Below are 57,671 nucleotides of genomic sequence, written 5' to 3'. Positions count from 1 at the left end.
AAAACAAAACTTGATTAACGCGATCAACAGTAAAAATACCATTGCAGCTCAAATAGCATATAAACGTTGGAGGCCTACTGTCTGGTTGTCAAACGAAGACGACATAGCATTACAATGTGAACTAGACAAAATGACTAAAGCAATATTAGGACACCATACCGATATTACATGGGATGATAAAACCATCTTGAAGCTGATTGCGAAAGCAAAGAGCGAGCAGCCGAAGTCTGAGACATCGCTTGCACACCTTTAAGGTGTTGCGGAAACGACAAAAAGCACTTCTTTATCAAGGAAGTGCTTTTTAACTTTTAGGCTGTCAACGCATTATAAGTAGAAACGAGTACCGATAATGAACTGGTTGTCTTTGCGCTTACGGTAGTCAACCGTGCCTGTTTCGCCCTGATTATCAAAGTTATAGCCAGTGTAAGCTCTTAGGCGTGGGGACAGTGTGTATTCTGCTTGAATCGATGTACCAGATTTAACGCGCAGGTTATTTTTAGTATCTTGCATTTCTTCATGCTTAAGAATCAGGTTCAAGCCCATATCTAAACCATAAGCAAGAATAGAGTCGAACGCCTCCGTTTGATCAATGAGCTTGCTATCAAACGAGTTCATATTCTTGTTACTTGCCAACGTTGCCGCAATGTATAACCCTGAACCAAAGTTACCGTATTTACCTGAAACCACGTGAGAATCAGCAACCTTGGTATTGCCTTGTTGATGGTCAGTCACGTGACCACTGTTAAATGCATAGTTCACATTGAAGCCAGCGATGGTGTAACCAGCTGCAATTTGGCCACGGTTGGTAGAGCTCAACCATGTCTTCGTGGAATCCTTCGGATCCATCACTGAGTTTGCTCCCTGCCAGCCCGCACCAATGGTTAGTGCACCGGCATCGTCAAAATCAATAGTGTTATAGTAGGCCGCTAGTTTATCTGCACGCGCGGTACCAAATAAGCCTTGGTTGTCGTAAAGGAAGTCGTTTGACCAACCAATGGGTGTATCAACTACGCCAGCGGCGATATAGTATGGTGACCACTGGGTACCAGCAGCAATTCGACCATATGTTTCATGCCCTAGCCCAATATAACCTAGACGAGTTGTAAATGTGTTTTTACCACCTTCTAGCATATTCATTGCCCACTCACCCTTGAAGTCGGCTTTAAACCCGTTACCAATATCTTGGATTACTTCTAGGTTAATACGTGGTGACTTCTCTTCAACGCGAGCGTCTTTATTAGCGTGCGCACTAGTCAGACCGATTGTAGCGTGACCACCGATTGACATCTGTGTGCCTTCTTTATTGTAGATTTCTAATGCGTTAGCTTGAGTGCCGATAGCTGCTGAAGTCACTGCTAGAGCAAGTAGTGTTTTGTTCATTATGATTTCCATACATGACAGTTAGGTACTTTTGCTTGCGTTACAAAACAGAAAGTACTCGGGTGTTAATACTGTATTGCTCACTATGTTGTGCGTAACACTTATGCGCAATTCGTTAAAAACATGAAACTTGTAATATGGAGATACTTTAAAGAGAGAGTTCCCAGAAGTGATGTGAAATGAAGTGAAGTTTTAGAAGGGACTATTATAGCTATAATTTATTTATGAAATCATAAAGTTAAAGGAATTTAAATTATAAACTTGGATAGCTATGGATATTTTATTTTTTATTTTTACCTTCAACTCATTTTTGCTGAAAATAGTGCGAAAATGTTATATACCGTCAATAAATTAATTACAAAAAAACCTGCTCTAGTGAGCAGGTTTTCAAATTTAAGTCGTTAACTTTCTATTATAGGAAGAAACGTACGCCAGCTGCGTATTGGTTGTCTTTCGCTTTTTTGTATTCACCAGTACCTTGAAGGTCGAACTGGTAAGCTACGAAAGCACGTACGCGTGGGTTAATGTCATATTCAGCTTGGATAGCAGAAGTTGAGTATACCGTATCACTTGCTTTGCTATCTTGAACCTGCTCATAGTTAACACTCAGGTTTAAGCTGTTTGATAAACCGTAAGCTAGGATTGCTTCATACGCTTTGCTGTCTTCCAGAAGACCTTTAGAAGAGGTATTTCCAGTAGCGACTGTTGCAAAGTTCATGTATTTGTTATCAGCATATACACCGGCTACATACAGACCTTTGCCGTATGTACCATAGTTAGCAGAAACTACGTGAGATTGAGCTTTCTCTTTAATAGCACCGTCTGTGATATCACCGCCAGTGTATGCGTAGTTTAGACCTAGGCCAACAATTTCATAGCCTAGAGCTACCTGGAAGCGGTCTTCAACATTTACAGTTTCTTTGTCAAAAGAGTTGCCGTCAGCATCAAAATCTTCTCTTAAAGTAGCTTTTGAATCCCCCTGCCATCCTAGACCGAAGTTAAATGCACCAGCGTTACCAAAATCAAAACCATTGGTGTAAGCAACCATGCTGTTAGCACGGCCAGTACCGAACGCACCGTGGTTGTCATAAAGGAAATCGTTAGCAAAAGCGATTGGAAGGTCAGCAACGCCCGCAGCAGCATAGTATGGAGACCACTGAGTACCAGCTGCTAGACGACCATATTCATCATGAGAAACACCGATGTAACCTAGACGAGTCGTGAATGTGTTATCACCACCGTTTAGCATGTTCATTGCCCACTCAGCTTTAACATCAGCAGTAAAACCGTTACCTAGGTCTTGAGTTGCTTCCATGTTAATACGTGGAGATTTCTCTTCGACTGCAAAGTGCTCAGATTCGCCACCAGCAACACCAACTGTTGCGTGACCGCCGATAGAGAAAGTAGAACCGTCTTTGTTATAAAGTTCAAATGCTTGTGCAGATGTACCGAAAGCCGCAGCAGCAACTGCTAATGCAATAAATTTTTTGTTCATTGGGATTTCCATATTTCAAGTTTTATGAGTCACTCCAGTGAGTGACATAACGCACATAAAGCTGTTACGCACACAGACATAACACCCATGCATGTAACCCGTCTTGATGTAACGCTGGATTAACATGACGGGAATCACTCTACCCCTAAAGTTCCCAAAGGTTTCATAAAAAGACGTAAAAGATTAAAAACACCGTTTTCTATTTAAATAAACCACCTTTTATCAAACACTTAAAAATAAGAATAAAAAACATAAACTATTATAAAACCATTATTCAGATGAGGGTTTTTGATGTTTTTTGGCTTTTTTGAGTGATTAAATTCACATTTTTAAACACTTATTGGTCACTTATCACACAATGAAGCACGTAGAATTCAACAACTTACAAGACATACTTCACAGAAATAGGTAGATAAAACACATCATATTTCTCAACAAACGCCCCCATTTCCGGCAAATGTCCAAACCAACAAGCCCTGTAGATCAGAGATAAGTTACATAACAGCCAATGAAGCACGTTATTAATGAGCGATAGATCACAAAAGAGTAATAGGAAGGGAACTATTAGGCATTTTAAAGGGCAGGCTCAGAAAGGCGTTCTATCCTTGCCTTAGATCAATTATGTCATAAGGCATCAATGGTCTCGCAGTGGAAACATTGCAGTGGTTAATAATAATCAAAGGATAGAATTATGAAAATGGCAGCCATCGCTACGGCGATTACAACAACACTCGTCTCTGGTTCAGCACTTGCAGCAGAGGTCTATAGTTCAGATGGCACTTCACTTAATATTGGTGGTCGTGTTGAATTTCGTGGTGACTTTTTAGGGGAGTCATCGGGAGCAGAACTCGAAGGCTCTATGGATAATAAGTCTCGCTTTCGTGTCAACGTAGGGGGAAATACTCAAATAACCAACGAACTGTCGGGCTTCGGCTTCTATGAAGCAGAGCAAGCGGTCATTTCGTCTGGCGATAATGATCCCAATACTTCCTTTACGCAACGTTACTTGTATGCGGGACTCTCTGGTAATTTTGGTGCAGTTTCCTTTGGTCGCCAAGATACCGCCCTTGTACAGCTATCACAAATGTCTGATATCGGGACATATACGGGCGCGCAAAAAAGCTTTATCGATGCTGGTAACGAGCAAATCAACAATAACATCGTATATGCTGGTATGTTTGCTGGCGATGCCCTGTCACTAAAAGCGAATGCTATTTTAAGTAGCCAGAAAGACCAAAATAGTTACGGCCTATCAGGTATTTACACGTTACCTATGGGCCTTGGTATTGGTTTAGGCTATGCCGCAGGTGACCAATGGTTATTTGCACCTGCAGCTGAAACAAGTCAGTTTATGGGTGGTTTAAATTACACTGTTGGGCAATTTTATGTAGCAGGTACCTATACTCAAGGTAAGATTAAAGTGTCTACTGGAGATGTAAACTTCACTGGTTACGAATTCGCAGGCCAGTACAAGTTTGATCGCGGTTTCGTGGCTCAGGCGGCATATGGTAAGCAGCAAGCTGATGAATCTCCTACTAACTCTTCAGATGAAGAATTCAATAACTATGTAGAGTTGACTGGCAAATACTATTTCAACAGCTCAATCCAATCGTATCTCAGCTATAAGTACAATATGTTGAAAGATGCCGACAACTCACTCCGTCTAGGTCTTCGTTACGACTTCTAAACTCACTCACGATCTTTTAAGGGCGTTAATACGCCCTTTTTTAACCCTTTAGCGAATTAAACGAACCACCAACCCTCCCGGTTCCCTCAAGCTATCAACGTTATAACTCAAGACGGTTGCAGCTTTTGGGGCACAATAGTCACACATAAAGCGGCCAAAACTATCATATTGTTTTGCCAGTAGTTGTCCTTGATTGACACGCTCTAGAAGATTGACTGTAGGGATAACAAACCCGCCTTGGGTTGCCCTTACACTGATAATCTCCTCACCTTCAATGTCGCACTTAACGACTTTGGGCATTTCACCTTTTACCACACCCTGTTGTGTAAGAATCCTTTGAACCCCCTCCACCGTTCTTTGAATCAGTTCAGGCTGAGTAATTTTCCCCATCCCCACTTCTACAGTGATACAGGGTACGCCAGAATTGTTCCACACCGTTTCTAGTACACCGCTGTCGCCAGGGTCATTAAGGATGACATCAGGTTCTATTAAACGAGCCATCAACAGCGATTGTTTCAATCTAAAGTCGGCAAACACATACAAAGGATACGTCGCCCCTTGAGTTTGTGTATGAAGATCGATAGCAATATCTGCATTTCGCTTAAGTAATTGAGTCCATATCGTGTGAAGATAGCGATTAGCAGCATCACCCTCGGCATTGCCAGGGAAGAATCGATTCAAGTTAGCGGAAGACGAATCGGGATCAGACGAATGAAAGTCTCGACTATGACGCAACACACCAGAAGGGTTGATCGAAGGCACTATGGTCACGGTTCCCGCTGTCAGTTTTTCAGGTAAACGCCTTACCAATTCGTGGGAAGTGAGTACTCCATTCAGTTCGTCGCCATGTACGCCAGCGGTAATCATTACTTTGGGACCAGGAGCTTCAGCTTTAATGACTACCACAGGGAGCTGGATAGCCATACCCATAGCATTAGTGGCGGCGCTAAACCAGAAATGGTGTTGACCTGACGCTAGAGTGTCTACATCTAGTGAATGGATAATTGGATAATTTTCTGACTCAAACACGTATTTGGTTTCTCTTTGGACAAATTAAAAAGCGGGCTTTTGCCCGCTTAATCACAGTAAATCAATGCTGGAATTTAGGCAAATCCCATTAAGTGTGCTCCCACGACCACACAACTTGCCAATACAAACAAGAGTAAAATAAAACGCCAGCAGAACCTTGCCCAGTCTCCCCAGTCGATACGACAAACACCTAAAGTCGCCATCAACGAAGCTGAGGTAGGTACGATAACGTTAGTAAACCCGTCGCCAAGTTGGAAAGCTAGAACCGCAACTTGACGAGTAACGCCTGCAATATCCGCTAACGGCGCTAATAGTGGCATCGTTAATGCGGCTTGCCCTGAGCCAGAAGTAACAAAGAAGTTAAAGATGGACTGGAAAACGTACATTAGCCAAGCAGCCGCCACGTCAGGTAACCCACTGATCATTCCACCAGCACTGTTTAAGATTGAGTTCAGTACGCTAGATTCATCTGTAGTGCCACCACCGAGAATAAGTAATACCCCTTTCGCGCAACCGACTAAAAGTGCTGGCGCTAACATGATGCCAGCCCCTTCTTTAAACGCATCGGCCATATCGTTGAGTGTCATGCCATTTAAGCGGAATATGACGCCAATTAGACCTGCTACAAAGCCCATGGTAAAAAACTGCGAGGCAATTTCAGGGATGTACCATGCATGAGCCACCACGCCCCACACAACCCAAATCGTTGTTGCTACCACTGTCGTTAGGACTAGCGTATCACCAAGATTCCAACGGGATTCTTGTACCGTATCGGTTTGCTTTCTAAAAAAGATATCTGTCCTGTAACTATGGGATAACTCAGGGGTAGCTTTAATTCGTGATGCGTAGACCATAGTAAAGACAATACCAACTATGGTAAATGCGAGCCACATAACGATTCTCATCGTCATACCGGATAGAACGGGAATACCAGCAATACCCTGAGCGACGGCGACTGAAAATGGGTTCATCCACGATGTCGCAAAGCCTATTTGCGTTGCGACATAGGTCACCATGACGGTGGTAATACCATCATAGCCAAGCCTAACCATCAGAGGGGCAATAATGATAGCGAAAGCTACCGCTTCCTCTCCCATGCCGAACACCGCGCCACCCAAAGAAAACAAAGCAAAAAGAACAGGAATAAAGAGTGCTTCGCTTCCCTTTGTTTTATCAATCAAGCGCAGGATACCGTTATCAATAGTGCCAGTGCGCATTACAATACCGAACGCACCGCCAATCACCAGCATAAACATGATTACGCCGATGGCTGAGCCCCACTTAGAACCAGAAACCAGGCCTTCAAACGCAAAGTTCATTAACCCAATGCCACCACCAGATGCAAACAGTCCTACCGATTGGTACACCAGGTCGCCATTTTCATCTGTCGCATATTGAAATGAATGCGGGTCGATAACCGTACGTGATTTCTCTGCACCATCCACCAAATAAGTCACTTGTTGACTATCAAAGTGTCCGGCAGGAATGAAGTAAGTCATGATTGTCGCAAGAATACCGACAATAAAAATCAAAATAAGCGTATCCGGCATTTGCCATGTTTTCGTGCCATCAGCAACATGCGCATGCTCTTTAGTATGAGTGTTCATAATTATGTAATAGCCAAGCATAAAATTTGGCATAAATATGCTTTATTTGGCATAAAAAATCAACACTCCATAGGATAACATTTAAACACTCGAACCAATACTTGATCTGCGGCAGAATTAAATACTCTATTGGCCTATTTGGTGCTTGATAAAATTCGTAGTAATATTGAGAAAAAATAAAGAAGTCAATTATGAGCTTACAACACCACCCTATTCAGGGCGCAGCATCGATGCTAGCAGCAGGCGCTTCCTTCGCTCTCGTCAACAATATTGCCCAAATCGTCAGTATTAACCATGGAATGTCTTCGACCATGGTGGCACTGATTCAATACGCCATCGCTTTTGTCGTTATTATTCCTTACTTAAGAACTCTGGGTTTTCGACGGTCACTACGAACATCAAATTTTCCTGCACACTTATTCCGTGTTTTCCTATCAGTGATCGGTATCCAGCTTTGGATGTGGGCGCTCGCCTACCCAGTCCCAATCTGGCAGGGTATCGCATTGCTAATGACTTCCCCTCTTTTCGCCACATTAGGCTCTGGATTGCTACTTAAAGAGAACGTAGGTCCCGCTCGCTGGTTTGCCACTCTCTGTGGCTTTGTCGGCGCAATGATTATCTTGGAACCTTGGTCTGATAATTTTAACTGGGCATCATTGCTTCCTGTCGGTGCCGCCTTTTTCTGGGCTTGTTATTCACTTATGGTGAAAAAGTTGTCCGCGGACGATTCTCCCTCAACGATGGTCGTCTACCTACTGTTGCTAATTACGCCATTTAACCTTTTCTTGGCATTACCCGAGTGGTCTGTTCCCTCTTCTGGGATAGTTTGGGTTTTCTTGATCATAGCGGGATCCTTAACGGCGTTAGCTCAATGGGCAATAGTCAAAGCATATGCGGTTGCTGACGCATCGTTTGTTCAGCCGTTCGATCATGCAAAACTTCCTATGAACGTACTCGCAGGTTGGCTCGTTTTTGGATGGGCTCCTCCAGGACGGTTATGGTTAGGAGCAGCTATAATAATAGCTTCGGTGGCGTTTATTACACAGTGGGAAACAAGAAAGCGAAAAAGTATGCCGACCTTGAAATAAAAGTCTGAGTTAGCGGTTCTTATTGTTAAACGGAATCTTAAAGAGGCAAACACAATGGCAGAACCTATCAAAATCACCCTTTATCGCTGGGCTGGAAGCTGGGGACCATTTAAAGTCAACATTCCTTGTGGCGAATGTACACTGACCAAAGATATTCTCAATGATACCTTCGCTAATGAGTTGAACGGTATCCCCATTGAATTGGAAGTCAAAGATTGGTTGTCACATTGGTGGGAACCGTTACAGAAAGGAGTTTGGCATGCTCCGATTTTGATGGTTGAAGGTAAAGTTATCAGTCAAGGTGAAGCCTTAAACCGAGGTGTCTTGGTACAATCTGTCATCCAAGAGTGGACCAAACGTGACACATTGTCAGGAAATATTGTCTACGGTAAGGCAACCTGTCCCTACTGTGTCAAAGCAAAAAAAATGCTCGATGATGCTGGTATCCTATACACCTATGCAGACGTGGTAAAAGACAGTGCCGCTTTGTATAGAATGATCCCCGAGGTGAAAGCACACATCGGTCTAAAAACGCCAGTAACCGTACCTCAGATATGGCTCGAAGGAGAATACATTGGCGGTGCCGATAATCTAGAAAAGTGGCTAAGCCGCCGTGATTTGGATGATTCACCTGATAATGTTTTGGAATTCGGAGACAAGCACTTCTCTTAATTATCTACAACACGCCAAATATCAAAAAGCCCGCGACTTGGTCGCGGGCTTTTTGTAAACAATCTATTATTTCGCTAGTTTTTTCATCATTCGCTTGATGAAAGACACTTTTTTAGGCTGCGGTTTACCGTATAGCATTTCTTCGATCATTTTCTTAGCGGCAACTTGACCAATGTATACTGCACCTAGTTCATAACCCATATATTTTCTCCGGCAAGAATATGTAATTAAATTACTTGAGGCGTGATTATATACGTTAAACAACTAAAAACAAGATTTACATCACACTTTTTTGTAATTATTTTACAAAAAACAACTATAAACCAAAACCTTAGTAAGCCATTGATTAGTATATAAAAATACATGCTATGTGCGTTACCACTGGTTTTGCGTTATCGCAAAAAGAATGTAACAACTGCCAATGTTCAACTTTAACTTTTTTTCCTATCGATAAAAACCAGTTCATATCTGAAGGTTATCAATTGTTTTTATTAGAAAAATCCATAATTCTAACATTATTCCAAACTGGAATTTTTGTCATTCCACACTTTCACGGCATTGTTTTCTATACTTTCACACTTCGTTAATTCGACACTAAAAATGAATCTTAACGTTTATACTTAAATGACAAATGATAGCGGTCCTTTCCGATTCCCATTTCGCCAATCATTTGTATAGCAAGGTAAAGTGAATGTTCTATCCAAACACGAAAGACTGCCTCATCGTTGATAACTACCCGCTAGTTAGGGAAGCACTAGCTCAGATCGTGTCTAGTATTGATGATATCGATTTGGTTCATCAGACAGGCAATATTCAAACAGCTTTGAACCTCGTAAAAAACGGCAATATCGAACTGATTATTCTAGATGTTAACCTTGCGGAAGCGGATGGATTTGAGTTCATGCGTCGAGCTTATGCTTGTGGTTATGATGGTAAAGCTATCTTTGTGTCAAGTTACGGTTACCCTGTTTACTCTGAGACAGCTTATAAACTAGGCGTTAACGGATACATTAGTAAGTCAGAAGACAGCCCACTGATACGCGACGCCATCAGTGGTGTGATGCGCGGCTACAACCTCTTTAAGACAGACTACAAAGAGAGAAGTAGAAATATCGTGCTTTCTCAAAGAGAAACGGTGGTATTCAACTACCTAAAGAAAGGCTACACCAACAAACAAATCTCAGAATTCCTATCGTTAAGTGCCAAAACTATCAGTACTTATAAGTCACGAATTCTCGATAAATACGAAGCCAACTCCATTGTCGAATTGATCAATTCGCACGATGTTCATGAGAACAAAAAAACCGCTTTGGTGAGCTAAACTTATCAATAAGGAGAGGACTACCCCTCTCCTTTTCTATCCACAACGCTTTTGATGATCTCGTGCAGTTTTCGATGCAAAGGATTCTGTCTATTACTCTGTTTAATACATGTCACAACAGGCGTAAACGTTTGCATATAGTCTGGAAATGGCACAAATCTAAAACCATGTTCTGGTACTAAGTGCTTTGAAAAGACAACCGAGTAATTCTCTTTTTTAATCATAGACAAGGCAACGCCCAAGTTATCTAACTTAACTTGATAGTCAAATGACAAATTGTATTTCGCCATTTGTCTAATAAGCCTATGATTCGTTTCATTCCAGCCACGAATTTCAAAAAATACGCATGGGTTTTCGAATACTTGCTCCCAACTGTTAATAGGACTTTCGTTTGCGACAAGCGCACCAATTTCCACATTGATTAGGCTACTCTGATAAATGGCTTTTGAACAGTCCTCATTGAAAAATTGGATGCCAATGTCCGTCTTGCCTTCGATTATGGATTGGTAAGTATCCGTACGCCAAGTTCTTAACTCTACTCTGGAACGGCAAAACACAGACTTGAGAGCGATAAGCAATTCGCTACCAAAACACTCTACCGACAAATTATCCAGTGCGACAACAACTGGCTTCTCGTAGAGTTTTTCATCAAAAGCCTCTCCACGTTTTAACGCTTGTTCAACAGAACGCAGTCCACTTTCAATACCGGGAATAATTCGCTCTAAATAATGCGTAGGCTCAAGGCCTATAGACGATCGAACAAACAGTGGGTCGCCCAATTGCTCTCTCAGTTTTGATAAGTGCTTACTAATCGCACTTTCTGTTTTTCCTAATACGGTAGCCACTGTGGTTAAACTACGATATTGATATATTAAAACTAAAACTTTCAATAAATTATAGTCATGTTCTTTGTGCATTACTCTACCTATACCACTCTATTCACCGGCTGGGATTTATTTCGTTTAACCTGATACAAGGCAGCATCTGCACGCTTGATTGCTGACGAAAGTGATTCGTTATCTAGAACCACAGCGACGCCATAACTGATGCCCAGTCTCGATTCTTTCAGCCCAAATGTTTTTGAACGTACAATATGACTCAACTTTACCGCCAATCGTTCTGCGGTTTGTAATCCGCAACCGGGTAGCAACGCAAGAAACTCATCACCGCCACTGCGTATTAGATAATCACTTTCTCGAAAGCACTTACGCATACATTGAGCAATATAGACAATTGCTTCATCACCAGCATGATGTCCGTAGTTATCATTAATTGATTTCAACCGATCGCCATCGATGGCAATAACCGCTAAGCCCTTTTTCTCAACCGCATACTTGACGCCACTGTCTCGTAAAATTGCTCGGTTATAAAGTCCCGTCAACTCATCCAACTTAACCGCCAATTCAGCCACTTTGAGTTTTTCTTTTTTAACTTTAAGCTCATCCAAGCGGATCAAAACATAGAGAAATACCACCACCATCGCAAGATAGACCCAAAGAGAATCCACCACTATCTTGCTGTAAGGTATTTTATAGACTATGGTTAACCCGGTATCGACATCTGTCCTCTGCGAATGAGCTGAGTGAGCAAATGGATAACGCCTGTCTTCAATAATGATCTCTCGACCAGCTTCAGTCCTACGACTAACATATTGTTTATTTGACAAAAATGGAAACTTATCCAAATAAACATCTGCATTGAGATCCCCAACCATCCTCGAGCCATCATAAACAGGACTAGAGATGGTGATCACCGCTTTATTAGTCACATTGTCACGATAGATATCAGAGACAACGATTCGGTTATCCAGGTCTTCTTGAGACGCATACTTAGAACACTTAAATGATTCCACACAGACTTTTTGCGAAAAAACTTCAGTAACATCGAGGTTGACGCCACCAAACGCATGACTCGCGAGGATCTTCATCCCTTCATATGATCGGTAATACAATAGGTATTCTTTCGCTAGCGCCAGTTCAGGCATGCTATAAAACATCTTCTGCGCCGTCATAATCACAACCCGCTCATTGTGGGCCAGTAACTCGCCGGGATTGAGCAAATATACACGCCCCTTGTCAAAAAGAGGGTAGCCGACTTGTGTGCTTTTATTCGCTGCGATTTGAGCTTCGAAAAGAAACCCTAATATGTAGACCGTCGATTTGTAGTCTTGGATGGACTTAGTGACGAGATGAAATTGAGCGACTTCGTTTTTGACAAGCTTGTCTAGCGATTGGAAAACCGCAAAACCGTAAATCACAGACGAAACCAATGCCGATTTAAGTAATAACAGGGCGTATTTCTTTGTCAGCTTTTGCATCTAGATTTCGCTACGCGTAGTGAACATAAATAGCGCATAATTATCACTGATGGCGCAACCATTATCAATACAAATTGATGAAGTTAGGCCAGGTGTAGGGAGAGAGACAACGGTTCGTGGACAACGACCGACGTAAAAAGAAAGACCCTGCAACCCCTTAAGCCACCTAGCCTTAGGGTCATTCTATATTCTCTGCTGAATCGATTGTTCAAACGTTGTTAGTGGGGTTCACAGGATCTAGTCACTGTTATACGCTTGTATTCAAAATAAGATACTGCAGAAACTGACAGGTTGACTTTTTTGGATTTTTTAAATGTTCAAGCTGACTAAACTGTCAGTTATTCTATAAAACTTGCGGGGCTAACCTATGCATGAAACTGTATAGGAGGAAATCCCATGGAACCTGTTGTCTATATCCGAAAATATGCCGAGCTATCTGAAAAACAAAAATATGAAATGCACACATTGAGATATGATGTATTCGTTCGCAGGCTAGGCTGGTCATTAAATACTGAGAACCAATTAGATATTGATGAATATGACCGCCCCGATGCGACGTTCATTGTGATTGAATATCAAAATAGAGTAGTCGCATGCTGGAGGCTTCTGCATGCCGATACGCCCTATATGTTAAAGCATACCTTCCCCGAATTGCTTCAGGGAGAGAGCTTTGATAGCCACCAGACTATTGAGCTCTCTCGATTTGCCGTAGACCGAAAAGTGTCTAAGCAGGCACCCCATATTAACTTTACTGAACTGTTGTTCTATCTCGTTGTTCAATACGGCTTTGAGAAGGGTTATAGCGACTTTATAACACCAACAACGACGGGAATAGAAAGGATCATGCGTCACGTTGGTATCCCAAACCAACGAATTGGAGATGGGAAAATTAGAATGTTGGAGCACACCAAAAGTGTGGCGTTACGCGTACCTATTAATGAAGCCTTACGGAACTGGTTTACCAACACTTCCATAAACCAACATAGGCTCGATAGAGCCAGTTAATAAAGCTTTGGAAACAGCTTGAGTGCGAGAGAAGGCGTTGAGTTTTTCGCTCGCATTCTGAATATGAAAATTCACGGTACGTTCTGAGCAACCTATGATCTGAGCGACTTCCCAAGAGCTTTTGCCCTCTGCGACCCACGCTAAGCATATTTGCTCTCTAAGGGTTAAGCTTGATTTGACTTGTCCAAATTGTTTCTCACATACGTGATTCCTAATATCGTTGATATAGTCCGCGACTAAACTGCTCACATAAGTAGATAGAATAGTAGACTCATGACTTATTTTCTTAGCGCCTTTTCTATTTGAAAAGCTAATCAGCCCCAAACATCCATGGTTAGCTCTTAAAGGAATCGTTATACCATCACCTAGACCAAAATCCGAAGCTAGCTTTATCACGTTTTTGTCATCGGGGATCTCATTCGCTAACAACGATTGCCATTGAAGTGGCAACATACTATTTCGGCAATGCAGTACAACTTGGTCAAAATACATGACTTCATTATCTTCATAAAATTGTCGCCAAGCCAAAGGTTGGTTTGTCAACACGACATTTTCTGCTCTCATAACTGTGACCGGAACAGACACGGCAAAAAGGAAATGTTCGAAGCCAATAATATCCGTTACTTCAGCAAGTTTTTTACTTAGAGCATCAAAATCAAACTCTCTAGGTTGCTCTATGTCTTTAATCAATATCGCGTTTATTTTATCTATTAATTGCACAACTGGTTCTACTCTCTGACATGCACCATAAGGCTATGCACTCTATTGAACAAGATAACGATACTAAATCTAGATTACAAACATTAAGCGCTAAAGCAGGCAATCAGATGTTGAATACACTCCCTGATCTTGCGCGGCTGGTACTTATCCCTGTGGTAGATAACTGAAAGTGGCACTAATTCGATTCCCCACTCTTCAAAGACGGGTTTTAGAATTCCTAATTGTAACTCCTGCTCACAATATAACGTCGGCACGCGAATTAAGCCTAAGCCACATTTAGCCGCATTTATTAATACCCGCCCATTTTTACACTTTAGCGCTCCGTTAATAGAAGTTTCGAACACTTCTTGACTGGTTCTATTTACAAATCGCCATTTAGTCACCGAACCGGTAATGCATTTATGTTGCTTCAATTCCCTAGGGTGAGTGAGCTTTGGTTGTTGTTCGAGATAATCAGGACTTGCAAGTGTCTGCATCTCAATATCAGTGAGATGCCTCGCTATGTAGTTTGAATCGGGGAGCTCCCCCATACGAATGGCTAAGTCGAACTCATCTTCCAGCAAATCAACGCGATGACTGGAAAAATCAAGCTCAACATGCACCTCTGGATATTTCAGCAAGAACTGCGCCAAGTAGTTTGCCACCAACTCTTCGCCTATATAACCACCAACACAGTTTATCTTGATACTGCCTCGAACTTCTTCAACATCATCGATAGCAGCATAGACGGCTTGGTCTATCGATTGCAACGCAACATCACATGAGCTTAACAACGCTTTTCCTGCCTCTGTTAACTTCATTGTTCGAGTAGTTCTTATAAGTAGACTCACCCCCATTTGCTTTTCTAAGGATTGTATTTGCCTAGACACATGGGATCTCGACACATCCAATGCCTCTGCAGCTTTAGTAAAATTCCCAAGATTAGCCACTAAGACGAACGCGCGAACATCTAGGAGATTAATAGACGAGTGATACATAACGAAACTCTCAAACAGGCGGTGTAATTATTCTGTCGTTAATCAAAGAAATTGCAATAGAGAGCAGTCAATTAACCTATCACCGTTCGACATTGATACCACAACTTTCTAGCCATACTGCGTTCTATATAAGTAGTAAAAATAACCGTTAAAAGGCAATATTTATCCCAAATAGCACTCATCGCAAGAATGTCATTCCTTATCGAACAAATATTCACCAACGTGATCTAAGTAATACTTTTGTGGTATCGGATTAATTGATTATTAACAGCCAAAAAACATTTAACACACAGCGACATTACTCATAATTTTCAATTGGAATAATTGTTTGTTTCAGATCATTACATCGTCATGTAGTTGTCGTGCCACAATGTAATATTCTGTACAGTTTCTGACATATTTTGAAATAGATGTATTAGATATTTAACAGTTTCAAAGGAGAATTATGTTAGAACTATTAATTGGTCTAGTCGTAACAATCGCCGTCGGCTACTTTATTGTAAATGGTTATCGACCAGCTGGCGTTCTGCTTACCGCTGGTATTGCGCTACTACTATTAACAGGTATTTTAGGCCATACCGTGCTGCCTGCGAAGATAACGTCAACGGGTAATATCGTTACCGATTCACTAGAGTATGTTAAGTACATGCTACAGTATCGAGGTGGCGGCTTGGGTATGCAGATTATGTTGCTCTGTGGCTTTGCCTCTTACATGACCCATATTGGCGCGAATAACGTTGTCGTCAAACAGTTCTCTAAACCACTTTCTTTTATTAAGTCTCCTTACATTCTGCTTGTTGCCGCTTATATTGTCGCTTGTTTGATGTCTCTAGCCGTTAGTTCTGCAACGGGTCTTGGTGTGCTCCTCATGGCTACCCTGTTCCCTATGATGACGGCAATGGGTATCTCGCGACCAGCCGCTGTCGCGGTTTGTGCATCTCCAGCCGCGAGCATTCTATCGCCTACTTCTGGTGATGTCGTTATCGCCGCAGAGAAATCGGGCCTAGCTTTAGATGTTTTTGCAGTACAAACCGTACTACCAGTCTCTATTTGTGCCATTATCGTTATGGCCGCTGCCGCATTCTTTTGGAATAAGTACCTTGACAACAAAGACAATACTCCGATGGAACGAGTGGATGTCTCTGAAATAAAAGTCGATGCACCTGCATTCTATTGCGTTCTACCTTTCTTACCGATTATTGGTGTTTTCCTCTTCAATGGCCGCACAATTCCAGGTCTTAGCCTTGATATCTACACCATTGTTGTTGGCTCAATTTTCTTAGGGGCTGTAGTCAACTTTGTTGTTGAGCGCTTTAACGGTAAAAAAACGCTGGAAGATCTAGAGTCTTGTTATCAAGGAATGGCTGATGCCTTCAAAGGTGTGGTAATGCTCTTAGTTGCTGCAGGGGTATTCGCACAAGGTTTGATGTCTATTGGTGCTATCGATAACCTCCTCCATCTTGCAGATAAAGCAGGGGCTGGCGGTGTCGCTTTGATGCTTATTTTAACGGGTCTTACCGTTGCAGCTGCAATCGCCACAGGTTCGGGCAATGCGCCTTTCTACGCGTTTGTAGAACTTGCCCCGTCCTTAGCTGCAAAAATGGGTCTAAACCCAGCATTCCTAATCATACCGATGCTTCAAGCTTCTAACCTAGGACGCACCATATCTCCAGTTTCTGGCGTTATCGTTGCGACATCAGGTATGGGTAATATCTCTCCATTTGAGGTAGTAAAGCGCACATCTGTTCCTGTTTTAGCGGGTTTGATTACTGTGATTGTTGGCACCATGGTTCTTGTTCCAATGACGGCATAACCTCCAAAACAACCAACAAAAGGGAAGCATTCGCTTCCCTTTTTACTTTGCTAAAAAGCCTCTCCGACAGAAAGATACAGTGCGCTCTCTTTTGGGCCTCGCACCACATCAACACGAATATTCATTTTCTTTTGTTCTAATGGTTGCCATCTGACCCCAACCCCCTTTGTCACAATTGTGGTCTGACGTAAAATGTCCTGCTCTGCTTCTGCGGTTTCTCCTAACCCCACAAAAGCCACTAAGCCAAAGCGGGGTAAAAATGTCCAACGTCCCTCAAATTGCCCTTGAAGTATATTGTCGTTACGATAACGCCCGTGATTAAAACCACGCATTTGCAAAGTAGGCTTCTCATCAAAAGGCACATCTCCACCACTGGTTTGTACAGTAACTTTCGAAGCTAGCACTAGATTATCTTTAATGCTCCAATAATTACTGGCGGCAAACTTACCGATATTGTAATCGCCATCCCCACCCCACATTTCGCCGTAATCCATCTAGCTTAGTTGAGCATACCAACCTGTCGTTGGGTAATAATTATCGTCTCGAGTATCGTAATGTAACACTACCCCAATACCACCCGACTTAACCGTTTCTGCCTCGGGCCAAAAGTCATTAAACTGGTTGAAGGTGATTTCAGTTTGCATGTAGTTATACTGCGGGCCGACATACCAGTGTGAATCGCCTAATTGAAATAGACTTCTCAGCATGATGCCAATTATTGTCATGTCATAATTGAGCGGATCATCAGCAAATATAGGATCATTGCCATCTCCATAATACTTGAGCTTCAGATCGCCATGAAAAATCCTACCAGTATAGCGGACTGAATCATCCTTCAAGGCTCAATCATGAAAGCCGCCAATTAGCCAACTCTCTGTCGACGTGTACATCCCAACCACTCCAGATGTGTCGTTATGCGCCTTAGAATCGGGCTCTTTAGCATGCATATACAGCCCAACTAATTGCATTCCCGTGCCTAACGTTGGGTTAGACATGCCTTTACCGTGTTTGATTCCAAGAACTATCGCGAAGACGCGGATAAAAAGTCCTGGAAAGCGTTCTCTGAATTCCTAGTTGCTAAAACGGGACAGTAACTCCCTATCTATCCGCGCTCTGAGTTCGCACCAATAAAAAAGGTCAGACACAGGGTCTGACCTTTACTTTGTTTAATAACGATTAGGCTGGATTTTTAGCCTTAAACAAGATGGCATACATTACCGGGATAAAGACCAAAGTTAAGATGGTTGCGAATCCTAAACCAAACATAACCGTGATGGACATGTTGACGAAGAAGACGTCCCCTAGCAACGGAATCATACCCAAGATAGTCGTACATGCTGCAAGCATTACAGGCCTCATACGAGAGATCGAAGAATCAATAATCGCATCATAAAGCGGCTTTTCTTCTGCTTGCATATCAATCTCTTCCAGCAAGACTATCGCGTTCTTGATCAACAGACCTATCAAACTCAATGCACCTAACAAGGCCATAAAGTCAAAGGCGCCATCAAGCAGTAATAGACCGGCTGTAATACCGATGATTGCTAACGGTACTGTAATCCAAATGATGAGCGGTTGACGAACCTTACCAAACAACAAGACAACAACAATAATCATCATAATGAACGAAACAGGGATGGCACTAAACAGAGCGCCTTGGGCTTCCGCTGAATCTTCATATTCACCACCCCAGTCCATAGAATAACCTGGTGGCAGTTCGATAGCCTCAATTTGTGGCTTGAGTCGTTCGAACAATGGGGCAGCCAACTCACCTTTCGGGTTAGCCGACGCAATTATAGTCGTTAAACGGTCACGTCCACGAATCATCGCATCTTCCCATACGGTCTCAAACCCCACCACTACTTGTGCAATAGGCACCGTTCTTTGCAGTACAGGACTATAGACTTGCGCATCCATCAGCTGAGCAACGTTTTGTCGTTCACTCGCATCGGAACGGAAATAGATCGGCAACAGTCTTACGCCATCACGATAGATACCAACTTGTGTCCCCTCACTCGCGGCCTTTAGCGAAGCGGTGAGTTCGGTACGAGTAATACCTAGCTGACGAGCCACTTGTTCGTTGAAGATCGGCTTGATCAATTTAACCGGTTGACGCCAGTCGTTACGCACTTCTTTGGTCTCAGGATCAGCATGCATAATAGCTTCCGCTTGAGACGCAAGGTTGCGTAGCACCTCTGGATCTGGACCTGCAAAACGAGCTTCAATCTTCGAGTCACGTCCAGGACCAATACGCAGACCTTTGATCTTCGGTTCGATGTTATCGATATTTTCTGTCATGAAGGTATCGATTTTCTTCTGAAGCGGCGCGATTTGCTCACGGGTTTCCGTTCGAACAATGATTTGACCATACGCTTTGGTTGAGTCTTGCGGTGTATACACCAATGAGAATCGTGATGCACCACCACCAATGAAGCTAGCCGTCCACTCTACGCCATCTTGCTTACGGATAAACTCAGCAATTTTTAGAGTATCGTCGCGAGTTTGACGAATATCTGTACCTTCAACTTCCCACACATCCACGAAGAACATTGGCGTATTGGCATTAGGGAAGAAGGCGTTTTTGACAAAACCAAATCCCCAAACTGCAGCAACGAACATCGCTAATATCACGCCGATAGTTAACGCACGTTGTCTAAGAGCGAACTGCAGGACACTTTTGTAGATAACGAAACCAGCACCAGCGTAAGGATCTTTTTCTTCTTCTCCCTCTTTTTTGTCATCTTTTTTAAGCAGAAGCGCACACAGCAGAGGTGTGGTCGACACCGCAGTGACCCAGCTTAACGACAAGGAAATAAGAATTACGTAAAACAATGAACGCGTAAATTCACCCGTATTACTTTGCGACATACCAATGGCGGCAAATGCAAGAATACCTACAGCGGTACCACCCAGTAGTGCCCAACCATTAGCGCCAACCACTTCACCCGCCGCTTTCATCGCTGGTACGCCACGCTTAATTCGTATCATCATACCTTCAGCGACAACGATGGCGTTATCAACTAACATCCCGAGCGCAATGATCAAAGCCCCCAAAGAAATACGCTGAAGCTCGATACCATACATATGCATGAGCGCTAATGTACCTGCTACTGTAATCATCAAAACAGCGCCGATAATCAGACCAACTCGCAGCCCCATAAAGGCAAGCAGTACCACCACTACGATGATCAGTGCTTCTACCGTATTGGTGACAAAACCAGCTACCGACTGATCCACTTCAGACGGCTGATCATAGATAATATCTAGGTTCATTCCTAAAGGGATTTGGTTCTCAAGGCTCTCAATCTTATCCGCAATAAGCCCACCTACTTCAACAACGTTTTTGCCCGGAAGCATAGAAATCCCCAGTGTAAGCGAAGGTTTTCCGTTGAAGTAGATCAGTTTGCTTGGTTCCTCTACATATTCACGTGTAACTTCAGCAATATCCCCTAAACGAATAAGCTTTTTGCTGTCACTAGAAATCAAAAGATCTTCAATTTCACTCACGTGCTTGAAGCTGCCAGTCGGTTCAATTCTGATAAATTCAGGACCAACGCGGAAACGACCAGAGTCAGACACTAGGTTTTGAGAACTCAGTAAGTTCTCGATAGTTGCCATATCGACACCGAGTTCCGCCATTTTTGCTCTAGACATCTGAACATAAACGACTTCCTTTTGGTCGCCATCTATAGAAACTTTACGCACCCCAGGTACCAAGACCAGCTGTTTCTTAAGGTTGTCGGCAACATCTTTAAGCTCGCGATAGGTATAACCATCGCCATTTAACGCAAGGAACCCACCATAAACGTCAGCAAAATCGTCAATAATCTGTGGCTCGCCAGCCCCTGGTGGCAATTTATGTTTGTTGTCGGCGATTTTACGTCTCAATTCATCGTAGATACCTGGCATCTCTGCTGACGTATACTCATCTTTGAACTCAATCGTAATGTCCGACAACCCTTCACGGGTTACCGAGCGTTTAATTCGTTTAACTTGCCCAAGCAGACGCACAGCATCTTCGATATGATAAGTGACCTCATCATAGACTTCTTGCGGAGAAGCCCCTGGATAAGCCGTGATAATTTTTGCTTCTTTGATTGTGAATGCAGGGTCTTCAAGCTTACCCATTTCAAAGTAAGCCAACACGCCCCCAATGGTCATTAGCAAGACTAAAAGCCAGCTATTCACCTTATTCTTTACTGAATACTCACCTAAATTCATAAAACATCTCTTCTTGCTGAGTTACAGTTATTGCGCTTGATCGATTTCTGGCATTAAGCTGACTTCCATACCATCGATTAAGAATGGAACGCCTACAGTCACAATACGTTCACCCATTTCTAACCCAGACAGGACCGTAATACGATCGCCAGACATGGTTGAGACTTCAATCTGCTTTGGAGACACCGTATTGTTATCACCCACGACCCAAACTGTCGCATTATGTGCGTTGTCACTGATCACGGCCGTTGCTGGCACTTGAATTGAACCCTTCTTCGCTTGAAGCTTTGAGAAGTCGGCGGTGACATAACCTGTCATGCCAGGAAGGATATTTTGGTCAGATGGCGCTTCGAGCGTCACGGTAACTTCAAATGTTTGAGTATCTGCATCTGCTTTAGAGGAAACTTCAGTAATCGTTACCGGGTATGGCTTTTCACGAGCAGTATCGAAGTAGGCGAAAACCGGAATATCAACTGGCTCTTGTGCCTCTTCATCATGAATTTGTCTTACCAGCTTTTCAGGTACGTTGAACTTCATTTCCAACGTATTTAGGTTCTGGAATGTGAAGACAACTTGTTTTGCTTCGACGTTCTCAAAATTTTGAATATCTCGTTGTGCCACAAAACCATCAAAAGGTGCTAAAAGTTTGGTATAGCCAAGTTCTGTGTTTGCTTTGTCGTACGCGGCTTGTGCTCTCGTCAAGTTCGCACGTAACTGCTCGAAGTCTTTCTTAGAAATAAAATTATCTTTAATTAACTCTTGAGCACGTTTAAAGTCTGCTTGCGTGCGCTGCAACGTTGCGCGAGTATCACGAACTGCGAGTTTAAAACTCGTGTCGTCCAGTGTCGCAAGCACTGTGCCTTTCTTCACATTGTCGCCTTCCTTCACCGGAACGCTATCTACCTTTCCTGCCACACGAAATGCCATATCAGCACGATTAGACGCAAGAACGCGTGCGGGGAATTCACGAATCATACTTTGGTTTTCTAAACCTATAACCATTGTTTTAACAGGACGAACAACAGGCGCTTCTGCCTTTTGCTCAGGTTCAGGACTGCATCCCGATAAAGCAACACCGATTACCGTTGCTAAAGTTAGCGCACGTAAATGAGTTTTCATAACAACCACCCAACAAAAAAATTTATAAAAACCAAGACAATAATAGGTCTAAGAAATCAATTACACGTTATTGGTACAAGTTACATTAAGCGCAGCAAAAAGCAACAAACCACAAACAAAAACACAACCTTGAAAAAATCACTCTCGTCAGCATAATTTACTCAGCCTAGGAATAGCAGTATCTAAGACCCTAAATTAACAACGAGTTCATTATTTTTTTGTTTTTTTATCTTTGATTAAAACCGCAAATAAGTATCTCATAATGATACATGCGATCAATATCACATATACATTGTATGGATGACACTCTCATTAGGTGACCATCCGCTCTATTCGCTATCTTAATCCTTGTTCCGTAGTTGCTTTTGAATTTTGACTCTCTCTTAACACTCAAGCTGCTAGCTCACTAGCGGCATCATTCTCAGCCCCCAACAAGACTGTGCCGACACTCATTTTTTTGACCCAGTCGTACCTACTAAATTTTAAGGAAATGAGAAAAATAAGGCAAAGTTGGGTCTTCAGTTGTTCCTTGATCCAATCTATCTTCCAACCAACAAGTTCGTTGCACGTCATGTCACCATATTGTTGATAATGGCGCGAAATATTTCCGGGTTTCACGAGGTGTAAATAGAAAAGGGTTAGGAATTCTCCTACAGTTTTCAATGTTACCTATAACACTCATGTTGTTTGGGATAGATGTGCTTCTCGCTTAGAAGCCCAGATGGATGGTCCTGTTCACCTCCCTCTCGAAATGAACACTAATTAGAGGAATATCGCTGAATATGTGCAATCGGCTCAATACTATCGATCGCAATTTGTGACGATTTCGGGAACGTCATTACCGAGCGAGCTAGTAAATAGACACTGGTCGCATTGATGGGTGCACTTAAACACACTAGATTCGCCCTTTGACCAATTTCTCCAAAGACAATCCGATGCTTTGGAGACTGTTGCTCAGCAAGGTTGGAAAAAGTTCCAATCTTTGGGTTGTGTAATCTGTCTTTAGGGAACCAATATAAGTGGTCATCTTTTCCTGGACTTCGGTAATGTTAGTAACACACCATCTTGAGAAAGCGCACTTTGCGTGACAGCGTCACTTAATTAAATGTAGATAAAATTGTATTTCGTGTTCGTTCCCATTACTTCACTGATAATTCCAACCAGCGTTTAGACACTGCTCTAACGCTATGCTATTTCTCGTCAATCTATTCGAAGGTGAATATTCACGAAACCATTCGAGTATCAGAAAACAATCAAGATAATCAGAACCGATATATAACGTTTCATTAGGTCAATTAACTTTAGTTAACGTGTTAAAGCAAAGGTACATTATCATTACTATAGGTCTTCAATTGGTAGAGCGAGTGTCGTCGATGCTAAAAGCTATAGTGTTTGATCTGGATAATACATTGGTTTCATGTTCGCTAAATTTTTCTCGGCTTCGCGAAGTGTTAGGCTGTCCTGACGACATGGATTTACTTGAGCACGCTTCAAGTCATCCAAGTGTTACCGAGCGAAAGCGCCTTCACGCTATTATTATTGAACACGAAATTGAAGACGCTAAATCGAGCTCTCTTATGAAAGGCGCGTCTGAACTTTTATTGTGGATGACCTTGGCCAAGCTCTACTCTGGCGTGATTACTCGCAATTGCCATCAAGCTGCCCAAGCCAAACTTGACGCGAATGAACTTAAAATAGAAGTTTTGATAACGAGAGAGGATTTTCCGGCTAAACCCGATCCCACAGCTTTGTTTCATTTGATGGAATGCTGGCATTTAGCGTCTAAAGAGGTGCTTTATGTTGGTGACCATGAATACGACGTGTTAACGGCGAAAAATGCAGGGTGTTTAAGCTGCCTGATTACCAATGGAGATCACGTCGCCCCTGAGCAAACACAAGCCGATTTAATCTTCTCATCGCTTGAGGAACTGCATCAGCATATTATAAATTCAGGCTATTACTGACATAACGTTCAATTGCATATTGCAAAATATCTACATGATGCAATTGCATAATAGAAATTTCATTCACTTCTAGGCACTTAATATACGCCAAACCCAACGATTTTATGTTAATAAATATTGGCACGCTAAATGCATTTTATTAATTGACCTCAATTTGTTGAGGTCACCTAGCCAACTGACGTTGTTAGTGAACCTATTTGTTCACACTGTTTTAGGCCGATTGAGTAGTCAATCGGTTTTTTTTACCTACTTTTCATTGAGCGCACTTTTAGCGCGCAAAACAAGGGCGTCTGGTTAGCTCGCATCGGAAAGATGCTCATCCTGTTGTGCTTCCATATCGGCCAGTTTTTGTTCTAATTCTTTAATGCGAATTTGTGCCTCGAGCTCATCGGCGCGCATCTCTGCCTCACTGCGATGATCTTGTTTGATTCCGTCGGCCAAGATTTCAGTGCGCTTGGTTTCGCGTGAATCTTCTAGATCTTTCATCGATCCGGCCACCCCACCAGTCACCCCACCAGCTACCGCCCCCTTAACCGCCAACTCAGGTTCACCGGTCAACACTCCCAAGGTGGCACCTAATAATGCGCCTCCCGCTGCTCCACGGTTTCGAGCGGAATTTTCATTCTCTGCATCAAATGCGGGCGAAGAGCATCCGGCTAATAACGTGAGGGTAGAAATGGTAACAATAGATTTGAGATGAGATGTAGTCAGTGTCATAGGATGCTCTCGACGTTATGTGTTTACTTGTCGCTAGATTACCCCTCTAAATGCAATGACTGAATTCACTTGTCGTTATGACGCTGATAAGCCATGGTTATCAACCAACCAAGTAAAACGCCCTCATAATAATTGAGGGCGTTTGCTACTAATGTTAATGAGCTACGTTACTTTGATAATGTCCACAGCAGCATCTCTGTCGGCTTTGTCGTCGCGACAATCGTTTCGTCGATGATCTTCGCTGAATTATCGATCATAGATTGATACTCACGAGCATCCGCTGAAGAGACCACTTCCCCCGCTTGTGCTTTGGCAATAAGCGTAAGGCCAAGCTGCGCGATTTTTTGAGACGCCTCAGCGAGAGCGACAGTGTCTACTGAAGCCACATTGTTTGCAAAGACATCAGTCGCTTGCGTAGAAGCGCTGAGCAGTTGTTCGTAATGTTGTTTCAGTGGTGTCAACGCTTGCATGTTTCCACTCGCAAATTCTGTGACCAAGTCACGCATTTCATACACAGCATAGCTTTCCACCGGAAGTGCATCCGCAAAGCGATTCAAACGTTCATGCTGGTTATAAAGGTCACCATGATTCTCTGTTTGAATCCATTTTTCCCAGTTTCGTGCGTAGTATTGCGCTGGCTCGGTATACTTCGCGAGCGTGATCAACGGAGTAATGTCACGGCCATTTGCAAGTCGTTGCATCATTACTCGAGCATCAGCGTGATGTCTCATACCCAATGAGATTTCTGACCAATTATCGATAGCACGCATACGTTTATACATGCTGGCTTCATTAGTCAAATCTTCACTTGACCAAAAACGTTCTGCGATAGCATAACTACGAGGCCAAATTCTGTTCTCCATCGTCATTGAATTGATGTTCTCACCCCAAACAGTAATTTCACCGCCCAAGATCAGTTCTTTTTCTTGATCATTAAGCTCAGCGGGATAACCGCCTGTTGGCTCGGGGATTGATGCATCTGGTTGCGCCGACGATGCGACCAACTCTCCTGTGGTTGGCCATCTAACGTTACCAATTAGCTGATAGCTTCCATCAGCCAGTTGGTCGCCTGAGAATTGAAGGTTGAATTCGGTGTAAGACATAAAGTTATCGAAATGACCTCGGAATAATTTACCGGGTTCGTATTCAAGGATTTCAACTTCCGCACGTGATTTGCCATTGTAGTCGGTGAACGCTCGAACGGTACCATCTTTCGCTTGAATAATGGTGAGTAGCCCTTTACGTGGGCCACCCTTAGTGCGCGGCTTCTCCCATTGATAGCTAACAAAACGCTCTCCGTCATGGAGCTGATCATCCACCGTAAGTCCACTAGGCATTGGGTCATTGCGGTAGTGATAACTCGTCGGTTGTGGCTGATCAAGATAATAGCCTGTCGATAGCAGCCCTTGATAACCTTCTTGTGCTGCTCTACCAATACTGTCATGACCTCGCCAGCTCTGAATAACAATCGACTTTGGAAGATCTTTATGCCAGATCTCATCCCAACCAGTCATCTTCTTGCCGCGTTCTTCAAGCATGTTTTCCACTTTCGCGTTTAGGTACGACTGAAGTCCTCGTTCACCATCTAAGCCTTTTTCTTTGATAAACGCTTGGATTTCTGGGTTTTCTTGCCACTGTTTGTAGTTAGGCTCATCACCGCCGATATGGAAGTATTCATCCGGGAACAGTTCAACCACTTCATCAAATACGCTTTCTAGCATCACATAAAGATCCGGATTGGTCGGATCCATAAGCGGCTCAAATACTCCCCACTCTCTTTGCTGTGGATAGCTCTGTTCTCCAACACCCGACATCAATTCAGGATAAGCATGTGCAACGGCTGAAGCGTGCCCCGGTAAAGAGATTTCTGGAACCACACGAATGCCTAACTTGCGCGCATAATCAACGACATAACGGATTTGATCTTTAGTGTAATAGTCTCCATCTGTGGTTTTTTCCCACAGCTTGGTGTAGTTGTCTAGTTGGATACGAATACCCTGATCGTCCCAAATATGCCAATGGAAAACGTTCATTTTCGCCGATGCCATTGCGTCAAGCTGGCGTAAGATGACCTCCATCTCTATGAAATGTCGTGACGTATCATAAGAGACGCCACGCCATCTAAAGCGGGGCTCATCAACAATACTGACGGCTGGTACCGAGTAACCATTAGCGTCGGTTTGGACCAGTTGGAGAAGGGTCTCAATACCACGAATAGCACCATAGGGACGATTCGACTCCAGAACTATTTTGCCGTTACCACTGGTTAAAGTGTACGACTCATCCGCATCAATATCTTGTACGTCGCTCTTTGCTGCTGATTGAATGTCGATCACTAACGTCGCGTCATCTTCAGATTCTGCTCGCCAGTTTAACGTTGGTAGTCCCGTCTGACGCTCTAAACGCTCTATAAATCGTTTAGCGGTATAGTCGACTCGATCAGAGTTAAATCCTTTTATATAAATACTAAAGTCTTGGTCTAGTATTACGTTTCCTTGACCCAATTCCACAGACTGTGGATAAGGCATTAAGTTTAGATCGGTATTTGGTGCCTTAGCCCACACTGCCGTTGTTGTTAATGATCCGGCTACCAATAAAGATAAGATACTTTTTTTCATTATTATTTCCTTAGAATACAAAGTTCAGACCAATACGATAGCGCCACTCAGTTTCGCCTTTATTTGGTCCGGGGATATAAATGTTTTTGTCTGCATCAACGATTTCTGCGTATGGCCTCATAAAATCTGAGTACTTGTAGAGAAATTTAACGGTATGCTCACGTGCGGTTTGCTGACCATTAGCCAACTCCCCCGGATGATTAGTAATCTGGTCAAAATACGTATAGGCATATGACAACATAAAGCTGTCTGAGTTATACCCAGTCCAGACGTCATACCGGTTACGTCGTATCGTCTCCATATCCCCTTCGGCAGTGAGTGCTTCTGAACTTGAGAAATCGTATCGGTAGCGTCCGTGAATAAAGAAACCGCTATCAAAGTTATAATTAAGTTTTAAATACGGCATATAAAACGTATTACTACTTAAAAAGTTCAGCGTTAAACCAGGGTTAACAACGAAATTATCGTTGACTGCATAGGTGTAATAATTTGTTACTTCCGTATTAGAAAGTCGCAAATTACTACCAAAGCTATCTCCATACGTTCCGTGATTAACGTTGGTTAACATTTCAATACCGTAGCCATTGTCAAAATGATGGCCGAGAATAATTCGGCTACGATGTCGATCAGAGGGATCACGGTATTCATGGCGCAAATCTAAATAGGTTGTCGCCGAATATGCAGAGGAAGAAATCAGTGTTAATAAGCTTATTGATATGATTTTTTTCATTAATAATTATCTATTTTAGGGTTGTCAAAGGGCTACCCAACTAAATGGGCATAAAAAATAAAATAACTGGATTAAAAAGTGGTCAGCCTAATTACTGACCAAATAACAACAGAGAATGAGTTATTGCGTGACCGCAACGGCTTCTCGAACAAGCTCGCCAATTTGCTCCCACTGTTCATTTTCGATCAGTGATGTGGCAACCATCCAAGTTCCACCACAACATAAGACTCGGTCTAGTGTTAGGTAGTTATTGATATTCGCTTTGCTGATTCCACCCGTTGGCATAAACGCAACGTCGCCATAAGGTGCGAGCAAAGACTTGATCATATTCACACCACCTGATGCTTCTGCTGGAAAAAACTTTAGCAACGTCAAACCCAGCTCTAATGCTTGTTCAACTTGGCTCGGATTGTTGACACCTGGAATAATAGCGATGTTTTTATCCTGGCAATATTTAACTGTATTAGGGTTCAGCCCTGGCGCAACAATGAACTCTGCTCCAGCTTCAATAGCAAGGTCTACTTGTTGAGCGTTCAAGACCGTACCCGCACCAATACAAAGCTCAGGATAGGCTTCTCTCATCGCTTTGATAGACGCAGCCGCTGCGTCTGTTCTGAAGGTCACTTCTGCCACAGGAAGACCGTTATCCACTAGCGCTTTGGCAAGAGGAATAGCATGATCGACGTTATTAATCTGAATGACAGGAATCACTTTGAATTGTTGAAGTTTTTTAACGAGTGACATGTTGTTCTCTTTCTAAAGTAAATGGTCCATCGCACCAAGTGGGACAATTGCGCCCGAGTGTTGAATAACAACAGCGGCAACAGAGTGGGCAAATTTTGCCGAGGATTCATTCGTGTCTCCACTTAATCGCGCAGCAAGATAACCGGCAGCAAAAGAATCCCCCGCTGCGCATGTATCAACCACATTCATAACTCGAGTAGCGAAAACGAAAGATGTGTGATATTTCCCCTTATCTCGAGTCAGCAACTTACAAGGTTCGCCTCCTCGCTTAATCACTACCTCGTTTATTCCAAATCGTTCACAACGAGACTCTATTGTTTCTGTATCGCCCCATACTTCAATATCATCATCTTCCGTAAGCAGCGCAATATCGACGAAAGGCAATAACATTTCATACCAACCACGAGCTTGGGATTTATTCCATAGCTGAGGTCGAAAATTATTGTCAAAGATGACTTTTTTGCCACTAGCATGGTGGTTCTTCGCCATCTCTACCACACGTTGTTTTGCGCTGTCGTTCAATATGGCTAAGCTAATACCACTGAGATAAAGCGCATCAAACTGATTGGCAGCTAGCGCTACTTCCAATTTGCTTACTGCATTATCAAAGTAATATTTCGCCGCGCTGTCACTGCGCCAATACAGAAAGGTGCGTTCGCCCGTTGCATCGGTTTCGACTAAGTACAAGCCAGGTTGCTTACCTGAGATCGTTTCAATTAATTGGATCTCGATATATTCATCATTCCAAGCCTGCTTCATTTCATTTGATAGCGGATCGTCACCTAAACCGGTCGCATACGACACTTGTATATCGCGAGTTCCACCAAGCCTTGCCAAATAGAGGGCCGTGTTAAGAGTATCGCCGCCAAAAGTTCTTCTTAGTGGATCACCACTAAGCTCAACCATACACTCACCAAAGAATGCTACTTTCATCATAGCCTCGTAAATATAACGTTGTTGAAACAAGGAGCGCGGTTAACACTCCTGATTTATCTTTGATTATTCCGTAACTGGTGTTGGTTTTGCAGAGTTCTCTTGAGAGGCCGAGCCTAACTCCATTTGAGCTCGCTCAGCATCAAGAATGGCTTGAGCTTGTTCTGGAGATACCTTGTTTGCGGGAGTAACAAGACTCACCATAACACCTGCAATTGTCGCTATTGTTACTGACGGGATAACTGGGTTGCCCCAGAATGAGGTTAGGTCGGCACTCAACATGACTGTGAATGATGCCGCTGACGCGCCTACCAGTGTCGCAATCGCACCTTGCCAGGTATAACACTTCCAAAAACGTCCCAACATCCCGCATACGAACATGCCTGACATCACCGTCGAGATCATCTTGGTGATATAGCCAATAATATCATTCGATGTCAGTGCAAATAGCAACGCAAAGCCGATGACAACAACCAGAGCTAGACGAGAGTAATTCAGCATCGATTCTTTGTTTGGTACGCGGCCCGTAAACATCACGTATACGTCGCGAAGAAGGATTGAAACGCCCGCAATCGCATCTGAACTCGCACTAGACATGGTCGCTGATAAGCCTGCAATAAGAACGATCATTCCGACACCAACCGGTAAAACTGTCGCGGCAATATAAGGGAAAGCAAAGTTAGCGTTATCCAAACCTGGCTCTATTGCGTGAGCCGCCATACCGATGATGGCTGGAATAATCGAGAAAAATAGATATAGAACACCTGATAGAACAAACGAACGGCGAATGGTTGAAACATTTTTACCCGAGTAGATTCTCTGACGGAAGGACGGTGTTGCCAGAACACCTACACCGATAACAACGGCAAGAGACACCGCTGGAATAAGACCCAGTTTCTCAATCGCAAGGAAGCTGGTTGCTGCTGGATCCATTGCTTCGTATAAGTTATCCATACCACCAATGTGTTGTACCGACAGCACTGCCATCAAGATAAAGCCAACGAATAGGATAATTGCCTGAATGGTGTCAGTCCAAACTACAGCGGTATAACCGCCAATGACGACGTAAATGGTGAATGCAGCAGCGATAACCACTTTAGCCACGTTGAGGTCAATATCAGCGATCCACGCCAAGTACATACCACCACCAAGAATGTGCGCTCCAAGCCACCCAATAGAAGCTATAAAGATGAGTACACCAACCAGGTTTTTGACTACACGGTTTGCACCAACGTAGTAGGCGAGTTCTTCACTCATTGTCATAAAATTGAGCTTACGAACCGGCGCAAACCAAAGTGCCAAAAGCAAAATACCTAAGGCACCACCGATACCATAAAGTGCACCCGCCCAACCATTTGCGTAACCAAAGCCAACTGCGCCCATACTCGAGCCAGTACCAACCATAGTTGCTACCGTTGTACCAAGCACAAGGAACAGAGGTAAACCACGTCCACCCAACAAAAAGTCTTCGCCAGACTTTTGGTTTCGTGATACGAACCATCCTAGCCAAATAAGAAAACACACATATATTCCGAAGCCGGATAAAAATAGTGTACTGTTCATTGAACACCTCCAGAGATATAAGTAGCTTATTAAGCGACTTACCGTTTTACGTTATTTAGTACTCAAAAGTAAGGTCTACCTTTGAGTTAATTCCATTTAGATTGTAAATATTTATATTTTTGTGAAGGGTATTGCGATGAATACCCTTATATTTTTTTAACTAATCATTTTATTCGGTACAATTAACGGCGATCTTCACGATAACATGTCACATCAACTTCAACTTTCACATCGACAACAAGGTCGCAAACCATACAGATGCGAGCTGGTGGATTTGCACCAAAGAACTCTTTAAACACTTTATTGAACGACTGGAAGTAGCGCGAATCCGTAAGTACCACTTTGACGTGTACTACATCCTCTAAGCCATAGCCGGCCTCTTGCATAATGTCTACGCAGTTTTGAATTGCTAGTCGAGATTGGTCAACAATCCCGCCTTCAACGACTTCGCCGTCTGTCATTGGCGTTTGACCTGAAACGTAGAGAAAGCCTCCCGCTTCAGTTGCGCGAGCGAATGGTAAATGTTGACCACCTGTTCCGACACCACCTTCTACACCATAGCGCTTAATCGTCATTTTAATTCTCCAATTATCTATTTTCTTAATTAATTTTATATATTCTAATTCGAATATTGCTCAGTAAAATATTACTTCTCTTGACGATAAATAAATCGCCCAAATCTATTATTAGCCACCTCTTTATTGGCGTAGCTAATATTTCCGTTAACAAGTACACACTCGATTCCCTCTGCCACTGAAATAGGGCTTTCGAATGTTGCGGTATCTTTTATTTTCTGCCTATCAAAAATAACAATATCGGCAAACGCTCCCTCTTTAATCACACCACGATTCAAAAGGTTATATCGAATTGCAGACATACCTGTCATTTTGTGAACCGCTTCTTCTAGTGGAAACAGTTCGCGCTCTCGGCAATAGTGACTGAGTACTTTGGGGAATGTTCCCCATAAGCGCGGATGTGGGTGCGGATCATTTGGTAATCCGTCAGATCCCACCATAGTAAGTCGATACTTGAGTACTCGTTCAACATCGGCCTCATCCATACAATGGTAAACAGCGCCTGCTGGCTGCAGTGCCTTTGCCGCTTCGAGCAGGGGTAATCCCATCTGCGTGGCGATATCCGCTAACACTTGCCCCGCGTATTCTGGCTTGGCCTCGGACCAAGTAATGAAAATGTCAAAGTCTTCCGTTACCTGTTTTAAATCGAGCGTAGAAGAACTCGCAGAATATGGATAACAATCACAAGACACATCTTGGTGTTGAGACGTTGTTTCCATTAAATCAAGCACTTCAACCGTTCTACCCCAGTTACCTGCTCCAGCACATTTTAAGTGCGATATGACCACAGGGACTCTAGCGTGTTTTCCTGTCTCAAATGCTTCTTCCATCGCTTGTAAAATAGCTTCGAACTCTGTTCTCATGTGCGTGGTATAAATACCATCATGCTCGGCAAGCACTTCAGCCAATCGCATAACCTCACTGGCGGTCGCTTGCTTCGCACTGGCATAGGCTAACCCTGAACTCAAGCCTAACGCCCCTTGCTGCATAGCAAGTTCCAGGGAAGCTCTCATCGACGCTAACTCGTCTTCGCTCGCTTCCCTTAATAGATCATCCATTACGTTATTACGTAATGTAGTATGGCCGACTAACGCTGCTACATTGACAGCTGGTTGGGCTCTTGATACCGCCTCGGCATACTGTGCAAATGTGGGATACTTAAAGTCTTCTTGCTTTCCCAACAGATTCATAGGATCAGGAGGCGCGCACTCTAAAACCGCAGGTGAGGCACTAATACCGCAGTTGCCAACAATGACCGTTGTCACACCTTGACTGATCTTTGGTAAACAATCCGGGTAACGAATTACGTTAGTATCGTCGTGAGTATGTACGTCAATAAAACCGGGACTAACAACCAAGCCATCAGCATCAATCACCGCTTTTGCTTGCTGTTTTGCTAGATCTCCGATTTTTACTATTCGGTCTTCAATTAACCCCAAGTCCGCTGAGTATGCTGGAGCATTGGTACCATCGACGATTTCTGCGTTTCTAATAATAATGTCGAACAACATGACCTTCTCTCTCAGTTCGTGCATTTCACGTAAACAATCATAATTATTTACCCACACAAACACAGTGACTAATTACACACTTTCTCCATCGAAGTTTGATATTTTCTAACATTGATATTATTATAGCTAGCTTAAAACATTAAATATCAACAACTTAGCCCATGTTAGAAAGAGAGTTATCAATGATAGATTTTGATAGAAATGATAGAAACAAACAGAAACTTAACTCTTTAGCATTTGCGAGAGGAATGAAAGGTGTTGCGGTGACTCCAAAACCCAAAGCCAAGTACAGCCTGATAGATGAAGAGATTAGCCTTCCTGTCGCCGTGATAAACAAGCAGGCACTGACGAACAACATGGATTGGATGCAAACGTTCGCGAACTATCATGGCGTTAAATTGTGCCCGCATGGTAAAACCACAATGACGCCAGAATTTTTCGCGATGCAAAAGGCTAAAGGCGCCTGGGGTATCACCGTTGCTACCGCCCCACAAGCGGAAACAGCAGCCTGTGCAGGTCTAACTAACATCATGATCGCCAACCAACTTGTGGGACGAGCAAACATGGCAATGGTGGCGCGCATAAAACAGGAGTCCCAAGCTAGAGTGATCGTATGTGTTGACTCTAAGCTCAATGCCGATCAGCTTAACCAGTTCTTTTCGACCACTGGCTCAAACATTGAAGTATTAATTGAATACGGTGTCGTAGGCGGGCGATGCGGTTGTCGTTCGCGACAAGAAGTCATTGAACTTGCCAAACACATCAGCACGTTGCGTCATGTTTCCTTGGTCGGGATTGAAGTCTACGAAGGCGTGATTCATGGCGGTGATGAAGAGTCACTGGTTAGGGCCTTTTTAACCAACACCATTGCGCTTGGACGCGAGTTAATTGAGCAAGAGTTATTACCTTCTAACCCCATCCTAACCGGAGCGGGATCGGCTTGGTACGATGTTGTAGCAGAAACCTTTGCCCATTTACCGGACTTTGAAGCGATCATTCGCCCAGGGTGTTACGTTATACATGACACAGGTATCTATCTAGAAGCACAAGAAAAGGTAATGGCGAGAGCCACTAAGAATGGCGGCTATGCCTGTGATCTAGGCGGTGACCTCTCCTCTTCTCTCGAAGTATGGGCTTACGTCATTTCTCGACCAGAACCCACCAAAGCCATTGTCGGTCTTGGCAAAAGAGATGTCGCGTTTGATGCAGGCTTACCGATCCCTGAACGGATTTATCGCGCTGGCAACGAAATCCAAGAAAGCGACATCGTCGCCACTGATGTGATGGATCAACATACGTTTTTATCTATATCAGCCGAGTCCTCTCTTCAAGTTGGTGATATGATTGCGTTCTCAACGTCACACCCGTGTCTCACGTTTGATAAGTGGCGTCTTATCGCAATCAGCGACGACGAATATTTCGTTGACCAATGGGTAGAAACGGCTTTTTAGAAGGGAAAGTTTTGACCGTAGAAGTAGACATTATTTCTCAGATCACGGAGCGCTACAGTGCGCTTCGTGATGCTGAAAAAAAAGTAGCGGATTTAATTACCGATGATATTCATTCCGCAGCGAATGCAAGTATTACCGAGTTAGCACAACAAGCTAACGTTAGTGAGGCAACGATCACACGATTTGCAAAAGCGGTCGGCTGTATCAATGTTAGAGATCTAAAAATCAAGCTTGCACAATCACTAGCCGTTGGACAGCGCTTCATTATCGAGCCACCCGATCAAACCAGTCATCAGGGTATTTATGAATCGATCAAACAAGCTCTAGACATCAATCGAGCCCTGATCAATGAAGCGGATATTCGCCAAGCGGTAACCTTGCTCCATTCAGCTAGACAAATCATCGCCATTGGCGTGGGTGGCGGTTCAACCATCACATCTCAAGAGCTTCAGCATCGCCTGTTCCGTCTTGGTTACCCTGTAGTCTCCTACAATGATGGGCTGCTGACCAGAATGGTCGCAGCGACGGCAGATGCTAATGATGTCATGGTCGTCATCTCCGCTACTGGACATACTCCCGTGATCGTCGAAACTGCCGAAATTGCGCAACAATATGGGGTAAAACTCATCGCTATCACGCCTACTGACTCTCCATTAGCCAAGCTTAGTGATGTAGTGCTTCCAATTGTTCATAAAGAGACTGACTTTATATACAAACCGTCTGCATCTCGATATGCCATGCTCGCGCTTGTCGACGTTTTGTCAATGGAGCTTGCTGTCAATCACAAGCGTCGCTCTCGCGATCGCCTAAGGCGCCTCAAACTTGCTTTAGATACTCACCGAACAGGAAGTGATCGCCAACCTCTGGGTGATTAAAAATAGTCAAACATGAACGTTTTAGTGAACTAGCGTTCATGTTTGGTTCATATTGATTGCTCTATTATCTCATCATCAAGGAGCGATACACATAAAGACTGATCCATTTTCCAACGCTGTTTATCACGAGAGGTCATTATGAAAAAAGCACTCCTAACCGTTAGCGCACTATTTATTGGATTTTTCGCTATGATGTTCAGTTTAGTTATGGCAATCCCACTAGCTATTGCTGCCTACATCACGGGTAATCGTATTAAAAAACAGCTCGACAGAGAGCTTGCCCAGCAAAAACAGAACATGCACGGCAATACTATTGAAGGTGAATATGAAGAAGTCTCGTCTAAGTAAATCTGTTATGCGCGAAGCACGTTCGCGACATAAAAGAAAACTAGTCGCACTCGTCTTCTATATTTCTGTCTTTATTACCGCAGGTGTATTTGGTTGTTCCACCAAGAACACAGACCCAGCGTACCTAAAAGCACAGGCACTTCCGGCCTATCAGCAAGCCTCATTTGAGCAATATATCCAAGACACTCAACAGTGGCTTGCTGACAACCGCGTGTTTAAATCCAATAATCACCAGCAAGAAATCTTACTCAATAGCCCATTCGAGTTGATTCCTAACACTCCGAACGGACAAGCCGTTTTGCTCGTACACGGGCTAGGCGACTCACCATATTCATTTCATGACATCGCCGCCCATCTTGTCGAGCAAGGCTACCTAGTCCGCGCAGTATTACTTCCAGGTCATGGCAGCAAAGCAGGTGATTTGCTGCTACCAAGCTTTGCCGATTGGGAAAACCTTGTTTCTCATCACGCGCAACTGCTGCTCAATGATTATCCCAATATTTGGTTAGGTGGCTATTCTACAGGCGCCAACCTTGTAACCTCTTATGCGCTCAATGATGAGCGAGTATCAGGCTTACTGTTATTCTCGCCTGCCTTTCAGCCTAAATCTGGGGCAGTAAAATACGCTCGTTTTGCCAGTTATTTCATGGATTGGGCTGACCAAGACCCAGAAAACAATGTTCTACGTTACAACTCTTTGCCAATGAACGGTGCCGCTGTTTACTACCAAACATCAAAAGTTGTCCAAGATGAACTGAAGATGCATGCTTTTAACAAGCCTTCGTTATTAGTTTTGAGTGAAACCGATAGTGTGGTAGATACTCAAGCAGCGTACCAAACGTTTGAACACCGTTTTACCAACGAAAATAGTCGACTGATCTGGCAAGGTGAGCATCCTCCTCAGGGTAAGAGAGTATTGTCCCAAACCATGGTATTGCCCGACTACCGAGTATCTAACGGCTCCCACATGGGCATGTTATTCAGTCCTAACAACCCCTACTACGGACAAGAAGGCAGCATCACCATTTGCGACAACGGTCAACGTGAAGTGGACTTTGAGAACTGCGAATTGCGAGACACCGTTTGGTACTCTGCATACGGTTATCAGGAGCCAGGTAAGATCCATGCACGGTTAACCTTCAATCCGTATTTTAGTCAGCTCATGCAATCTATTGACTTAGTAATGAAACCTAAATCTTAACGTAGCACCACTTAGATTGTTTTTTGACCACCCAACACAGTCATTACAACATTTTTATTGATATCAGTTCCAAAAATGATAATTTGACGATGACAATTTAAACATTTACAATACGACGTACTTATTGCTTCGTATGTCATCTCAGTGCTAATCGTTATCCGACTGTGTTTCTTATTAACCATTGTTTTATTTGCGTTGAGCTCAAGGACCGCTTTTGCCCATTTTTCTCCGCTTAATTTAGTGGAGAATAAACCATACAAAGACACCGCAATTGCTTTAAGCACGACGCGTTTCTCCAACTCCTCCGATGGCGCACACCTTATAGAACAACTTTACCGTACCTCGCTCATCGGCAAAGACCCTATTACTGCCTACTATTATTATCTCGCTAAGTTCAAATATTATCGCGCTCAGAAGCGGCCATCAGACGCTCGCAACATGTTAAAAGCGCTACGCAAAGTAGGCACAAACAATGATCTGGTTTGGGTCGTTGCAGAAAGCGATATGTGGTTAGCGACGTTTGACATTACAGATGGTCGTTATGATGTAGCCTTACAACGCGCGCACAATGCACTGGTGGTGGCTAAGGACATTGACTATTTGCATTTAGAAGCGCGAATTCACAACCTTATTGCGGTGATCCATTCGAGCCAAAATCGCCAGCTTCAAGCCAAGAAAAGCTATACCACCGCATTAGAACTGTTTCGAACCTTAAATGATGCCGCTTACGTAGTAAAAGTGATCTCTAACATCTCTCTCATTTACGCTGACTTAGAAGAGTGGGATAAGGCGCTAAAATATAACCAAGAAGGTTATTTCTGGCTGTTGAAAAACCAGAAAACCATGTTAGAGCAAGAAGCGATCTTGGCTATCAATCGTTCAATTATCGAAGGCAATCTCGGTCATCTTCAACAACAAGCCGAGTATTTAGACCTTGCAGAAATCAAAGCTGAGCAACTCGGTGAAGTAAGCTTAATCGCCAATGTAACAAGCAATAAGGCTTATAACTTACTAAAAAAAGGAAACTATCAACAGGCGAAGTTGGCGGCAAAAGAGTGTCTAGCAATCGCCGAACGACACCAGCTCAAGACCCAAGTCCCTCATTGTATGACTCACCTAGGGCAAGCGCTTAGTTTTCTTGGACAGAACCAAGAGGCCGAGTCGCTTCTCATTAGTGCGACAGAGCAATTTCTCGCCCTTAAAGATCCGTTAAATACAGCAAAAGCTTACAATCAACTCGCAGAGTTTTATGCTCACACACAGCAGTTTGAGGAGGCTTATAAAAATGCTCGACGTTATCAGGAAGAGAACGAAATATTATTGTTTGATAAACGACAAAAAGCACTGTTTGAACTTGAGCAGGTACACGCAGATTCAGAGAATGAACATAAAATTACTCAACTTCATACAGAGAATAAACTCAAACAAAGCCTTATCGAGAACCAAGACTCTCGTGAAAAGATGTGGGCGGCCATCTTGGTAGCAGGCATGTTTGGTTTTTTGTTGTTGTTCAAAAGTAAAAATACCCTTCAGCAACAAAATATCTCTCTATTGTCCACCAACCATTCGTTGCGCGAACAGAGCATGATTGATCCTTTGACTCGGGTTCCAAATCGTCGATTCGCTGAGCACTACTTAAGTGGCGATAGAACCCTGCCGGGTAATGGACACATTGCCATCGGCCTGATTGATATTGACCACTTTAAAGCCATTAATGACAAACTGGGGCATGCCGCAGGCGATATTGTACTGCAAGAGATTGCGCAGACACTCAATAACCTTTTGACTGATAGCGAGTTGTTGGCACGATGGGGTGGCGAAGAGTTTCTTATTCTTGTTCGTGCTGCAACTATTTCGAAACTGCAAGAGCGATTGGCAACGTTGAGAACCGCCGTCGAGTCCATCAATTTGTATTTCGATGAAGGGAGTTTGATAGTAACAACGTCTATTGGAGCGACTCTGTTAGGCCCAACTAATTATCAAAAGCATTGGCGAAATAAGCTCGACATTGCCGATAAGAATCTCTATCGAGCGAAATCTGAAGGGCGTAATAAAGTGGTATTTTCTTAACCTTAGCTCAGTATGTAGATACGCTCAGTATGCAGATAAATAGTTTGTTAAGTACTGTCTTGGCGTGATACCACGGTACTATTTAAACATCCGGCTAAAGCTTGTCATGTTCGTATACCCAAGGCTTGCTGTAATTTCTTCCATTGGGGTGCCAAGTACAATTTGTTTGACAGCCTCTCCAGATAAAACAAAGCCAACTATTGACGTAAAATTCAATCCAGATGCCTGCAACCGTCTCTGCAGTTGCTGCTCCGACAAGCCTAACAGTTCTGACACTTTAGCTAACGTAGGAATACCAAAGTGACGCGAATAATTGACCACCTCGTACAACACTTTCATGTGTTCTTGAGAATCAGGCATATTCAGATAATGATTAAGGTCAGCAAAGCTCATAGAAAGCTTTTCTGCCGCTAAAGAAGGAATGTTGTTCCCTTGCAAACGAAGTTTATTCGGCAACCAGACCTCGGTTTGGTTATGGCCCCACTCAATCGGGCAACCGAAGTAGGATTCATATTTATCTCTGTTGACCTTAGTTCCTGGGAGGCATACTCGATCTGGCACAAACTCGTCACCTAGATAACGCTTCAACACGTTACACATGAAATTCACAACTCGAACACCGTCGTCTGCTTTCGCCGCAGCAGAAATTGAGTTGTTGTAATACGTCCATTTAACGATAGGCCCTGCAACCTCACCACTGAGAAAAGCGCCCGACTGAATACATGTGATACCAACATTGATGCGACGAATCGTTGAGGCAAGATCATGCCCTGAGAAAAACCATCGACTCATTGAACCCAATCGATCAATCGACATTTGACTGACTAGGTTTAGCACGGCATCAGAGTCGCCAGTGACTAATTCAATGTTCTCATAAAACTGATTTAGCACTTAGACCGGGATTAAGGTCATCGGAAATTCTAGTGCTTTAGCAGGAATACCCAGCTCCTCAGGTTTTACCCCATAGGTACTATGAAGATTGGCAACTAGACCTGCGATGCCCATCACTCTTACAAAGTGTACATTTTCAAACATAACGTCACCTAATGATACTAAATGCCTCAAAACATGTTGATTCTTGATGAAATCTATCATTTTGTAAATGTTTATTTCTATGTCGAATAGACTCTCGTCTCTTCTAAATTGAATAAGGTATATCCATGAGCCTACTGAGTGTTCCTTTCGTTGGAACGAGCGCTGACACCGCCTTGCACGTGGTGTCTGGGATCGTATTAGTGGCTAGCGTCGTTGCTGCTGTCTATGGATTTTGGCGTATTCACGAACTCCCCATCAACAAAGCACATAGTAAAGACCATCACCAGTTGGGACTGATCACCGCACTCACTTGGATAGGTTTTATCTGGCATTGGGTATGGGTGTTAGCGGTCATTATTGCCTTCGTTGATATGGAGAAAGCGATCATTCGACTGAGAGATATTTGGCATGGTGATAAAAACAAAACGGAGAACACTTCATGTTAGAAGGCTTAGCTATTTGGGCTCTGTTTATTTATTTGCTCCGATTAATCGGTATGCCATGGAACAAGTTTTCCAAAGGATTCGCCTATATCGGTGGTGTAGGTTGGCTGATGTTTGTCTGGGTTGGCTTAATCAATTATACCCCAATGGATCTGTCTGGCGGTTCTCTGGTGCAAGCGCCACATATTCAACTTCGCCCAGACTCCTTTAATGTCACGGGTAAGGTGATCAAGCTTCATATCAAGCCGAATCAACAAATAGAAAAAGGTCAACTAATCTATGAAATTGATCCTAAACCTTATCAGATAGCATTGGACCAAGCTGCGATTCAACGCGATGCAGCGCAAGTGGCACTCCACAGTGCGATACAGGACGTCGAGATCTCTAAATCTGCCTACCTATCAGCACAGAAAAGTGTAGAAACAATAGAAAGTCAGCTTCGCTCTGCTCAAGTAGATTATGCGCTACAACGTAAGATGCTAAAACGCTTTCAAGAGCAAAACGCGGCGGTGAGAAACACCATTACAGAAAGCGATATCGACAAGCAAGTAAGTGCCGTGGAAGTCGCCAAACACAAGGTAAAAACCACAGAGGCTCAGCTTGATAAGCGACATGTGGACGCAAACAAAGCGCTACCATCAATTAACAAATCCGAACTGACCGTCGACAGCAGGAAGAATGATCTTAGAAACGCAGCACAATCTCTAGAAAGAGCAAAGTGGGATCTCGATAGCACCAAAGTGTATGCCCCCAGTGATGGCTTTGTCACCAACTTCATTCTTCGTGAAGGACAGCTATTATCTCGAGTGCCTAGGTTGCAAATGTACACGAATGAGAAATATGTCCTGATGCGAGTCAATCATCAAGCTATTCGCAATATTAAAGCAGGTCAACCCGCAGAGTTTTCAACCTCTGTGTATCCGGGACATGTCTTTGCTGCCGAAGTAGAAGGTATTGTCGAGGCAACCGGCGAATCTCAAGGCACACTGCTCGCCATGGATCAATCTGTGCGCACAACAACAGGAAAGAACCTCAACAACAAGCATCATTTTGTTCGTCTTAAAATACAAGAGACTGATGGTTATGATATTCCTGTTGGTGCGGTGGGGTTGGCTTGGGTTAGTGGTGAAAAGCCCGTAGGCTTTCTCGCATTCTTAGACATCATTCGAGGCATCATTTTAAGAATGAAATCACAATTGTATTTCTTTTACTCAATCTAAACCGATATGTCGATGGCGGCAAAAGCGCACCATCGACACTTCTGTAAAGGCTCTACTCACCACCTAAAAGTAGGTGGTGTTTTCTCCGACTAAAAATAACTGATTTTTTTGTGGGATTGCAAGCAGACAACGTGTCTCATTTTGTCCTAAAGTCATAGAGTCATGACAACTAGGAGAAGTGATTAACATGAAGAAGATAGCGGTTATTCTGAGTGGTTCAGGTGTATTCGACGGTGCGGAAATACACGAATCGGTGCTTGCCTTGCACGCCATTGAAAAAGCTCATGCCACTTGGCACTGTTTTGCTCCCAACGTTGAACAATTACACGTTATTAACCACTTAACTGGTGAAGTGACGAATGAGAGCCGTAATGTTCTCGTTGAATCAGCACGTATTGCTAGAGGCAATATTAAAGATGTCGAAAAGCTTGATGTGAATGACTTCGATGCATTATTGCTGCCAGGAGGGTTTGGCGCAGCTAAAAACCTTACCGACTTCGCGATTAATGGTGCGCAATGCTCTGTCAACACTCATGTTGCCGCTGCATGCCGAGCCTTCGCTGAAGCCGGGAAGCCCGCCGGTTATTTATGTATCGCACCCACTATCATTCCTTTGATTTACCCCGAAGCAGTCAAAGGCACAATTGGCACAGATACTGACACAGCATCTGGTTTTAATGCGCTTGGCGGCGAACATATCGATTGCCCAGTAGACGAGATCGTCTACGACGAAAAGCACAATGTGCTGTCAACGCCAGCGTATATGCTCGCCTCAACAATTTCACAAGCAAACAGCGGCATCGAAAAACTCGTCAATAAACTGGTTTCTCTCGCTTAACCCATAAGCTAGCCCTGCGTAAATAACGCCGGGCTAGTCCTTCAGCGTTTAACGGTTTGTTCTCAATAACAGCTCTACCGCTCCTGCTTGCACAGTAACTGAAGCTTGCTTACCTTTTACTGATTGCTCAGTCAAAACGGAATCAAATTGACCCTCAAGATCAAGCAAGACCGACTTAATACGGGTTGACTTGTTGATTAATACGATGCCCTTTTCACCACGTTTGAATACTAACAAATCGTCATTCGCTTCTTGCAATTTGAATACTTCACCATGAACTGAGTGACTAAAATGTATCGCTTGCGACAATTTTGAATCTCTCCAGCCCTCACCCCATCTTGGCTCTCCTTTGGCATTGGTAATACCACTAGGGTCAAGATCCGAGTAAATAAGAGCGACTCCACCATCACGGGTTAGGATGTACACCGTTGCCAGCCATTCGTTAGTTTCACTCATAACAAGGTTGCGAAACACATCATTATTTGGAATATCGTGCGTTACTGCGAACGTTATCGAGCGCTCGTTCGTTAGTGCTTGTCCGAAGCAATATGGATCAATTAATGCCGTCAAACTCCCATTTTGAGCTTCGAGTGCGTCATATATGGTTTTAAACAGCGGGAAATCATAGGCTGCTAGGCGAGTTTCTTCCAGATAAGGTTGCAAGAAAAGCTCATACTCTTCCTCCGTGGCCCCGCCATCAGTGATAATTTCACCAAAAACGTGCATGTCTCGCGTGATTTCGTCAGTAAACACTTGTTTTATGTGCTCAATCGTTAGGTGTTTAGCTGCATCTATCCGAAAGCCACGGACTCCTAGGTCTTTCATAGCAAGAAGATAAGCTTGTTGCTGCTGGATAACATGGGAACTGGTTCGCAACGTTGGTAAACCCGGATCGAGCGGGCCTCCCGTTAGTCGCCCGTTTTGCACTTCCCAGCGATCTTTCCAATTCTCTATCCCAAATGCCTCAACAAAATCCTGCTCTTCAAATAGTGGCTTGTCCAAGTCACCGAAAAGTTTTTGTTGTTCAAAGTAGACACGATGCTTAGCGTAACATTGCATGTCACTCTTACTTGGATATTGTAAATCGAGCCTAGCTGCCGATTCATTAGCCATATGATTAAACACCACATCGATATAGACCCAGACGCCTACGTCGTTAAGTGCCAGCATCATTGCTTTAAAATCTTCTGTATTGCCTAATTTGTTATCAATAACTCGATAGTCTTGAGGTTGATAAAGCTGCCACCACTGTATCGATTTAGCGGTGCGAAATGATTTCATTGGTGGTGAAACTAATACCGTCTGATACCCAAGGTCTTTGATTTCTTTTGCTCGCTCAGCCACCAGCGCATAAGGCCAATCAAAGGCGTGTAAAATCACATTGCTTTGATTATTGGTTGTGTTTGTCATTGGTCCATCCCCTCTAATCGGGTTCACTACTAATGGACAAAATTATAAAGCGCGTACTAATTAACAACTCATCCTAAACCGACTTTCTATTGGTTGAGAGGTTAGGCGTAGCTAAAAAGGAGCTAGCGGTCTTGGGAACCGTTGATCGTTAGCCTACGGAAAGATAGTAATAACCCATTGATAGTTAACAATAAAAAATCAAGACATCAGCATCCACGTTCTCTAGTGATGGCTGCGTGTTTGTAACACAATGATTGCCCGTATAGAAACTCTCTACAAAGCCGTGAGCTTGCTCACAGCTTGTAGTGACCTTAAACAATAGATGCCATGAAAAATCAGTGCTCTATGACCTTCAACCACTTAATATCGTAGGCATCAAACATGATATTCTGATGATAAGGTTTACGTTCACCATTTAGTATGTCTTCCACCTCTCTTGAACCCAATACATCACATATGGACGTTGGAATCGTTTGGCGATGCTCGCTGAAATTAGCTATCACTAATAAACGGTCACCATTCGCCGATTTTCTGACATAAGCAAAGAGATGAGGACGGTAGGTCTCTAGAATTTCTGTCTCCGCTACGCCTAACACTGGCAAAAACTGACGAAGTCGAATCATATCTGTTAACTGCTGATGGATACGGCCTCGCGGATCGGATTGGTCATGAGCGATTGCAACGTCTTTTTCCGAAATAGCAGGACGGTTGACCCAGCGAGTATCGTCCATTTTATGTGGGTCGTTAAGGTATTGATAATCATTGAACAGCCCAAGTTCATCACCTTGATAAATTAACGGCACACCGCCAATGCTCAAATTGACACTATTTAGCAATCTCACTCGTTTTACTGCAAGTTCAATATCTTGCTGATGTCCAGATTGCATTGCCGCCTCCAAACCGCATAGCGATGCTAGAGATCCACAAACTCGACAATCTCCTGTCTCTGGGTTTGCTTGGAATGGCACACCATTGGCGAACGACCCCGCAAATTGACCCGTGTAGAATTGATTAAGAAACTGACGGTGGTCATGTCCTTTGATGCCGACTTGATTCGCTACTGCATCATCAAACGTCCAACCAATGTCGTCATGACAACGTATGTAGTTCACCCAACTGCAATCCGGTGAGATAGCAAAACTTTTCTTTAACGAAGCCGTGAGTAACTTGGTTTCTCTGGTTGCCAAACTTTCCCACATTAACGCCATCATGAGTGGGTTATAGGACAATTGACATTCCTCTTTATCAATATATTGAGCAACCTCATCGGGGTGAACGATGGCCTCACTCTTAAACAGCACCGCTGGCGCTGTGATCTGTAAACAAAGGTTAAACGCTTGAATCAAAGTATGCGCTTTTGGCAAGCTTTCACACTGAGTCCCCTTCTCTTTCCATATAAACGCCAACGCATCGAGACGTAAGCCATCACACCCCAAGTTGGCCAGAAACAGCATTTCATCAGTGATCGCGTTAAAGACTGCCGGATTACTGTAGTTTAAATCCCATTGAAAGCTGTTAAAGGTCGTCCATACCCATTTTTCAACATCCTCCAGCCAAGTGAAGCTACCACGCCTAACCGATGGGAAAATTTCTCGGCATGTGGCGTTGTAATCATCAACGTCGCGTTTATCGTCAAAGAAGTAGTAGAACTCTTGATATTGCTCGTCGCCAGACCGAGCTTTCTGCGCCCATAGGTGTTCATCAGAGGTATGATTGAAAACGAAGTCTAAAACCAATGCGATGCCCGCCTCGTTAAAAGCATTAGCTAAGGACTTTAACTGTTTTTCCGTCCCTAACTTAGGATCGACCTTACGATAGTCAGAGACAGCATAACCTCCGTCACTGTTCCCTTCTGGCGCTAAATACAGAGGCATCAAGTGTACATAGTTAACACCCAACTGCACAAAATAAGGGATCTTTTCTTTCAGTTTACTCAAGTCACCTGCAAACAAATCAACATAGACCGCCATGCCCAGTACACTTTCGCTACGAAACCAATTAGGTGTCTCAAGTCGAATTGAATCTTTGTTTTTTAGCTTACGATTACGCGCTGCAAAGCCTTCGCAAAGCACTCTCACCAATTTCTGTAGATGCAGAAAAAAATCATAACGGCTGCCATACAAAGCGTAATAGCGCTCGAATAAAGCCGGAAAGTGCTGTTCCAGTCTTCTGTGAAGCTCTTTCTCATCTTTTTTAGTCAACTTAGGTAAAGTAATCGAGTCGATTACCTGTTTAAGTGCTCTCTGACTTGTCGTGGTTCCTTGCATGACCAACCTTAATCGATTAAGTTTTGCCTTAGACAATTATAAGCTATGTTAATGTATGATATTTTAGTTTTTGTGTGACCAATATCTTAAACGATTAAGTCTCATCAAACAGAAATAAAAAAAGCGCATCAAACGATGCGCTTTTTAAAGAAGCTCAATAGAGGCTTAGAACTCTTTCGGAGCAAAACCTGTCATCACTTTCAGCTTTAGCTCTTGACCAATTTTTGTCATTGGATGAACAACAACCAAGCCTTTTACTGACTTTTTCAGCTTACCCATGTCCGCCTGCTCTGCCTTGGTAATCTCACGAGAAAATGGCATATCAAGTAAACTTTTACGTTCTTTATTCATGTCGTAGTTCTGCTTGTGCTTAAGCTGAGCTACCTTTTTTGTCAGTTTATCGATTTCATCAGTAAAACGAGAAATCAGCTCGTTGTCGCCACGCGATTTGGCACCAGCCAATTTGTGCTTGCACTTATCGAGGCGGTTGTTCAGTTTTTGTAGTTCTTGTTTCATGCTCATGGCTGGAACGTTTCCTGTTAATTATTAGCGAGTAGCGGTGTTGCGAACTAAGTGCGATACAGTACTTTGACGACATGCCAACCAAACTTAGTCTTCACTAAATGGGGAACAAGCGTTTCACCACTAAAACAAACTTTGTCAAATTGAGGTACCATCTGCCCCTTGCGAAATTCGCCTAGGTCGCCGCCTTTTTTACCCGATGGGCAAGTGGAGTACTTTTTAGCAAGGATCTGAAACTTAGCGCCTTTTTTTAGCTGTTTGATGATATCTTCAGCTTGTTCTTTGTGTTTCACTAAAATGTGAAGTGCTGCCGCAGTTCTTGCCATTAGTTGTCTACCCTTTTTAGCGTCTATGGGATGATGGAATGCGCAGAGTGTAATAGAAAATGAGATACAAATCACGTTTACTTTTCAAGCGACTAAACTTTTTTCTTTCCTAGCCGCATTAACTTTTAATTACAACCTTTATAAAATCAGTCAATTGGCATTTAGAGTAACAACGTAAATGAATACTAGCATCAGTAAAGCAAACCAATCACAGGGCATGTTACTGTTTACCCTTAATTTGCAGAAGCAACGCTTTGCCATTGGCACGCTCAAAGTGCGAGAGATCGTTCCTTTCTTACCGACAACTCAAATTCCCTATTCTCATCAGCATGTTATTGGCACCGTCAGCATTCGCGGTCTCACAGTCCCAGTTATAGATATGGCTGCGGCGATCGGCTTTAGACCTATCGCTCCGCAAGAGTATAGCAACACCTACTTAGTGGTGACCGATTGTCTGAGAACGGTTGTGGCATTCATGGTGCGCGATATTGATAAGATCATTGAATGTGATTGGAAGTCCATCGAACCAGCACCCGATAGTGCGGGCAGAAATGTGTTTGTTACTGGTGTCACTCGATTTGAGGATCATATCGTTCAGTTATTGGACGTCGAACTGCTACTCTCAAAAATCTACCCACAGTATGCCGATACCAAGATCCCAATGTTAACCGATGTCCAACGTGAGAGAATCAAGTCACTGAATATTCTGCTGGTTGACGATTCTTCTATCGCGCGCAAACAGCTCGGTGATGCATTAAACAACATCAATATTCCTTTCGACATCTGTCGAGACGGCAATAGTGCGCTTGAATTTATGCGCAGTAAAGCGAAGCAAAATGATGCTATCGATATCTTAGTCAGCGACATTGAAATGCCGGGACTTGATGGTTACGAACTGGCGTTCGAAGTTCAAAATGACCAAACACTTCGTCACGCCTATCGCATTTTACATACTTCCCTTTCAAGCGAAATGTGCACTGAACGTGCTCATCAAGTTGGCGCTCATGAAGCGCTGGTCAAGTTCAATGCCGGTGAACTGATTGAAGCCATGTTAAGGGGAGCGGAAAGCCTAACCGCACATTGAGATTCCCTTTCAACCCATGTTTAAGTTAAAAGGGACACACTCTTTATTTACCGTCGTAATTGTTGTTCGGCGCAAACGAGAACCCTTGACCACCAATAGAGGCTTCATACATCAGACCGCCTTTAGTCATAGTAAACACTGCCATGCCATTAATGTAATTGGCTTTCGTTTGGTTGTCTCCAGCCTGCGCACCCACGCCAGTCGAGCCTGCTTGTGCGCTTGCGCCTACGGTTAACGCAACAGCAGATGCCTGAGCACCAAATTCAAAACTGCCGCTGGTAAATGAGTAGTAGTCCGCTTTGCTTTCAAAGAATATAATTTCGCTATACGCCTGCGCGCCTAATTGAAGACCGATACTAAGCTGCGCTAACGTTGAATCACCAACATGAACGCCTTGGCGATACACTTGCCCCTCCCCGTAGGAGCCACCAATTCCAAAGCCCCCCTTACCAACGGTTGGAAAAACAGCATAACCGTAAGCACCTTTAAAAAATGGGCGGGTTTCATCTGCTTGCTTAAATTTATTAAGTGTTGCTTCGTATTTGCTACTGTCTTCTGAAGTAGCGGCTTCCTGACCTGCATCTTGCGAGGGCTCTGAGGCTGAGACATAAGGGACAGCGGTGAGACACGCAGCCAGTAGATACGGCTTAATTCTAACTAACATACTCTTTCCTTTCTCGAGTAAGATTTTGAGGTTTAGACGACTGAATCTATCGTAAGTTCACACTATATTGCTGATGCCAATAGGTCAATTCCTCGCAACAGGTTTTGCGCCTGAGGCAAATAGAATCTACACTGAAGCCATATCGAATCGCGGAATAACTCAATAAAACCAATGATAAAGAAGCTTCTTATTAATCTCATTTTGATATTAATCGGCGTTCCGATTCTGTTAGTCATCTTTCTTAAGTTTGTTAACCCTCCGATTTGGGGCTGGAAAATCGCTCGGACACTATCTCCTCCAGAGGGGTATCCTGCTCATACCACTCATACATGGGTACCTCTGTCTCAAATTAACCCTAATATGCCACTTGCAGTTATTGCGTCTGAGGACCAAAATTTTACTTATCATTTTGGTGTTGATTTCAATGCGTTATTTAGTGTGTTGTCAGAAAAAGGCGCCCCGTCACGAGGAGCAAGTACCATAACTCAACAGACGGCAAAAAATGTATTTCTGTTTCCTAGCCACACCTATGTCCGCAAAGCTTATGAGTTGTATCTTGCATTGCTTCTAGAACTCATTTGGGGGAAAGAACGTATTATGGAAGTGTATTTGAACGTTATCGAATTTGGACCAGGGTTGTACGGTGTCGAAGCCGCCAGTGAACACTATTATGGCCATTCAGCAAAACACCTCACCAGAACCCAAGCGGCACGATTAGCGGTAGTACTCCCAAATCCTTATCGCATAAAACCTGTTCCTCTAACCGAATATGTTCGTCAGCGAAGCCAATGGATTTTAACGCAAATGAACAACTTAGGAACGATTACGTTTTGACTCCCTATTACTTGTCCATCGACTCCATGCTCACCGGCTTATTGGCGTAACGTCGTATTTGCCCCATTAGCAGTACCGCAGACATCATCAATGCCGATGCCATGTAGAAACTCCCAAGTGTCATTTGACTTGTCACCCATCGTTCGACAAGGTATCCACCAAATACACCCGCAATAACCATTTGAATTGACCCTGATAATGCCGAGACCGAACCAGCATTTTCCTTATGTGGTCCAAGTAGCAGCGCAATCGAAATTGGAAACGACAGCCCTTGAGCGATGGTGAGCCATGTAAACGCGAATACAAGGTTGAACACCGTCATATCTGTCATCAGCAGCCACAGACCCGATAATGACTTAATGATAATAGCTAGGAACAAAATCCAGTTGCTCGAAAAATATCGGTTGAGGATATTGAGCGAGACACTCCCTACCATAAGACCAGCTGACGGGATGATCATCACGATCCCATACTCAGCAGCCGTTAAACCGAGTTGATTTTGCATTAAGAATGGGAACAAACTTAGGGAAACGACCACAGCTAGATAGCTAATCCAGTTGTAACTTGCACTACCTATCACCTGAGGGTTAACAATAAGCTTTGAATAACCGTTAATCACTTCAGTCATTTTAAACTTGCGTGGAGCATAGGGCAGGGTTTCAGGTAAGATAAACCAGCCCAACGTGAAGATGGCCGCCAAATAAATTAGGACAAAAACAAACACTGCTTCCCAACTTAAGTGAAAGGCAATCCAGCCACCAAAGACAGGTGCAATAATAGGCATCACTGAAGCCGTCACAGAAATATATGACAGCGCTTTGGTAAGTTGCCCGCCATCATAACTGTCTCTGAGCACGCTTCGTCCTAATACCGAAGCGCTTCCTGCACCCAGTCCCTGTAATAATCGACCTATTTCAAGCGCGGTAAAATGTTCGTTTAACGCTATGCACAATAACGTACCGACTAAATAAACACCCTGTCCTAGGATAAACACCGGGCGTCGGCCAATCGCATCAGACAAAGGTCCATAAAAAAGTTGAGAGAGACCGAAGCCCACCAAAAACAGCGTCACCAGCATTTGCGCATCGGCAGCGCCAATAGAAAGCGCTTCACTAATCAAGGGAAGTGCAGGTAAGTAAATGCTCACGCCAACTTGTCCGGTTGCAATGATCATCATTGCCAGAAGCATGGGGGCTTTATTAAAGGGTTTATGGTCATTTATGTTCATACACACATTCTATATTGCGTATGAATCATTGATAATACACTATAAAGGAAACAGAATACGTCCCAATAGGAAATAATCTAGGAGCATCTATGGACTGGATGTCATGCATAAATACTTACATTCGAGTGGTAGAAGAAGGCAGCTTTAATGGCGCAGCAAGAAGGCTTAATACTACCAGTTCAGCCGTTAGCAAACGCATCCATTGGCTCGAAGACCGTATCGGCGTTCAGCTTCTGAAAAGAACCACTCGCTCCGTCACTCAAACAGAGGCAGGGGCACTCTTCTATCAACGTTCAAAAGATTCCCTAGATAGGTTTCAATCCATTATTGATGAAACTCGTTCGGTGAATGAAACCCCTGCAGGTTTGTTGAAAATCGGGGCTACCGTCGCGGTGGGTTCGAAATTTCTGGTTCAGTATTTAAACGATTTCCTAACACAATATCCCGATATTCGAATTCAGTTAACGACCACCATTCCCGGTCAATTGCCTGACACTAACCTCGATGTCTTTATTAGTCGTGAACTCGATAGTTTTAACAGCCTGAGTATGAGACAAACGCCACTGTTTGAGCAGCGAATCGGCTTTTATGCCGCTCCCTGTTACATCGCTGAATTTGGTGCCCCCCAATCCATAGATGAACTTAGAAAACATAACATTCTTATTTGGGGCGAACGTCCCCAACGAGAATACCGAATATCCAAAACACAACGCGTATTGCTATCCGGCAATTTTGCTACTACCAACCCTGAAGCGTTATTTTATGCCGCCAAAAGTGGCATGGGCGTACTGATTAGTAATGACATTATGATCAAAGAAGATGTCAAAGCCGGAGCATTAGTCAGGGTGCTTCCTGAAATACAAACCATGGATTCCACCGTTTACGCCTACTACCCTAAATTGGATTATGAACACACTCGAACCAAGTTATTTTTGGATTACATAAAAATGCGCTTAGCCTAAACCGAGAAAAAGTAGTTGATGCCACATGCTGTCATGCGCGGTAAAAAAAGGACGCGATAATGAACTACTCGAGTTCTTTATTCAAAGAATTCGAACTCGCGTGCCTCTGCATTAGAGGCGCTTAAAGGCGTCATGTAACTGAATTTGGTGAGTCAATGGTTCAATAGTAAAAACCAAACTCACCAATTTTATTGCCACCCTTCATTTCGGGCCTTCCATACAAACCCAAGACACTTCTCCCACAGATATAACTATACGCCTGTGCAATAATTTAATTATCAAGAAATTGGGGGGAGCCACGTTGGTCGTTTTTTTCTGCTTTTGTTTGAGCGCATACTACTTATTCGCCTTTCCTGGGGGCATTCATGCTTACCGTAGGGGCTCATTAAGTTGGGGTGATGCGTTCTTACCGCTGATGGTCTTTGCGGTATGGTCTGTGCTGGCCGTACTTGGCATCGGTGCACAAAGTTTAGGAAACTTGATTGAGGTCGTGTTACTTCTCATTGTGGCTGTATGTGTATTCTACATTCGCCTCGTTTATTTACATCAATACCCCAATAAACGCCTTACCTCTCTCAATATCATGTATTTGGTCATTGTTTTACTGGTTGTTGTGACACGTATTTCATTCCCTCATATAGCGGAATAATGGCGACAACAAATTAGTGCGGATTAGTACTGAAGTTCCTATAGTACTAGACATGCCACGCCCTACCTATATGATCAAAAAGACGTTTAGATTGAAATTACAAGCCCAAGAGTTATTTTGACACACACCAAACTGTAAGAATATAAACACAACCATGTCAAATTAACACAAACTGTTACTCAATCAAAACTACCGGTGAAACCGGTAGTATGATGAAAGCCCCTAGAAGGGGCTATGTTTTATAAGCCCGAGAGTCGCAACTGCTCTTGGCGTTTTTCTTCCGACTCCTGATTACGTATGTATTCACGAATCATCTGTTCATCGAGTCCTACTGTGCTAACACAGTAACCTCTTGCCCAGAATTTTCTCCCAGTAAAGTTACGTTTTACCTGCATATAGTCGCGGAAAATTCTTATTGCTGATTTTCCTTTCAAAAAGCCAACAGTATTGGCCACGCTATACTTTGGTGGAATCATCAAGAGCATATGGATGTGATCTTTCATCGCATAACCCTCAACCAATACTACCCCTTGCTGTCTACATAACTCTCTTAAGATTTTTCCGATATCTCTACGCAATGAACCATAAATCGCTTTCTTTCGATATTTTGGAACAATCACAACGTGATATTTGCAATAATGTTTAACGTGAGCTTGGCTCTGCCAGTCTCTCATATGACCTCCTTTGAACTTGCCGGTTCTATAAAGGAGGTCATTTTCCCATCGATGCACGCTGTTACGGCAGAGCCTTTTCGAGTCACACCGCCAGAGGCGGTGGTTTACCAAGTTTCAATTAATCATACTGTACTTCATCGTTAAATGAGCGTTATCAATTACTTGTTATAGCGTAACGATATTGCTAGTGTAGACGCATATAACAAAAACAATGGGTTCCAAGTGAACGCTGTCAGCTTTAACAACGTCGATAAATGGTTTGGAGAATTCCAAGCCCTCTCAGCAATTAACCTCGAAGTTCAACAAGGTGAAATTGTCGTAATCTGTGGTCCATCAGGGTCAGGCAAATCTACATTAATCCGCTGCATCAATGGATTGGAGCAATACAACAACGGTGACATTAGAGTATTTGGACACCCCCTGAACTCTAATGAAATCAAGCCTGGGCAAGTGGGTATGGTTTTTCAGCACTTCAATTTATTCCCACACCTCACTGTTTTGGAAAACCTTACGTTATCACCCGTTCGTACGCTTAAGTTAACAAAGCAAGAGGCCAACACTCGCGCATTAGAAATGCTTGAACGAGTAAAAATTGCCGAGCAAGCCAACAAGTATCCCTCTCAGTTGTCTGGTGGTCAGCAACAACGAGTCGCCATCGCTCGTTCTCTGTGTATGAAGCCCGACATTTTACTGTTCGATGAACCGACTTCAGCACTCGATCCTGAGATGATCAGTGAAGTACTCAACGTAATGGTTGAACTGGCAGAGGAAGGAATGACTATGCTCTGCGTCACTCATGAAATGGGTTTCGCTAAACGTGTTGCTGACCGCGTCATTTTTATGGACGAAGGACAAATTCTTGAATCTGCTCCACCGAACCAGATTTTTGATAATCCTCAGCACCCTAGAACAAGAGCTTTCTTGGATAAGATCTTAAATCACTGATGATAATGAAGATTATTAAGCCTGTTTTATCGGCACTGCTACAAATAGCTTTGGTCACAATAGCACTTGTTTGGCTGCTTGATAGCGGAGCCGAAGCAATGGCCTATCGCTGGCAGTGGGAACGTGTACCTGATTACCTTGCTTTCTATGAAGATGGTGAGTGGTGGCCTGCGGAACTGCTTGAAGGGTTGTTAGTCACGCTCAAGGTCAGTGGCTTAGCGTTAGTGTTCACTCTATTGTTCGGGCTTATTACAGCACTGCTTAAAACGTCAAATTCAGTGGTCGGTCGTGGTATTGCTCACTGCTATGTCGAAGGCATTCGAAATACACCACTACTCGTTCAAATCTACCTACTTTACTTTGTATTTGGCCCCATTATCGGCTTAGACCGCTTTTCAACTGCGGTTTTTGCACTGGCTTTATTTCAGGGGGCCTATACTGCTGAGATATTGCGAGCAGGTTTAAACAGTATCCCTAAAGGGCAGTTTGAAGCCTGCCGTTCTGTTGGCTTATCACGCTTCTATACCTATTATGATGTGATACTCCCTCAAGTAGTTAGACGTACTGTCCCACCACTGACCAACGAAATCGTATCGCTTATCAAGAACTCATCCATCGTCAGCGTTATGGCTATTTTTGACTTAACTACTGAGGGTCGCAATATTGTTTCAGAAACGGCTATGCCTTTTGAAATATGGTTCACCGTTGCTGCTATTTATTTAGTACTTACACTTACGTTGTCCGCTTTATCCGCTTGGTTAGAGCATCGCTTAAGTCAAGCACAATCGATTTAACTTAGATCGCAATCAAGGAGTCAGACTATGCAAGGAAAACTCAAAAATATAGTTAGAACCATTACTACCGTCGCTATTGGTATGGTTGTTTCGCTAGGTGTCGCTGCCAGCGACACACCTAATCTCGATAAAATCAATGAACGAGGTACGCTACGCGTTGGTATGTCTACCTTTGTTCCATGGGCCATGCGTGATAAACAAGGAGAGTTAATTGGGTTTGAAATCGACGTTGCCAAACGACTCGCTGAAGATTCTGGATGGAAAGTAGAGTTTGTTCCAACATCGTGGGATGGCATCATTCCCGCTCTGTTAGCGCAGAAATTTGATGTCATCATTGGTGGTATGTCAATCACACCAGAACGCTCAAAAAGTGTTCTTTTCACCGCACCTTACTCTCATTCTGGCGTACAAGTAGCTGCCAGCAAAAAGCTCGCTGAAGGTTTCTCGAGCGTTGAAGATTTCAACTCTCGCCGCGTGAAAATTGCAGCAAGACGTGGTGCATATACGGTTCAGGTGGCTCGTGAAACATTCCCGAAAGCCAAGGTGCTTCAATTTGATGATGATGCTCAAGCGTTCCAAGAAGTACTCAACGGGAATGCTCATGCCGTCATCGCCTCTAGTCCGAAACCAGAGCATGAAGCCATCAAGCACGCCAATGTGCTATTTATTCCATTTAGTGAGCGTTTGTCAAAAGGTAACGAAGCGTTCGCTGTCCGTTTGGGTGAAGAAGACAAAAAAGCGTTCTTTGATCAATGGATTCAAGCACGCACCGACGATGGTTGGCTAAAAGAGCGCTATGAATACTGGTTCTCTACTCTTGATTGGCAAGATCAAATCGCTGGCGGACAGTAATTACGATGACAAACACTAGCTCAACAGACCCGAGGCATCGCGATGGTGCGCGGAAAAAGAAGTGGCGTCTATCCACTTTAGATTTAGCTCTTATTGCCGTGCTGGTTGTATTACTCACGTGGCTAGGCTACCGATCTTCCATCGGTATTAACTACCATTGGCGATGGGCTCAAGCTGTTGAGTTGGTGTTTACGCCCACAAGTAACGGTGGACTTCCTTACTTCATTCAAGGCCTACTTTCTACATTACGACTTAGCGTTTGGGGAATGGTATTAGCCCTTACTTTGGGAACCTTGCTTGGATTGGCGAAGCAGTCTAGTTCGGTGTTTTTGCGTACGCCAGCCAATATTTTCATTCAGTTGGTGAGAAACATTCCACCACTGGTGTTTATATTTATTTTCTATTTCTTTATTTCAAATCAGTTAATTCCTTTGCTCGGGTTATCTGAGTTACTGCGTGGCAGCAACAGTGAGCTCAGTGCTTGGCAATCGTTTTTATTCGGCCCTCAATCACTATGGGAGAATTTACTGTCCGGTGTCATATGCATAGGCCTACTCTCATCCGCTTATGTCGCCGAAATTGTGAGAGCTGGACTCAATTCAATACCAAAAGGTCAATGGGAAGCAGGTCAGTCTCTGGGTCTATCCAAGTGGCATCAATATCGAGATGTTATCGCTCCTCAGGTACTGACAGCAATTAGTCCAGCACTGGCCGGTCAAGCCATCTCTTTAGTGAAAGATACTTCTGTCGTTTCTCTCATATCAATACAAGAAATGACATTTGTTGGTACTGAAATCGCGAATTCTTCCGGATTAATATTTGAAATCTGGCTGATTGTAGGTTTGTGTTATTTTTTGCTGTGCTTTTCACTATCAATGCTATTTCGCAGATTAGAAGTGACCCAGCCCTAACACAGCGCTAACGTAAGCATCGCTTTCTGACAAAACGTTTAAATTATGGCCATAACAAATAAGGATTAAGCGTTGCGTAGCCAACGTTAAATCCCAAGTGTTGAACAAGCCCGAGCCTCTATATAAGTAAATTGTGCGATCTGCTCTAGAAGGGTGGCGGCCTTGATGCTTTTCTCAAGGCGAGCGCAGGTATTGTAAGGTGGAGAGTTCCGCCTTATCAATGGGTTAACTGGCTAATGTTGGTTCTTAGTGGCTGTTTCTC

The 57,671-nt window shown here is 43.4% G+C and carries 56 protein-coding genes and 1 pseudogene (1 of these 57 running past the window's edge); 26 read left to right on the top strand and 31 right to left on the bottom strand.

The genetic code is table 11. The features are described 5' to 3' along the window. Positions 1 to 253 carry the final stretch of a BatD family protein gene (locus VTH8203_RS10820; protein WP_096993691.1) on the top strand. Its footprint begins 1,382 nt before the window's first position, so only the last 253 of its 1,635 coding nucleotides appear in the window; the start codon falls outside the window, past its left edge; it ends in the stop codon at positions 251 to 253. 71 nt (positions 254 to 324) lie between these two features. Here the strand turns inward: VTH8203_RS10820 and VTH8203_RS10815 are convergent, their stop codons facing one another. Together VTH8203_RS10815 and VTH8203_RS10810 are read right to left on the bottom strand one after the other, a co-directional pair. Continuing rightward, positions 325 to 1,380 (bottom strand): porin, encoded by a 1,056-nt coding sequence (locus VTH8203_RS10815; protein ID WP_096993690.1) that lies wholly within the window; start codon positions 1,378 to 1,380, stop codon positions 325 to 327. Positions 1,381 to 1,792: 412 nt separating this feature from the next. Beyond that, positions 1,793 to 2,875 carry a porin gene (locus VTH8203_RS10810; protein WP_096993689.1) on the bottom strand — a complete coding sequence of 361 codons (1,083 nt, stop codon included), beginning with the start codon at positions 2,873 to 2,875 and terminating at the stop codon, positions 1,793 to 1,795. Between the two features lie 691 nt (positions 2,876 to 3,566). Between VTH8203_RS10810 and VTH8203_RS10805 the strand changes: the two genes are divergently transcribed. Further along, entirely contained in the window at positions 3,567 to 4,562 is a 996-nt protein-coding gene (locus tag VTH8203_RS10805) for a porin (RefSeq protein ID WP_096993688.1), read from the top strand. 48 nt (positions 4,563 to 4,610) lie between these two features. Here VTH8203_RS10805 and VTH8203_RS10800 read toward each other — a convergent pair whose 3' ends face one another. Continuing rightward, entirely contained in the window at positions 4,611 to 5,591 is a 981-nt protein-coding gene (locus VTH8203_RS10800; RefSeq protein WP_096993687.1) for a succinylglutamate desuccinylase/aspartoacylase family protein, read from the bottom strand. Positions 5,592 to 5,665: 74 nt separating this feature from the next. Further along, positions 5,666 to 7,141 (bottom strand): putative basic amino acid antiporter YfcC, encoded by a 1,476-nt coding sequence (gene yfcC, locus VTH8203_RS10795; RefSeq protein ID WP_208617740.1) that lies wholly within the window; start codon positions 7,139 to 7,141, stop codon positions 5,666 to 5,668. Positions 7,142 to 7,389: 248 nt separating this feature from the next. On the opposite strand from yfcC, the gene VTH8203_RS10790 reads away from it, so the two are divergent. Both VTH8203_RS10790 and VTH8203_RS10785 read left to right on the top strand, forming a co-directional pair. Then, the gene (locus VTH8203_RS10790; protein ID WP_096993686.1) at positions 7,390 to 8,286 is read left to right on the top strand and encodes a DMT family transporter; all 897 of its coding nucleotides are present in this window, start codon (positions 7,390 to 7,392) and stop codon (positions 8,284 to 8,286) included. 54 nt (positions 8,287 to 8,340) lie between these two features. After that, positions 8,341 to 8,958: a glutaredoxin domain-containing protein gene (locus VTH8203_RS10785; protein WP_096993685.1), complete on the top strand. Its 618-nt coding sequence runs from the start codon at positions 8,341 to 8,343 to the stop codon at positions 8,956 to 8,958. A gap of 66 nt (positions 8,959 to 9,024) precedes the next feature. On the opposite strand, the gene VTH8203_RS25355 is transcribed toward VTH8203_RS10785, so the two are convergent. Further along, entirely contained in the window at positions 9,025 to 9,159 is a 135-nt protein-coding gene (locus tag VTH8203_RS25355) for a hypothetical protein (RefSeq protein WP_096993684.1), read from the bottom strand. A 490-nt stretch (positions 9,160 to 9,649) separates the two neighbouring features. Here VTH8203_RS25355 and VTH8203_RS10775 point away from each other — a divergent pair, with 490 nt between their 5' ends. Further along, positions 9,650 to 10,279, top strand: coding sequence for a response regulator transcription factor (locus tag VTH8203_RS10775; protein ID WP_096993683.1), 630 nt, complete (start codon positions 9,650 to 9,652; stop codon positions 10,277 to 10,279). Between the two features lie 20 nt (positions 10,280 to 10,299). Here the strand turns inward: VTH8203_RS10775 and VTH8203_RS10770 are convergent, their stop codons facing one another. Both VTH8203_RS10770 and VTH8203_RS10765 read right to left on the bottom strand, forming a co-directional pair. Continuing rightward, complete coding sequence (locus VTH8203_RS10770; RefSeq protein ID WP_096993682.1) at positions 10,300 to 11,196, bottom strand: LysR family transcriptional regulator; 897 nt, start codon at positions 11,194 to 11,196, stop codon at positions 10,300 to 10,302. Positions 11,197 to 11,204: 8 nt separating this feature from the next. After that, entirely contained in the window at positions 11,205 to 12,596 is a 1,392-nt protein-coding gene (locus tag VTH8203_RS10765; protein ID WP_096993681.1) for a diguanylate cyclase domain-containing protein, read from the bottom strand. Between the two features lie 396 nt (positions 12,597 to 12,992). Between VTH8203_RS10765 and VTH8203_RS10760 the strand changes: the two genes are divergently transcribed. Next, the gene (locus tag VTH8203_RS10760; protein WP_096993680.1) at positions 12,993 to 13,601 is read left to right on the top strand and encodes an acyl-homoserine-lactone synthase; all 609 of its coding nucleotides are present in this window, start codon (positions 12,993 to 12,995) and stop codon (positions 13,599 to 13,601) included. On the opposite strand, the gene VTH8203_RS10755 is transcribed toward VTH8203_RS10760, so the two are convergent. Next, positions 13,542 to 14,321 carry a helix-turn-helix transcriptional regulator gene (locus VTH8203_RS10755; protein WP_096993679.1) on the bottom strand — a complete coding sequence of 260 codons (780 nt, stop codon included), beginning with the start codon at positions 14,319 to 14,321 and terminating at the stop codon, positions 13,542 to 13,544. The two genes, VTH8203_RS10760 and VTH8203_RS10755, sit on opposite strands and share 60 nt — an antisense overlap. 83 nt (positions 14,322 to 14,404) lie before the next feature. Further along, a complete protein-coding gene (locus VTH8203_RS10750) occupies positions 14,405 to 15,298 on the bottom strand; it encodes a LysR family transcriptional regulator (protein ID WP_096993678.1) in 894 nt (297 codons plus the stop codon). A gap of 445 nt (positions 15,299 to 15,743) precedes the next feature. Between VTH8203_RS10750 and dcuC the strand changes: the two genes are divergently transcribed. Continuing rightward, complete coding sequence (gene dcuC, locus VTH8203_RS10745) at positions 15,744 to 17,111, top strand: anaerobic C4-dicarboxylate transporter DcuC (protein WP_096993677.1); 1,368 nt, start codon at positions 15,744 to 15,746, stop codon at positions 17,109 to 17,111. 50 nt (positions 17,112 to 17,161) lie between these two features. Here dcuC and VTH8203_RS10740 read toward each other — a convergent pair whose 3' ends face one another. From VTH8203_RS10740 to VTH8203_RS10720, 5 genes are all read right to left on the bottom strand, one after another. Then, positions 17,162 to 17,605: a BamA/TamA family outer membrane protein gene (locus VTH8203_RS10740; protein ID WP_096993676.1), complete on the bottom strand. Its 444-nt coding sequence runs from the start codon at positions 17,603 to 17,605 to the stop codon at positions 17,162 to 17,164. After that, positions 17,606 to 17,950, bottom strand: coding sequence for a hypothetical protein (locus tag VTH8203_RS10735; protein ID WP_096993675.1), 345 nt, complete (start codon positions 17,948 to 17,950; stop codon positions 17,606 to 17,608). 3 nt (positions 17,951 to 17,953) lie between these two features. Next, positions 17,954 to 18,106 (bottom strand): hypothetical protein, encoded by a 153-nt coding sequence (locus VTH8203_RS24515; RefSeq protein WP_158296120.1) that lies wholly within the window; start codon positions 18,104 to 18,106, stop codon positions 17,954 to 17,956. A gap of 181 nt (positions 18,107 to 18,287) precedes the next feature. Beyond that, complete coding sequence (locus tag VTH8203_RS10725) at positions 18,288 to 21,332, bottom strand: efflux RND transporter permease subunit (protein ID WP_096993674.1); 3,045 nt, start codon at positions 21,330 to 21,332, stop codon at positions 18,288 to 18,290. Positions 21,333 to 21,359: 27 nt separating this feature from the next. Continuing rightward, positions 21,360 to 22,451 carry an efflux RND transporter periplasmic adaptor subunit gene (locus tag VTH8203_RS10720; RefSeq protein ID WP_096993673.1) on the bottom strand — a complete coding sequence of 364 codons (1,092 nt, stop codon included), beginning with the start codon at positions 22,449 to 22,451 and terminating at the stop codon, positions 21,360 to 21,362. A gap of 694 nt (positions 22,452 to 23,145) precedes the next feature. Here VTH8203_RS10720 and VTH8203_RS25490 point away from each other — a divergent pair. Then, positions 23,146 to 23,217: pseudogene (locus tag VTH8203_RS25490) on the top strand (hypothetical protein); the annotation flags it as partial. A gap of 607 nt (positions 23,218 to 23,824) precedes the next feature. Beyond that, positions 23,825 to 24,415: an HAD family hydrolase gene (locus VTH8203_RS10705; RefSeq protein ID WP_096993671.1), complete on the top strand. Its 591-nt coding sequence runs from the start codon at positions 23,825 to 23,827 to the stop codon at positions 24,413 to 24,415. Positions 24,416 to 24,709: 294 nt separating this feature from the next. Here VTH8203_RS10705 and VTH8203_RS10700 read toward each other — a convergent pair whose 3' ends face one another. The 8 genes from VTH8203_RS10700 to VTH8203_RS10665 form a co-directional block, all read right to left on the bottom strand. Further along, positions 24,710 to 25,132, bottom strand: coding sequence for a YMGG-like glycine zipper-containing protein (locus VTH8203_RS10700; RefSeq protein ID WP_096993670.1), 423 nt, complete (start codon positions 25,130 to 25,132; stop codon positions 24,710 to 24,712). A 167-nt stretch (positions 25,133 to 25,299) separates the two neighbouring features. Beyond that, positions 25,300 to 27,750 carry a family 20 glycosylhydrolase gene (locus VTH8203_RS10695; RefSeq protein WP_096993669.1) on the bottom strand — a complete coding sequence of 817 codons (2,451 nt, stop codon included), beginning with the start codon at positions 27,748 to 27,750 and terminating at the stop codon, positions 25,300 to 25,302. A 10-nt stretch (positions 27,751 to 27,760) separates the two neighbouring features. Then, positions 27,761 to 28,480 (bottom strand): oligogalacturonate-specific porin KdgM family protein, encoded by a 720-nt coding sequence (locus VTH8203_RS10690; protein ID WP_096993668.1) that lies wholly within the window; start codon positions 28,478 to 28,480, stop codon positions 27,761 to 27,763. A gap of 120 nt (positions 28,481 to 28,600) precedes the next feature. Then, on the bottom strand, positions 28,601 to 29,224 hold the full coding sequence (locus tag VTH8203_RS10685; protein ID WP_096993667.1) for a bifunctional 4-hydroxy-2-oxoglutarate aldolase/2-dehydro-3-deoxy-phosphogluconate aldolase: 624 nt from the start codon (positions 29,222 to 29,224) through the stop codon (positions 28,601 to 28,603). Between the two features lie 12 nt (positions 29,225 to 29,236). Next, on the bottom strand, positions 29,237 to 30,157 hold the full coding sequence (locus VTH8203_RS10680) for a sugar kinase (protein WP_096993666.1): 921 nt from the start codon (positions 30,155 to 30,157) through the stop codon (positions 29,237 to 29,239). 66 nt (positions 30,158 to 30,223) lie between these two features. Further along, positions 30,224 to 31,720 (bottom strand): sodium:solute symporter family protein, encoded by a 1,497-nt coding sequence (locus tag VTH8203_RS10675; protein ID WP_096993665.1) that lies wholly within the window; start codon positions 31,718 to 31,720, stop codon positions 30,224 to 30,226. 182 nt (positions 31,721 to 31,902) lie between these two features. Continuing rightward, on the bottom strand, positions 31,903 to 32,295 hold the full coding sequence (locus VTH8203_RS10670) for a RidA family protein (RefSeq protein WP_096993664.1): 393 nt from the start codon (positions 32,293 to 32,295) through the stop codon (positions 31,903 to 31,905). A 71-nt stretch (positions 32,296 to 32,366) separates the two neighbouring features. Continuing rightward, positions 32,367 to 33,806 (bottom strand): N-acyl-D-amino-acid deacylase family protein, encoded by a 1,440-nt coding sequence (locus VTH8203_RS10665; protein WP_096993663.1) that lies wholly within the window; start codon positions 33,804 to 33,806, stop codon positions 32,367 to 32,369. Positions 33,807 to 33,988: 182 nt separating this feature from the next. On the opposite strand from VTH8203_RS10665, the gene VTH8203_RS10660 reads away from it, so the two are divergent. From VTH8203_RS10660 to VTH8203_RS10640, 5 genes are all read left to right on the top strand, one after another. Continuing rightward, positions 33,989 to 35,257: an amino acid deaminase gene (locus VTH8203_RS10660; RefSeq protein WP_096993662.1), complete on the top strand. Its 1,269-nt coding sequence runs from the start codon at positions 33,989 to 33,991 to the stop codon at positions 35,255 to 35,257. A gap of 11 nt (positions 35,258 to 35,268) precedes the next feature. Beyond that, complete coding sequence (locus VTH8203_RS10655) at positions 35,269 to 36,132, top strand: MurR/RpiR family transcriptional regulator (protein ID WP_096993712.1); 864 nt, start codon at positions 35,269 to 35,271, stop codon at positions 36,130 to 36,132. A gap of 138 nt (positions 36,133 to 36,270) precedes the next feature. Beyond that, positions 36,271 to 36,480, top strand: a complete 210-nt coding sequence (locus tag VTH8203_RS10650) for a hypothetical protein (RefSeq protein WP_096993661.1) — start codon at positions 36,271 to 36,273, stop codon at positions 36,478 to 36,480. Then, on the top strand, positions 36,458 to 37,681 hold the full coding sequence (locus VTH8203_RS10645; protein WP_096993660.1) for an alpha/beta hydrolase: 1,224 nt from the start codon (positions 36,458 to 36,460) through the stop codon (positions 37,679 to 37,681). The genes VTH8203_RS10650 and VTH8203_RS10645 overlap by 23 nt, the downstream gene beginning before the upstream one ends. Positions 37,682 to 37,825: 144 nt before the next feature. Beyond that, entirely contained in the window at positions 37,826 to 39,751 is a 1,926-nt protein-coding gene (locus VTH8203_RS10640; RefSeq protein ID WP_158296119.1) for a GGDEF domain-containing protein, read from the top strand. A gap of 78 nt (positions 39,752 to 39,829) precedes the next feature. Here the strand turns inward: VTH8203_RS10640 and VTH8203_RS10635 are convergent, their stop codons facing one another. After that, a complete protein-coding gene (locus VTH8203_RS10635; protein ID WP_244181194.1) occupies positions 39,830 to 40,642 on the bottom strand; it encodes an AraC family transcriptional regulator in 813 nt (270 codons plus the stop codon). Continuing rightward, positions 40,643 to 40,786 carry a hypothetical protein gene (locus VTH8203_RS25020; RefSeq protein ID WP_244181193.1) on the bottom strand — a complete coding sequence of 48 codons (144 nt, stop codon included), beginning with the start codon at positions 40,784 to 40,786 and terminating at the stop codon, positions 40,643 to 40,645. A 125-nt stretch (positions 40,787 to 40,911) separates the two neighbouring features. On the opposite strand from VTH8203_RS25020, the gene VTH8203_RS10630 reads away from it, so the two are divergent. The 3 genes from VTH8203_RS10630 (at position 40,912) to elbB (ending at position 43,287) form a co-directional block, all read left to right on the top strand. Then, positions 40,912 to 41,232, top strand: coding sequence for an MFS transporter (locus VTH8203_RS10630; RefSeq protein WP_096993658.1), 321 nt, complete (start codon positions 40,912 to 40,914; stop codon positions 41,230 to 41,232). Continuing rightward, positions 41,226 to 42,449, top strand: a complete 1,224-nt coding sequence (locus VTH8203_RS10625; protein ID WP_096993657.1) for an HlyD family secretion protein — start codon at positions 41,226 to 41,228, stop codon at positions 42,447 to 42,449. Before VTH8203_RS10630 ends, VTH8203_RS10625 begins: the two co-directional genes overlap by 7 nt. Positions 42,450 to 42,636: 187 nt before the next feature. Beyond that, positions 42,637 to 43,287, top strand: a complete 651-nt coding sequence (gene elbB / locus VTH8203_RS10620; RefSeq protein WP_096993656.1) for an isoprenoid biosynthesis glyoxalase ElbB — start codon at positions 42,637 to 42,639, stop codon at positions 43,285 to 43,287. 48 nt (positions 43,288 to 43,335) lie between these two features. Here elbB and VTH8203_RS10615 read toward each other — a convergent pair whose 3' ends face one another. From VTH8203_RS10615 to ppiC, 4 genes are all read right to left on the bottom strand, one after another. Beyond that, entirely contained in the window at positions 43,336 to 44,697 is a 1,362-nt protein-coding gene (locus VTH8203_RS10615) for an alpha-amylase family protein (RefSeq protein WP_096993655.1), read from the bottom strand. A gap of 335 nt (positions 44,698 to 45,032) precedes the next feature. Beyond that, complete coding sequence (locus VTH8203_RS10610) at positions 45,033 to 46,964, bottom strand: alpha-amylase family protein (protein ID WP_096993654.1); 1,932 nt, start codon at positions 46,962 to 46,964, stop codon at positions 45,033 to 45,035. Positions 46,965 to 47,129: 165 nt separating this feature from the next. After that, the gene (locus tag VTH8203_RS10605; RefSeq protein WP_096993653.1) at positions 47,130 to 47,486 is read right to left on the bottom strand and encodes a YibL family ribosome-associated protein; all 357 of its coding nucleotides are present in this window, start codon (positions 47,484 to 47,486) and stop codon (positions 47,130 to 47,132) included. A gap of 47 nt (positions 47,487 to 47,533) precedes the next feature. Further along, complete coding sequence (ppiC, locus tag VTH8203_RS10600; RefSeq protein ID WP_096993652.1) at positions 47,534 to 47,812, bottom strand: peptidylprolyl isomerase PpiC; 279 nt, start codon at positions 47,810 to 47,812, stop codon at positions 47,534 to 47,536. Positions 47,813 to 47,990: 178 nt separating this feature from the next. Between ppiC and VTH8203_RS10595 the strand changes: the two genes are divergently transcribed. Further along, positions 47,991 to 48,896, top strand: a complete 906-nt coding sequence (locus VTH8203_RS10595; protein ID WP_096993651.1) for a chemotaxis protein — start codon at positions 47,991 to 47,993, stop codon at positions 48,894 to 48,896. Between the two features lie 43 nt (positions 48,897 to 48,939). Here the strand turns inward: VTH8203_RS10595 and VTH8203_RS10590 are convergent, their stop codons facing one another. Continuing rightward, complete coding sequence (locus VTH8203_RS10590) at positions 48,940 to 49,560, bottom strand: lipid-binding SYLF domain-containing protein (RefSeq protein WP_096993650.1); 621 nt, start codon at positions 49,558 to 49,560, stop codon at positions 48,940 to 48,942. 171 nt (positions 49,561 to 49,731) lie between these two features. On the opposite strand from VTH8203_RS10590, the gene mtgA reads away from it, so the two are divergent. Then, entirely contained in the window at positions 49,732 to 50,394 is a 663-nt protein-coding gene (mtgA, locus tag VTH8203_RS10585; RefSeq protein WP_096993649.1) for a monofunctional biosynthetic peptidoglycan transglycosylase, read from the top strand. Between the two features lie 7 nt (positions 50,395 to 50,401). Here mtgA and VTH8203_RS10580 read toward each other — a convergent pair whose 3' ends face one another. Continuing rightward, the gene (locus tag VTH8203_RS10580) at positions 50,402 to 51,622 is read right to left on the bottom strand and encodes a multidrug effflux MFS transporter (protein ID WP_096993648.1); all 1,221 of its coding nucleotides are present in this window, start codon (positions 51,620 to 51,622) and stop codon (positions 50,402 to 50,404) included. Between the two features lie 89 nt (positions 51,623 to 51,711). Between VTH8203_RS10580 and VTH8203_RS10575 the strand changes: the two genes are divergently transcribed. Together VTH8203_RS10575 and VTH8203_RS10570 are read left to right on the top strand one after the other, a co-directional pair. Then, positions 51,712 to 52,584 (top strand): LysR family transcriptional regulator, encoded by an 873-nt coding sequence (locus VTH8203_RS10575; protein WP_096993647.1) that lies wholly within the window; start codon positions 51,712 to 51,714, stop codon positions 52,582 to 52,584. Between the two features lie 301 nt (positions 52,585 to 52,885). Then, on the top strand, positions 52,886 to 53,233 hold the full coding sequence (locus VTH8203_RS10570) for a hypothetical protein (protein ID WP_096993646.1): 348 nt from the start codon (positions 52,886 to 52,888) through the stop codon (positions 53,231 to 53,233). A 239-nt stretch (positions 53,234 to 53,472) separates the two neighbouring features. On the opposite strand, the gene tnpA is transcribed toward VTH8203_RS10570, so the two are convergent. Continuing rightward, entirely contained in the window at positions 53,473 to 53,907 is a 435-nt protein-coding gene (tnpA, locus tag VTH8203_RS10565) for an IS200/IS605 family transposase (protein ID WP_096991864.1), read from the bottom strand. On the opposite strand from tnpA, the gene VTH8203_RS24510 reads away from it, so the two are divergent. The 5 genes from VTH8203_RS24510 (at position 53,908) to VTH8203_RS10545 (ending at position 57,409) form a co-directional block, all read left to right on the top strand. Next, positions 53,908 to 54,051, top strand: a complete 144-nt coding sequence (locus tag VTH8203_RS24510) for a hypothetical protein (protein ID WP_158296118.1) — start codon at positions 53,908 to 53,910, stop codon at positions 54,049 to 54,051. It abuts the gene before it with no gap. 78 nt (positions 54,052 to 54,129) lie between these two features. Next, positions 54,130 to 54,852 carry an amino acid ABC transporter ATP-binding protein gene (locus VTH8203_RS10560; protein ID WP_096993645.1) on the top strand — a complete coding sequence of 241 codons (723 nt, stop codon included), beginning with the start codon at positions 54,130 to 54,132 and terminating at the stop codon, positions 54,850 to 54,852. Next, positions 54,852 to 55,646 carry an amino acid ABC transporter permease gene (locus tag VTH8203_RS10555; RefSeq protein ID WP_096993644.1) on the top strand — a complete coding sequence of 265 codons (795 nt, stop codon included), beginning with the start codon at positions 54,852 to 54,854 and terminating at the stop codon, positions 55,644 to 55,646. Before VTH8203_RS10560 ends, VTH8203_RS10555 begins: the two co-directional genes overlap by 1 nt. An 81-nt stretch (positions 55,647 to 55,727) precedes the next feature. Continuing rightward, on the top strand, positions 55,728 to 56,498 hold the full coding sequence (locus tag VTH8203_RS10550) for a transporter substrate-binding domain-containing protein (protein WP_370739222.1): 771 nt from the start codon (positions 55,728 to 55,730) through the stop codon (positions 56,496 to 56,498). A gap of 5 nt (positions 56,499 to 56,503) precedes the next feature. Further along, entirely contained in the window at positions 56,504 to 57,409 is a 906-nt protein-coding gene (locus VTH8203_RS10545) for an amino acid ABC transporter permease (protein WP_096993642.1), read from the top strand. Positions 57,410 to 57,671 lie beyond the last annotated feature (262 nt).

Origin of the sequence: Vibrio thalassae (assembly GCF_900089835.1) — a bacterium.
GTDB classification, from domain to species: Bacteria; Pseudomonadota; Gammaproteobacteria; order Enterobacterales; family Vibrionaceae; genus Vibrio; species Vibrio thalassae.
The sequence above is the reverse complement of the archived record's forward strand: the minus strand, read 5'-3'. Positions and strand labels throughout refer to the sequence as shown.

What these genes read in the sequence shown, in the direction of transcription:
- VTH8203_RS10645 (WP_096993660.1), top strand. Translation starts at nt 36,458, where the DNA reads ATGAAGAAGTCTCGTCTAAGTAAATCTGTTATGCGCGAAGCACGTTCG.
- VTH8203_RS10700 (WP_096993670.1), bottom strand. Translation starts at nt 25,132, where the DNA reads ATGACACTGACTACATCTCATCTCAAATCTATTGTTACCATTTCTACC.
- VTH8203_RS10610 (WP_096993654.1), bottom strand. Translation starts at nt 46,964, where the DNA reads ATGCAAGGAACCACGACAAGTCAGAGAGCACTTAAACAGGTAATCGAC.
- VTH8203_RS10605 (WP_096993653.1), bottom strand. Translation starts at nt 47,486, where the DNA reads ATGAGCATGAAACAAGAACTACAAAAACTGAACAACCGCCTCGATAAG.
- VTH8203_RS10590 (WP_096993650.1), bottom strand. Translation starts at nt 49,560, where the DNA reads ATGTTAGTTAGAATTAAGCCGTATCTACTGGCTGCGTGTCTCACCGCT.
- ppiC (WP_096993652.1), bottom strand. Translation starts at nt 47,812, where the DNA reads ATGGCAAGAACTGCGGCAGCACTTCACATTTTAGTGAAACACAAAGAA.
- VTH8203_RS10660 (WP_096993662.1), top strand. Translation starts at nt 33,989, where the DNA reads ATGATAGATTTTGATAGAAATGATAGAAACAAACAGAAACTTAACTCT.
- VTH8203_RS10815 (WP_096993690.1), bottom strand. Translation starts at nt 1,380, where the DNA reads ATGAACAAAACACTACTTGCTCTAGCAGTGACTTCAGCAGCTATCGGC.
- VTH8203_RS10650 (WP_096993661.1), top strand. Translation starts at nt 36,271, where the DNA reads ATGAAAAAAGCACTCCTAACCGTTAGCGCACTATTTATTGGATTTTTC.
- VTH8203_RS10790 (WP_096993686.1), top strand. Translation starts at nt 7,390, where the DNA reads ATGAGCTTACAACACCACCCTATTCAGGGCGCAGCATCGATGCTAGCA.
- VTH8203_RS10630 (WP_096993658.1), top strand. Translation starts at nt 40,912, where the DNA reads ATGAGCCTACTGAGTGTTCCTTTCGTTGGAACGAGCGCTGACACCGCC.
- VTH8203_RS10740 (WP_096993676.1), bottom strand. Translation starts at nt 17,605, where the DNA reads ATGGATTACGGCGAAATGTGGGGTGGGGATGGCGATTACAATATCGGT.
- VTH8203_RS10580 (WP_096993648.1), bottom strand. Translation starts at nt 51,622, where the DNA reads ATGAACATAAATGACCATAAACCCTTTAATAAAGCCCCCATGCTTCTG.
- VTH8203_RS10775 (WP_096993683.1), top strand. Translation starts at nt 9,650, where the DNA reads ATGTTCTATCCAAACACGAAAGACTGCCTCATCGTTGATAACTACCCG.
- tnpA (WP_096991864.1), bottom strand. Translation starts at nt 53,907, where the DNA reads ATGAGAGACTGGCAGAGCCAAGCTCACGTTAAACATTATTGCAAATAT.
- VTH8203_RS10765 (WP_096993681.1), bottom strand. Translation starts at nt 12,596, where the DNA reads ATGCAAAAGCTGACAAAGAAATACGCCCTGTTATTACTTAAATCGGCA.
- VTH8203_RS25020 (WP_244181193.1), bottom strand. Translation starts at nt 40,786, where the DNA reads ATGTTTGAAAATGTACACTTTGTAAGAGTGATGGGCATCGCAGGTCTA.
- VTH8203_RS10545 (WP_096993642.1), top strand. Translation starts at nt 56,504, where the DNA reads ATGACAAACACTAGCTCAACAGACCCGAGGCATCGCGATGGTGCGCGG.
- VTH8203_RS10550 (WP_370739222.1), top strand. Translation starts at nt 55,728, where the DNA reads ATGGTTGTTTCGCTAGGTGTCGCTGCCAGCGACACACCTAATCTCGAT.
- VTH8203_RS10770 (WP_096993682.1), bottom strand. Translation starts at nt 11,196, where the DNA reads ATGCACAAAGAACATGACTATAATTTATTGAAAGTTTTAGTTTTAATA.
- VTH8203_RS10805 (WP_096993688.1), top strand. Translation starts at nt 3,567, where the DNA reads ATGAAAATGGCAGCCATCGCTACGGCGATTACAACAACACTCGTCTCT.
- yfcC (WP_208617740.1), bottom strand. Translation starts at nt 7,141, where the DNA reads ATGCCGGATACGCTTATTTTGATTTTTATTGTCGGTATTCTTGCGACA.
- VTH8203_RS10680 (WP_096993666.1), bottom strand. Translation starts at nt 30,157, where the DNA reads ATGAAAGTAGCATTCTTTGGTGAGTGTATGGTTGAGCTTAGTGGTGAT.
- VTH8203_RS10615 (WP_096993655.1), bottom strand. Translation starts at nt 44,697, where the DNA reads ATGACAAACACAACCAATAATCAAAGCAATGTGATTTTACACGCCTTT.
- VTH8203_RS10665 (WP_096993663.1), bottom strand. Translation starts at nt 33,806, where the DNA reads ATGTTGTTCGACATTATTATTAGAAACGCAGAAATCGTCGATGGTACC.
- VTH8203_RS24510 (WP_158296118.1), top strand. Translation starts at nt 53,908, where the DNA reads ATGACCTCCTTTGAACTTGCCGGTTCTATAAAGGAGGTCATTTTCCCA.
- dcuC (WP_096993677.1), top strand. Translation starts at nt 15,744, where the DNA reads ATGTTAGAACTATTAATTGGTCTAGTCGTAACAATCGCCGTCGGCTAC.
- VTH8203_RS10785 (WP_096993685.1), top strand. Translation starts at nt 8,341, where the DNA reads ATGGCAGAACCTATCAAAATCACCCTTTATCGCTGGGCTGGAAGCTGG.
- mtgA (WP_096993649.1), top strand. Translation starts at nt 49,732, where the DNA reads ATGATAAAGAAGCTTCTTATTAATCTCATTTTGATATTAATCGGCGTT.
- VTH8203_RS24515 (WP_158296120.1), bottom strand. Translation starts at nt 18,106, where the DNA reads ATGTCTAACCCAACGTTAGGCACGGGAATGCAATTAGTTGGGCTGTAT.
- VTH8203_RS10760 (WP_096993680.1), top strand. Translation starts at nt 12,993, where the DNA reads ATGGAACCTGTTGTCTATATCCGAAAATATGCCGAGCTATCTGAAAAA.
- VTH8203_RS10810 (WP_096993689.1), bottom strand. Translation starts at nt 2,875, where the DNA reads ATGAACAAAAAATTTATTGCATTAGCAGTTGCTGCTGCGGCTTTCGGT.
- VTH8203_RS10555 (WP_096993644.1), top strand. Translation starts at nt 54,852, where the DNA reads ATGATAATGAAGATTATTAAGCCTGTTTTATCGGCACTGCTACAAATA.
- VTH8203_RS10750 (WP_096993678.1), bottom strand. Translation starts at nt 15,298, where the DNA reads ATGTATCACTCGTCTATTAATCTCCTAGATGTTCGCGCGTTCGTCTTA.
- elbB (WP_096993656.1), top strand. Translation starts at nt 42,637, where the DNA reads ATGAAGAAGATAGCGGTTATTCTGAGTGGTTCAGGTGTATTCGACGGT.
- VTH8203_RS10725 (WP_096993674.1), bottom strand. Translation starts at nt 21,332, where the DNA reads ATGAATTTAGGTGAGTATTCAGTAAAGAATAAGGTGAATAGCTGGCTT.
- VTH8203_RS10685 (WP_096993667.1), bottom strand. Translation starts at nt 29,224, where the DNA reads ATGTCACTCGTTAAAAAACTTCAACAATTCAAAGTGATTCCTGTCATT.
- VTH8203_RS10705 (WP_096993671.1), top strand. Translation starts at nt 23,825, where the DNA reads ATGCTAAAAGCTATAGTGTTTGATCTGGATAATACATTGGTTTCATGT.
- VTH8203_RS10695 (WP_096993669.1), bottom strand. Translation starts at nt 27,750, where the DNA reads ATGAAAAAAAGTATCTTATCTTTATTGGTAGCCGGATCATTAACAACA.
- VTH8203_RS10625 (WP_096993657.1), top strand. Translation starts at nt 41,226, where the DNA reads ATGTTAGAAGGCTTAGCTATTTGGGCTCTGTTTATTTATTTGCTCCGA.
- VTH8203_RS10720 (WP_096993673.1), bottom strand. Translation starts at nt 22,451, where the DNA reads ATGAAAACTCATTTACGTGCGCTAACTTTAGCAACGGTAATCGGTGTT.
- VTH8203_RS10675 (WP_096993665.1), bottom strand. Translation starts at nt 31,720, where the DNA reads ATGAACAGTACACTATTTTTATCCGGCTTCGGAATATATGTGTGTTTT.
- VTH8203_RS25355 (WP_096993684.1), bottom strand. Translation starts at nt 9,159, where the DNA reads ATGGGTTATGAACTAGGTGCAGTATACATTGGTCAAGTTGCCGCTAAG.
- VTH8203_RS10670 (WP_096993664.1), bottom strand. Translation starts at nt 32,295, where the DNA reads ATGACGATTAAGCGCTATGGTGTAGAAGGTGGTGTCGGAACAGGTGGT.
- VTH8203_RS10575 (WP_096993647.1), top strand. Translation starts at nt 51,712, where the DNA reads ATGGACTGGATGTCATGCATAAATACTTACATTCGAGTGGTAGAAGAA.
- VTH8203_RS10690 (WP_096993668.1), bottom strand. Translation starts at nt 28,480, where the DNA reads ATGAAAAAAATCATATCAATAAGCTTATTAACACTGATTTCTTCCTCT.
- VTH8203_RS10595 (WP_096993651.1), top strand. Translation starts at nt 47,991, where the DNA reads ATGAATACTAGCATCAGTAAAGCAAACCAATCACAGGGCATGTTACTG.